The 54559-nt window shown below is 70.2% G+C and carries 45 protein-coding genes and 1 pseudogene (1 of these 46 cut by a window edge); 19 read left to right on the top strand and 27 right to left on the bottom strand.

All coding sequences use genetic code 11. The features are described 5' to 3' along the window. Nucleotides 1-147: 147 nt before the first annotated feature. Nucleotides 148-315: a DUF3117 domain-containing protein gene (locus tag ACFVT5_RS03555; protein WP_003966491.1), complete on the bottom strand. Its 168-nt coding sequence runs from the start codon at nucleotides 313-315 to the stop codon at nucleotides 148-150. A gap of 318 nt (nucleotides 316-633) precedes the next feature. On the opposite strand from ACFVT5_RS03555, the gene ACFVT5_RS03550 reads away from it, so the two are divergent. Then, the gene (locus ACFVT5_RS03550) at nucleotides 634-1437 is read left to right on the top strand and encodes an enoyl-CoA hydratase/isomerase family protein (RefSeq protein WP_389880919.1); all 804 of its coding nucleotides are present in this window, start codon (nucleotides 634-636) and stop codon (nucleotides 1435-1437) included. 616 nt (nucleotides 1438-2053) lie between these two features. On the opposite strand, the gene ACFVT5_RS03545 is transcribed toward ACFVT5_RS03550, so the two are convergent. Further along, nucleotides 2054-2653, bottom strand: a complete 600-nt coding sequence (locus ACFVT5_RS03545; RefSeq protein WP_389880917.1) for a DNA-3-methyladenine glycosylase I — start codon at nucleotides 2651-2653, stop codon at nucleotides 2054-2056. Further along, nucleotides 2650-3024 (bottom strand): DivIVA domain-containing protein, encoded by a 375-nt coding sequence (locus ACFVT5_RS03540; protein ID WP_389880916.1) that lies wholly within the window; start codon nucleotides 3022-3024, stop codon nucleotides 2650-2652. The genes ACFVT5_RS03545 and ACFVT5_RS03540 overlap by 4 nt, the downstream gene beginning before the upstream one ends. A 139-nt stretch (nucleotides 3025-3163) precedes the next feature. Here ACFVT5_RS03540 and folP point away from each other — a divergent pair, with 139 nt between their 5' ends. Further along, nucleotides 3164-4024, top strand: coding sequence for a dihydropteroate synthase (gene folP / locus ACFVT5_RS03535; protein ID WP_389880915.1), 861 nt, complete (start codon nucleotides 3164-3166; stop codon nucleotides 4022-4024). A gap of 60 nt (nucleotides 4025-4084) precedes the next feature. Here the strand turns inward: folP and ACFVT5_RS03530 are convergent, their stop codons facing one another. Then, nucleotides 4085-4834, bottom strand: coding sequence for a TIGR00730 family Rossman fold protein (locus tag ACFVT5_RS03530; protein ID WP_389880913.1), 750 nt, complete (start codon nucleotides 4832-4834; stop codon nucleotides 4085-4087). Nucleotides 4835-4977: 143 nt separating this feature from the next. Continuing rightward, nucleotides 4978-6057 carry a succinyl-diaminopimelate desuccinylase gene (gene dapE, locus ACFVT5_RS03525; RefSeq protein ID WP_389880912.1) on the bottom strand — a complete coding sequence of 360 codons (1080 nt, stop codon included), beginning with the start codon at nucleotides 6055-6057 and terminating at the stop codon, nucleotides 4978-4980. A gap of 60 nt (nucleotides 6058-6117) precedes the next feature. Here dapE and ACFVT5_RS03520 point away from each other — a divergent pair, with 60 nt between their 5' ends. Together ACFVT5_RS03520 and ACFVT5_RS03515 are read left to right on the top strand one after the other, a co-directional pair. Beyond that, nucleotides 6118-7065 carry a heavy metal transporter gene (locus ACFVT5_RS03520; RefSeq protein WP_389880911.1) on the top strand — a complete coding sequence of 316 codons (948 nt, stop codon included), beginning with the start codon at nucleotides 6118-6120 and terminating at the stop codon, nucleotides 7063-7065. A 333-nt stretch (nucleotides 7066-7398) separates the two neighbouring features. Beyond that, entirely contained in the window at nucleotides 7399-7803 is a 405-nt protein-coding gene (locus ACFVT5_RS03515) for an ATP-binding protein (protein WP_389880909.1), read from the top strand. A 162-nt stretch (nucleotides 7804-7965) separates the two neighbouring features. Here ACFVT5_RS03515 and ACFVT5_RS03510 read toward each other — a convergent pair whose 3' ends face one another. Together ACFVT5_RS03510 and fdxA are read right to left on the bottom strand one after the other, a co-directional pair. Beyond that, nucleotides 7966-9072 (bottom strand): bifunctional succinyldiaminopimelate transaminase/glutamate-prephenate aminotransferase, encoded by a 1107-nt coding sequence (locus ACFVT5_RS03510; RefSeq protein WP_389880906.1) that lies wholly within the window; start codon nucleotides 9070-9072, stop codon nucleotides 7966-7968. Between the two features lie 138 nt (nucleotides 9073-9210). Next, a complete protein-coding gene (gene fdxA, locus ACFVT5_RS03505; RefSeq protein ID WP_073784614.1) occupies nucleotides 9211-9531 on the bottom strand; it encodes a ferredoxin in 321 nt (106 codons plus the stop codon). A gap of 139 nt (nucleotides 9532-9670) precedes the next feature. Here fdxA and ACFVT5_RS03500 point away from each other — a divergent pair, with 139 nt between their 5' ends. Next, entirely contained in the window at nucleotides 9671-10681 is a 1011-nt protein-coding gene (locus ACFVT5_RS03500) for a GNAT family N-acetyltransferase (RefSeq protein ID WP_389880904.1), read from the top strand. A 52-nt stretch (nucleotides 10682-10733) separates the two neighbouring features. After that, a complete protein-coding gene (locus tag ACFVT5_RS03495; RefSeq protein WP_389880902.1) occupies nucleotides 10734-11543 on the top strand; it encodes a tetratricopeptide repeat protein in 810 nt (269 codons plus the stop codon). A 285-nt stretch (nucleotides 11544-11828) separates the two neighbouring features. Here the strand turns inward: ACFVT5_RS03495 and ACFVT5_RS03490 are convergent, their stop codons facing one another. From ACFVT5_RS03490 to ACFVT5_RS03475, 4 genes and pseudogenes are all read right to left on the bottom strand, one after another. Continuing rightward, entirely contained in the window at nucleotides 11829-13781 is a 1953-nt protein-coding gene (locus tag ACFVT5_RS03490; protein ID WP_389880900.1) for a hypothetical protein, read from the bottom strand. A 182-nt stretch (nucleotides 13782-13963) separates the two neighbouring features. Beyond that, a pseudogene (locus ACFVT5_RS03485) lies at nucleotides 13964-14350 on the bottom strand (DUF6113 family protein); the annotation flags it as partial. Nucleotides 14351-14553: 203 nt separating this feature from the next. Then, complete coding sequence (gene mshB, locus ACFVT5_RS03480; RefSeq protein ID WP_389880898.1) at nucleotides 14554-15471, bottom strand: N-acetyl-1-D-myo-inositol-2-amino-2-deoxy-alpha-D-glucopyranoside deacetylase; 918 nt, start codon at nucleotides 15469-15471, stop codon at nucleotides 14554-14556. A 44-nt stretch (nucleotides 15472-15515) separates the two neighbouring features. After that, a complete protein-coding gene (locus ACFVT5_RS03475) occupies nucleotides 15516-15710 on the bottom strand; it encodes a hypothetical protein (RefSeq protein ID WP_389880896.1) in 195 nt (64 codons plus the stop codon). Nucleotides 15711-15872: 162 nt separating this feature from the next. Here ACFVT5_RS03475 and ACFVT5_RS03470 point away from each other — a divergent pair, with 162 nt between their 5' ends. Further along, nucleotides 15873-18047 carry a prolyl oligopeptidase family serine peptidase gene (locus tag ACFVT5_RS03470; RefSeq protein ID WP_389880894.1) on the top strand — a complete coding sequence of 725 codons (2175 nt, stop codon included), beginning with the start codon at nucleotides 15873-15875 and terminating at the stop codon, nucleotides 18045-18047. Nucleotides 18048-18196: 149 nt separating this feature from the next. Here ACFVT5_RS03470 and ACFVT5_RS03465 read toward each other — a convergent pair whose 3' ends face one another. From ACFVT5_RS03465 to ACFVT5_RS03410, 12 genes are all read right to left on the bottom strand, one after another. Continuing rightward, entirely contained in the window at nucleotides 18197-19357 is a 1161-nt protein-coding gene (locus ACFVT5_RS03465) for an ABC transporter ATP-binding protein (protein WP_389880893.1), read from the bottom strand. Further along, entirely contained in the window at nucleotides 19350-20324 is a 975-nt protein-coding gene (locus ACFVT5_RS03460; RefSeq protein WP_389880891.1) for an ABC transporter ATP-binding protein, read from the bottom strand. The genes ACFVT5_RS03465 and ACFVT5_RS03460 overlap by 8 nt, the downstream gene beginning before the upstream one ends. Before the next feature lie 5 nt (nucleotides 20325-20329). Next, the gene (locus tag ACFVT5_RS03455) at nucleotides 20330-21307 is read right to left on the bottom strand and encodes an ABC transporter permease (RefSeq protein WP_389880889.1); all 978 of its coding nucleotides are present in this window, start codon (nucleotides 21305-21307) and stop codon (nucleotides 20330-20332) included. Further along, nucleotides 21300-22223, bottom strand: coding sequence for an ABC transporter permease (locus tag ACFVT5_RS03450; RefSeq protein ID WP_389880887.1), 924 nt, complete (start codon nucleotides 22221-22223; stop codon nucleotides 21300-21302). The genes ACFVT5_RS03455 and ACFVT5_RS03450 overlap by 8 nt, the downstream gene beginning before the upstream one ends. A 23-nt stretch (nucleotides 22224-22246) precedes the next feature. Beyond that, on the bottom strand, nucleotides 22247-23866 hold the full coding sequence (locus tag ACFVT5_RS03445; RefSeq protein ID WP_389880885.1) for an ABC transporter substrate-binding protein: 1620 nt from the start codon (nucleotides 23864-23866) through the stop codon (nucleotides 22247-22249). Between the two features lie 264 nt (nucleotides 23867-24130). Further along, nucleotides 24131-25279 carry an ABC transporter ATP-binding protein gene (locus tag ACFVT5_RS03440; protein ID WP_389880884.1) on the bottom strand — a complete coding sequence of 383 codons (1149 nt, stop codon included), beginning with the start codon at nucleotides 25277-25279 and terminating at the stop codon, nucleotides 24131-24133. Next, nucleotides 25272-26330 carry an ABC transporter ATP-binding protein gene (locus tag ACFVT5_RS03435; protein WP_389880882.1) on the bottom strand — a complete coding sequence of 353 codons (1059 nt, stop codon included), beginning with the start codon at nucleotides 26328-26330 and terminating at the stop codon, nucleotides 25272-25274. Before ACFVT5_RS03435 ends, ACFVT5_RS03440 begins: the two co-directional genes overlap by 8 nt. An 11-nt stretch (nucleotides 26331-26341) precedes the next feature. Next, complete coding sequence (locus ACFVT5_RS03430) at nucleotides 26342-27298, bottom strand: ABC transporter permease (RefSeq protein ID WP_389880880.1); 957 nt, start codon at nucleotides 27296-27298, stop codon at nucleotides 26342-26344. After that, a complete protein-coding gene (locus ACFVT5_RS03425; RefSeq protein WP_389880878.1) occupies nucleotides 27291-28223 on the bottom strand; it encodes an ABC transporter permease in 933 nt (310 codons plus the stop codon). The genes ACFVT5_RS03430 and ACFVT5_RS03425 overlap by 8 nt, the downstream gene beginning before the upstream one ends. Nucleotides 28224-28383: 160 nt before the next feature. After that, nucleotides 28384-30015: an ABC transporter substrate-binding protein gene (locus ACFVT5_RS03420; RefSeq protein ID WP_389880876.1), complete on the bottom strand. Its 1632-nt coding sequence runs from the start codon at nucleotides 30013-30015 to the stop codon at nucleotides 28384-28386. A 549-nt stretch (nucleotides 30016-30564) separates the two neighbouring features. Next, nucleotides 30565-32472 (bottom strand): translational GTPase TypA, encoded by a 1908-nt coding sequence (gene typA / locus ACFVT5_RS03415; protein ID WP_389880875.1) that lies wholly within the window; start codon nucleotides 32470-32472, stop codon nucleotides 30565-30567. A gap of 369 nt (nucleotides 32473-32841) precedes the next feature. Then, nucleotides 32842-35271 (bottom strand): ABC transporter family substrate-binding protein, encoded by a 2430-nt coding sequence (locus ACFVT5_RS03410; protein WP_389880874.1) that lies wholly within the window; start codon nucleotides 35269-35271, stop codon nucleotides 32842-32844. A gap of 1208 nt (nucleotides 35272-36479) precedes the next feature. On the opposite strand from ACFVT5_RS03410, the gene ACFVT5_RS03405 reads away from it, so the two are divergent. From ACFVT5_RS03405 to ACFVT5_RS03390, 4 genes are read left to right on the top strand one after another with little or no spacing between them, the layout of a single operon-like run. Beyond that, the gene (locus ACFVT5_RS03405; RefSeq protein ID WP_389880872.1) at nucleotides 36480-36770 is read left to right on the top strand and encodes a hypothetical protein; all 291 of its coding nucleotides are present in this window, start codon (nucleotides 36480-36482) and stop codon (nucleotides 36768-36770) included. A 25-nt stretch (nucleotides 36771-36795) separates the two neighbouring features. Then, nucleotides 36796-37617, top strand: coding sequence for a hypothetical protein (locus tag ACFVT5_RS03400; protein WP_389880871.1), 822 nt, complete (start codon nucleotides 36796-36798; stop codon nucleotides 37615-37617). After that, nucleotides 37617-39563, top strand: a complete 1947-nt coding sequence (locus ACFVT5_RS03395) for a fumarate reductase/succinate dehydrogenase flavoprotein subunit (RefSeq protein ID WP_389880869.1) — start codon at nucleotides 37617-37619, stop codon at nucleotides 39561-39563. The genes ACFVT5_RS03400 and ACFVT5_RS03395 overlap by 1 nt, the downstream gene beginning before the upstream one ends. Further along, nucleotides 39560-40375 (top strand): succinate dehydrogenase/fumarate reductase iron-sulfur subunit, encoded by an 816-nt coding sequence (locus ACFVT5_RS03390; RefSeq protein WP_389880867.1) that lies wholly within the window; start codon nucleotides 39560-39562, stop codon nucleotides 40373-40375. The genes ACFVT5_RS03395 and ACFVT5_RS03390 overlap by 4 nt, the downstream gene beginning before the upstream one ends. A gap of 3 nt (nucleotides 40376-40378) precedes the next feature. On the opposite strand, the gene ACFVT5_RS03385 is transcribed toward ACFVT5_RS03390, so the two are convergent. Further along, complete coding sequence (locus tag ACFVT5_RS03385) at nucleotides 40379-40714, bottom strand: hypothetical protein (RefSeq protein WP_389880865.1); 336 nt, start codon at nucleotides 40712-40714, stop codon at nucleotides 40379-40381. A gap of 221 nt (nucleotides 40715-40935) precedes the next feature. Here ACFVT5_RS03385 and ACFVT5_RS03380 point away from each other — a divergent pair, with 221 nt between their 5' ends. Next, on the top strand, nucleotides 40936-42060 hold the full coding sequence (locus ACFVT5_RS03380; RefSeq protein ID WP_389880863.1) for a LacI family DNA-binding transcriptional regulator: 1125 nt from the start codon (nucleotides 40936-40938) through the stop codon (nucleotides 42058-42060). Between the two features lie 31 nt (nucleotides 42061-42091). Here ACFVT5_RS03380 and ACFVT5_RS03375 read toward each other — a convergent pair whose 3' ends face one another. After that, the gene (locus ACFVT5_RS03375) at nucleotides 42092-43177 is read right to left on the bottom strand and encodes an acetylxylan esterase (RefSeq protein WP_389880861.1); all 1086 of its coding nucleotides are present in this window, start codon (nucleotides 43175-43177) and stop codon (nucleotides 42092-42094) included. A gap of 379 nt (nucleotides 43178-43556) precedes the next feature. Here ACFVT5_RS03375 and ACFVT5_RS03370 point away from each other — a divergent pair, with 379 nt between their 5' ends. The 5 genes from ACFVT5_RS03370 (at nucleotide 43557) to ACFVT5_RS03350 (ending at nucleotide 49725) form a co-directional block, all read left to right on the top strand. Further along, complete coding sequence (locus tag ACFVT5_RS03370; protein WP_389880859.1) at nucleotides 43557-44801, top strand: sugar ABC transporter substrate-binding protein; 1245 nt, start codon at nucleotides 43557-43559, stop codon at nucleotides 44799-44801. 5 nt (nucleotides 44802-44806) lie between these two features. After that, entirely contained in the window at nucleotides 44807-45817 is a 1011-nt protein-coding gene (locus tag ACFVT5_RS03365) for a carbohydrate ABC transporter permease (RefSeq protein ID WP_389880857.1), read from the top strand. Further along, nucleotides 45814-46713, top strand: coding sequence for a carbohydrate ABC transporter permease (locus ACFVT5_RS03360; RefSeq protein WP_389880856.1), 900 nt, complete (start codon nucleotides 45814-45816; stop codon nucleotides 46711-46713). Before ACFVT5_RS03365 ends, ACFVT5_RS03360 begins: the two co-directional genes overlap by 4 nt. Nucleotides 46714-46782: 69 nt before the next feature. Further along, nucleotides 46783-47982, top strand: coding sequence for a glycoside hydrolase family 1 protein (locus tag ACFVT5_RS03355; protein WP_389880854.1), 1200 nt, complete (start codon nucleotides 46783-46785; stop codon nucleotides 47980-47982). Nucleotides 47983-48288: 306 nt separating this feature from the next. Then, entirely contained in the window at nucleotides 48289-49725 is a 1437-nt protein-coding gene (locus ACFVT5_RS03350) for a glucoamylase family protein (protein WP_389881023.1), read from the top strand. 83 nt (nucleotides 49726-49808) lie between these two features. Here ACFVT5_RS03350 and ACFVT5_RS03345 read toward each other — a convergent pair whose 3' ends face one another. After that, nucleotides 49809-50822: a hypothetical protein gene (locus ACFVT5_RS03345; RefSeq protein WP_389881021.1), complete on the bottom strand. Its 1014-nt coding sequence runs from the start codon at nucleotides 50820-50822 to the stop codon at nucleotides 49809-49811. Nucleotides 50823-50998: 176 nt separating this feature from the next. Here ACFVT5_RS03345 and ACFVT5_RS03340 point away from each other — a divergent pair, with 176 nt between their 5' ends. Both ACFVT5_RS03340 and ACFVT5_RS03335 read left to right on the top strand, forming a co-directional pair. After that, the gene (locus ACFVT5_RS03340) at nucleotides 50999-53158 is read left to right on the top strand and encodes a TPM domain-containing protein (protein ID WP_389880851.1); all 2160 of its coding nucleotides are present in this window, start codon (nucleotides 50999-51001) and stop codon (nucleotides 53156-53158) included. Nucleotides 53159-53277: 119 nt separating this feature from the next. Next, entirely contained in the window at nucleotides 53278-53988 is a 711-nt protein-coding gene (locus ACFVT5_RS03335) for a PspA/IM30 family protein (protein ID WP_389880849.1), read from the top strand. A 118-nt stretch (nucleotides 53989-54106) separates the two neighbouring features. Here ACFVT5_RS03335 and ACFVT5_RS03330 read toward each other — a convergent pair whose 3' ends face one another. Then, nucleotides 54107-54559: the 3' end of a SpoIIE family protein phosphatase gene (locus tag ACFVT5_RS03330; protein WP_389880847.1), read on the bottom strand. Its footprint extends 2145 nt past the window's final position; 453 of the gene's 2598 nt are visible here — the last part of the coding sequence; its start codon lies off the right edge, out of view; it ends in the stop codon at nucleotides 54107-54109.

Genomic DNA, 54559 nt, shown 5'->3' with positions numbered 1-54559 from the left:
ACTTCATCGGCCCGTGAGCCTTACGGACCTTCCGGATCTCGAAGTCCATCGCATCCCCTGAGCTGGGGTGTTGCGACGACTACTAGAACCCAAGGTACGGTGCCGGGGCCTCCGGGTGTTACTGAGGGGTATTGTCGTGCTTCCGCGTCAGCCGACGACCTTCTTGAGGGCGTCGCCGAGGGCGTCGGCCTCGTCCGGGGTCAGCTCTACGACGAGCCGACCGCCGCCTTCGAGCGGAACCCGCATGACGATGCCCCGCCCCTCCTTGGTCACCTCGAGCGGGCCGTCACCCGTCCGCGGCTTCATGGCCGCCATGCTCGTTCCCCTTCCTGAAACCAGCTCACCTCAGCCGACAGCCCCGCCCTGTCGAGGGCACGCGTCCGGCATCGAACACATTGCTTCCCAGCCATTATCCCGCATCGCGGGACCCGATGACCAACATCAGTCGGCATCGCTTACGCAACGCGCTCCCGCAAAACCACCCAATTCGGCGATGTGGCTGCGATACTCCGCTCCCGTTTCAGGTTTCGGAGCCCGGAATTCTTTGATGCAGGTCACATGCACGGGCCCGGCGATCTCCGCCATGCTGGGCTCGGACGACGACCGAGACGCCCCTGCCGGAGAGGATTCCCCATGGCCGACACCGTGCTCCACGAAGTGAGCGACGGACTCGCGACGATCACGTTGAACCGCCCCGAGGCGATGAACGCGATGAACACCGAGGCCAAGGTCGCGCTGCGCGAGGCGGTGGAGGCGGCGGCGGCCGACGACGCGGTACGGGCCGTCCTGCTGACGGCCGCCGGGGACCGGGCCTTCTGTGTGGGGCAGGACCTCAAGGAGCATGTCGCGCTGCTGACGGCGGACCGGGAGTCGGGGACGTCGCACACGATGAGTACGGTGCGCGAGCACTACAACCCCGTGGTGCGGGCGCTCACGGGGATGGCCAAGCCGGTGGTGGCGGGGGTGAACGGGGTCGCCGCCGGTGCGGGGTTCGGTTTCGTCCTGGCCGCCGACTATCGCATCGTCGCGGACACGGCCTCCTTCAACACGTCGTTCGCCGGCGTCGCGCTCACCGCGGACTCCGGGATGTCATGGACGCTGCCGCGTCTGGTGGGGCCGGGGCGCGCCGCCGACCTGCTGCTCTTCCCTCGTGGCATCAAGGCGGCGGAGGCGTACGAGCTGGGGATCGCGAACCGGGTCGTGCCCGCCGTCGAACTCGCCGACGAGGCGCTGAAGGTGGCCCGCGCCTTGGCCTCCGGCCCGACCGTGGCGTACGCGGCGCTCAAGGAGTCCCTCGCCTACGGGCTGTCGCACTCGCTGGAGGAGACCTTGGAGAGGGAGGACGAACTCCAGACCCGCGCCGGCGCCTCGGAGGACCACAGGATCGCGGTGAACGCCTTCCTGGCCAAGGAGAAGCCGCAATACCGGGGCCGCTGACGCGGTGACCGGTTCCCCGACCCGGCTGTGCCGGTCGTCCCCCCGCCGGGGTCGGCTCGGCACCGCCGGTCACCATCGCCCTGGTACGCCACTGTCGCGGCGGAGACAAGATGGCGACGAGACCTGACGCGACGGAACAAGGGTGCCAGCGGAGAAAAGGTGTCGACCGGGACCCGGCGCGGCGGTCATCCGGCCACGGCAAACAAAGCACGCCAGGCAAGCCCCCGGCACAGCTCTGTCCGGCTGCCCCCGGTCGTCCCCCCGCCGCGGACAGCTCGGCACCGCCGGTCACCATCGCCCTGGTGCGCCGCCGTCGCGGCGGAGACAAGATGGCGGCGAGACCTGGCGCGGCGGTCATTCGACTGCGGCGGACAAGGGGCCGCCGGGCAAACCCCGGCACGGCCCTGCCCGGCCGCGCCGGGAGTGCCCCCCGCCGGGGACGGCTCAGCACCGCCGGTCAGCCTCGTCGTGGTGCGCCGCCGTCGCGGCGGAGAAATGGTGGCGGCGAGACTTGGCGCGGCAGTGAATGGGGGCCGACAGAGCCTGGCGCGCCGGAGACAAGGTGCGGCGGAACCCGTCGCGACGGAACAAGGGCGTCGGCGGAGTTGGGGGCGGGCTACATCCCCTGTGCCCTCTCCGAGCCTCTGGCCACGCAGTCCTTCAGGTGGTCGTTCACCAAGCCGCACGCCTGCATCAGGGCGTAGGCAGTCGTCGGGCCGATGAAGCGTAGGCCCTGTTTTTTGAGGGATTTCGACAGGGCCGTCGACTCGTCCGTCACCGCCGGGACGTCCGTGATCTTGCGGGGGGCCGGGCGGGCCGGGTCGGGGGCGTGGGACCAGATCAGGGTGTCCAGTTCGCCCTCGGGCCAGTCGGCCAGTACGCGCGCGTTGGCGAGAGTCGCCTCGATCTTGGCGCGGTTGCGGATGATGCCCGGGTCGGCGAGGAGCCGCTCGGCGTCGCGGTCCGTGAAGGCGGCCACCGACGCGATCTTGAAGTCGGCGAAGGCGGCGCGGAAGCCCTCGCGACGGCGCAGGATGGTGATCCAGGACAGGCCGGACTGGAATGCCTCCAGGCAGAGCCGCTCGTACAGCGCGTCGTCGCCGTGGACCGGGCGGCCCCACTCCTCGTCGTGGTACGCCACATAGTCGTCCGTGGACAGTCCCCAGGGGCAGCGCAGCTTGCCGTCGGGCCCGGCCACGACCCCGCCGGCGGTCACGGTCGGTCCTCGCGCGGCACGGCGTCCTCGACCGGGTGCTTCACCAGTCCGACGGTCCGACCCGCTTGCGCACGCGCGCCCGCCAGTGCCGATTCCAGTTCGCCGATACGGGCGTCCCGCTCGGACAGTTCGGCGCCGAGCCGCCCCAGCGCGTCATCGACCTCGGCCATGCGATAGCCGCGGACCGCGACGGGGAAGCGGAGCGCCTCGACATCGGCGCGGCCGACCGGGCGGTCCGGCGGCAGCGGGTCCGCGAACCGCTCGGGCGCGGCCTCGGGCAGGGCGCCGCTCTCGCCGCCGCCCACCACGGCGAGCGTCACCGCGGCGACCACCACGACGAGCGCGACCACCAGGAACAAGAACATGAACATCTCTGCGGTCCCCACGCTCGGCTGCCGGCCCCGGTTCGGCCGGCAGGAAAACTGTCAGGCTCCGATCGTGCCATGCGCCTCTGACAGTTAAGGTCGCAGGCGACCCATCGACGGGCCGGACACCGGAGGGACTCAGGGGATGCTCAGGCTGGGCAGGCGCGTGTTCGACGCGCACGAACCGGTGATCATGGCGATCGTGAACCGGACCCCGGACTCCTTCTACGACCAGGGGGCGACGTTCCGCGACGAGCCCGCCCTCGCGCGCGTGGAGCAGGCGGTGGCCGAGGGCGCGGCGATCATCGACATCGGCGGGGTGAAGGCGGGCCCCGGCGAGGAGGTCTCCGCCGAGGAGGAGGCCCGCCGCACGGTCGGTTTCGTGGCTCAGGTCCGCGCCCGGTTCCCCGAGGTGGTCATCAGCGTCGACACCTGGCGGCACGAGGTCGGCGAGGCCGTGTGCGAGGCGGGCGCCGACCTCCTGAACGACGCGTGGGGCGGCGTCGACCCGAAGCTCGCCGAGGTCGCCGCCCGGTACGGCGTGGGCCTGGTGTGCACCCACACGGGCGGCGCCCGGCCCCGTACGAGGCCGCACAGGGTCACGTACGAGGACGTGATGGCGGACATCCTCGGGGTGACCGTCGGGCTCGCCGAGCGGGCCGTGGAGCTGGGCGTACCGCGTGAGTCGGTGCTGATCGACCCGGGGCACGACTTCGGCAAGAACACCCGGCACAGCCTGGAGGCGACGCGCCGGCTCGGCGAGATGGTCGCGACGGGCTGGCCGGTGCTGGTGTCGCTGTCCAACAAGGACTTCGTCGGCGAGACCCTCGACCGGCCGGTCAAGGAGCGGGTCGTCGGGACGCTCGCCACGACGGCCGTGTCGGCGTGGCTGGGCGCGCAGGTCTACCGGGTCCACGAGGTGGCGGAGACCCGTCAGGTGCTGGACATGGTCGCCTCGATCGCGGGCCACCGGCCCCCGGCGGTCGCCCGTCGCGGTCTGGCGTGACCGCACATCGACGGGCGGGACCGACGGGCCCCGGCGTAACCGGCGTAACCGGCCGGGCGGTTACCGGCCGACTTCCTTGGTGACCAGTCGGACCGCCTCGTCCACGTCGTCCGTGACATGGAACAGCAGCAGGTCCTTCTCGGACGCCTTGCCCTGCGCCACGACGGTGCCACGCAGCCAGTCGACCAGGCCGCCCCAGTAGGTGGAGCCGAACAGGACGATCGGGAAACGGGTCACCTTGCGGGTCTGCACCAGCGTCAGCGCCTCGAACAGCTCGTCCAGCGTGCCCAGGCCGCCGGGCAGCACCACGAACCCCTGCGCGTACTTCACGAACATCGTCTTGCGGACGAAGAAGTAGCGGAAGTTCACACCGATGTCGACATGCTGGTTGAGCCCCTGCTCGAACGGCAGCTCGATGCCGAGCCCGACGGAGATGCCTTTGGCGTCGCGCGCGCCTTTGTTGGCGGCCTCCATCGCTCCCGGTCCGCCGCCCGTGATCACCGCGAATCCCGCGTCGACCAGCGCACTGCCGATGGCGACGCCGGCCTCGTACTCAGGGGTCCCCGCGCGTGTGCGGGCCGATCCGAAGACGCTGATGGCGCTGGGCAGTTCGGCGAGCGCGCCGAACCCTTCCACGAACTCCGACTGGATACGCATCACTCGCCAGGGATCGGTGTGCACCCACTCCGAGTCGCCCTCGGTGTCGAGCAGCCGCTGGTCGGTGGTGCCGGGCTGGATCTGATCGCGCCGCCGCAGCACCGGTCCGAGGTGCTGCTCCTCCGGTGGCCCCTGCGCTTCCGGACTGCCCATGAACGTCCCCTTCCGCTGACGGTCTTGCCACTTCAGCGTAGGTCTACGGGCGTGACGAACGCCGTAATTCGGGATGTCAGCAGCGGATTGCGGGGGTGTTCCGCACCCGACGGGGGTGTTCCGGGTGGGCCGGTGGGGGTGTTTCAGGAGGTCAGCCAGGCCCGCAGACGCTCCTCGCACGCCCAGATCTTGGCGGTCTCCACCCGCTCGTCGCGCTTGTGCGCCAGATGCGGATTGCCCGGCCCGTAGTTCACGGCGGGCACGCCGAGGGCGCTGAAACGGGACACGTCCGTCCAGCCGTACTTCGGTTGCGGGGTGCCGCCGACGGCCTTGATGAAGTCGACGGCGGCCGGGTGCGAGAGTCCGGGCATGGCCGCGCCGCTGTGGTCGTCCACGACGAACTCCTCGACACCGCAGTCCGCGAACACCTCGCGCACATGCGCGACGGCGTCGTCGGCGGTGCGGTCGGGCGCGTACCGGAAGTTGACCGTGACCGTGCACACGTCGGGGATGACGTTCCCGGCGACGCCACCCTCGACGCGGACCGCGTTGAGGCCCTCGCGGTACTCCAGGCCGTCGATCACCGGGTAGCGCGGCTCGTACGCGGCCAGGCGGGCGAGGATCGGCGCGGCGGCGTGGATGGCGTTGGAGCCCATCCACGCGCGCGCGGAGTGCGCCCGCTCGCCCTTGGTGCGCAGCAGGACCCGCAGGGTGCCCTGGCAGCCGCCCTCGACCTGCTGGTCGGAGGGTTCGAGGAGGACCGCGAAGTCGCCCCGGAGCCAGTCGGGGTGTGCCTCGGCGACATGCCCGAGGCCGTTGAGGTGGGCGGCGACCTCCTCGTTGTCGTAGAAGACGAAGGTCAGGTCGCGGTTCGGCTCCGGCACGCTCTGCGCGAGGCGCAGCTGCACGGCCACGCCCGACTTCATGTCGCAGGTGCCGCAGCCCCACAGGACGCCCTCCGCGTCCAGGCGCGAGGGCACGTTGTCGGCGATCGGCACGGTGTCGATGTGCCCGGCGAGGATCACCCGCTCGGCGCGGCCCAGATGCGTACGCGCGACGACGTTGTTGCCGTACCGGTCGACCGTGAGGTGGGGCAGCGTGCGCAGGGCGGTCTCGATCGCGTCGGCCAGCGGTGTCTCGGCGCCGCTCTCGGACGGGAAGTCGACGAGCTGCGCGGTGAGGAGTGCGGCGTCCTGCGTGAGGTCGAGGGGAGTGCGATCCATGCCGCCGACCCTAACCCTCGCCCGGCCGCGCTGTCGGTGGGCTCCAGTAGCGTGGGTCGCGTGCCTGAGCCACCCGCCCCCGCACGGCGCGGTCGCCTCCTCCGCATCGGGGTGGCCGGCGCGGTGCTGCTCGCGGTCGCGGGCTATCTGATCGCGCAGTACGCGACCGGGGGGCGCCCCGCGCCGCGCTGCGAGGTCGTCTCGGGCAAGGGTGACGGCGCGTCGTACCGCTTCACGACCGAGCAGGCCGCCAATGCCGCGACGATCGCCGTCGTGGGCACCGCGCGCGGGATGCCGGAGCGGGCGGTGACGATCGCGCTGGCGACCGCGCTCCAGGAGTCGGGGTTGCGCAATCTCGACCACGGCGACCGCGACTCGCTCGGCCTGTTCCAGCAGCGGCCCTCGCAGGGCTGGGGCACGGCCGAGGAGATCAAGGACCCGGCGCACGCGGCGGCCACCTTCTACCGGCATCTGGCCGAGGTTCCGGGCTATGCGCGGCTGCCGCTGACGGTCGCCGCGCAGCGCGTGCAACACAGCGCCTATCCGCAGGCGTACGCGCGGTACGAGCCCGACGCGACCCTGCTGTCCGCCACGCTGACCGGCCGCGCCCCGGCCACCCTCACCTGCGAGAACAGGCCGAGCGCGCGGGCGGGTTCACCCTCGGAGGTACGGGCCGCGCTGGTCCGGGACTTCGGGCGGGACGTCCTCCAGGAGATCGCGGCGACCTCCGGCAGGAACACGCCGGCCACGCCCTCGCCGACGGGTGGGAGCGGAGACACGGCGGCGCGGACCGTGACCGTGCCGGTGCCCGCGACCGCCGCATCGCCCGGGGAATCGGCCCGGCAGCGCGGCTGGGAGCTGGCGCAGTGGGCGGTCGCCAACTCCTCGGCGCTGCGCATCGAACGGGTGACGTACGCGGGCATGGAGTGGACGCCCGGCATGTCGCACACGGCGTGGCGGAAGACGTCCGGGGGCTCCGACGCCGTCCGTATCGTCACCGGGCAGTAGTTCGGCCCCTCACCCGTTCGGCGGAGTGCGGTCGGGTCGCGGCGGGGCGTTCTGGGCCCGTACGGCGGGCGTACGGCGGGGCGCGCGGATCCCTTGGCACCACAGGGCCGTAGGGATTCGGCAGGCATTACGTACGAGTGGTGTTTGCCCGTTTTTATCCGCAGCAGATTATGCGATGCATTACCAACTCTTTACGTTGGCCCACCGCAACCTTCGGCGGCTTCGAGCGGTAGTCAGGGCGTCCGAGGGCCGGGAACGATCAAGCCGGTGGGCCGAACAGCGGTCATCGGAACGGCCCGGACACCCCAGCGTCTCTTCCGTCTAAGGAGCATCATGTCCCTCCCCCTGACCCGTCGGATCGCCCGTGTCGCGCTGCTCGTCGCGGCGGGAGCGGCACCCGTGGTCGGTGCGGCCGGCTCCGCGAGCGCCGTTGATCTCCCCACCAGCGCACCCCTGGGCGGGGTCACCGCCCTCGACGGCGCCAATGTCGGCAGCACCGTCGACGGTGCGTCTCAGAATGTCACCAGGACTGCCGGGGACACCGGTGGCAAGACCGTGAAGAAGGCCGTTCCGGCGGCCGGTAAGACCGTGGGCAAGGGGGCGAAGACGGCTGCCCCTGCGGCTCAGAAGGCTGCCGGGGATGTTGGTGGGAGTGCCGGTGAGGTGATCGGTGGGGTGACCGGGGCTGCCGCCCCCGGCACCGGGCAGCTTCCGGTGAATGGGTTGCCGCTCGGCTGACGTTGCCGGTACCTGGGGGTCGGGGAGCTTGGCTCCCCGGCCCCCTTTTTCGGGGCACCGGTACTTGGGTTGTGCCCACCCGTTCCGCCGTGCGGAACGCCTGCCCACAACGGGGTGGGGGTGGGGGTCGCCGTGCGGGACGGCTGCCCGCAACTGGTCAGATCACGGTCGCAGGCGGTTTACCGCTGCTGCTACTCGTTCGTCTGTGGCTGTCAGTGCCACCCTTACGAAGCTGGCGCCCGCTCTTCCGTAGAAGTCGCCCGGGGCGACCAGGATGCCCAGGGTGGCGAGGTGGGCGACCGTGGTCCAGCAGGGTTCGTTTCGGGTGGCCCAGAGGTAGAGGCTGGCTTCGCTGTGTTCGATGCGGAAGCCGTGGTGTTCCAGGGCCGTGCGGAGGGCGGTGCGGCGGGCCGCGTACCGGGCGCGCTGCTCGTGTACGTGCTGCTCGTCGCCGAGCGCCGCGACCACGGCCGCCTGGGTGGGCGCCGACGTCATCATGCCGCCGTGCTTGCGGAGCTGGAGGAGCGGGCCGAGGACCGCCGCGTCGCCCGCCGCGAACGCGGCGCGGTAGCCCGCCAGATTCGACCGCTTCGACAGCGAGTGGACCGCGACGATTCCCTCGTACGAGCCGCCGCACACCTCCGGGTGGAGTACGGAGACCGGGTCGGCCTCCCAGCCCAGTTCGATGTAGCACTCGTCCGAGAAGACCAGGACGCCGTGCTCACGCGCCCACGCCACGATCCGCGTCAGCTCGTCCCGGGACAACACTCGTCCGGTCGGGTTCGACGGCGAGTTGAGCCACAGGAGCTTCAGGCCCGTGGGGTCCAGCTCCGTCGGGTCGTCGTACGCGACGGGCTCGGCGCGGGCGAGCCGGGCGCCCACCTCGTACGTCGGGTAGGCCAGGCGCGGGTAGGCGACCTTGTCGCCGGGGCCGAGGCCCAGCTGGGTCGGCAGCCAGGCCACCAGTTCCTTGGAGCCGACCACCGGAAGGACGTTGCGGTGGGTGAAGTCCCGTGCGCCGAGGCGCCGCTCGCACCAGCCGGTGATCGCGTCGCGCAGTTCCGGGGTCCCCCACACCGTGGGATAGCCCGGCGAGTCGGCCGCCGCCACCAGTGCCTTCTGGATCAGCTCGGGGACGGAGTCCACCGGGGTGCCGACGGACAGGTCGACGATGCCGTCGGGATGGGCCGCGGCCGTCGCCTTGTACGGCTCCAGCTTGTCCCAGGGGAAGGCGGGAAGACGGTCGACGGGTGCTTCGACTGCGGACACGGGACTCATCTCTCTCGTACGCGGACCTGTACGGACCGTATAGGGGCCACACGGTCCGTGCGGGCCAACGCCTGGGTCCCGTACGGCGGCTGGGCCGTACGGGACCGGGCGAAGCGGGGTGCGGGGGCGGGGCCGCTCTTACTGGTTCTGGGGCGGCAGCGCGGCGATGAAGGGGTGGTCGCGCTCGATCAGGCCGAGCTTGCTGGCGCCGCCGGGGGAGCCCAGCTCGTCGAAGTACTCGACGTTCGCCTTGTAGTAGTCCTTCCACTCCTCCGGGGTGTCGTCCTCGTAGAAGATCGCCTCGACCGGGCAGACCGGCTCACAGGCACCACAGTCGACGCATTCGTCCGGGTGGATGTACAAGGACCGGGAGCCCTCGTAGATGCAGTCGACCGGGCACTCCTCGATGCACGCCTTGTCCTTGACGTCGACACAAGGCTGCGCGATGACGTAGGTCACGCTGTCGTTCCTCCTCGATAGGGCGCCGGCGGGCCTCCACAGGCTCCGCCGCCTGGCGCGCGGGAGCGCGGCTCGTCGATGCCCGCACCTAGTATCTCCGTTCCTGGGCTTGAACCGAACAGGAGGGGTGGGCAGAGCTGTGGATTTCGCCGCGGGAGGCCGACTTGAGGTCCGGATCACCGCTGCTGACGTGGGCAAACGGGTGTCGGTACGCCGGGTGGTCCAGGAACCGGGAGATCCCCTGAAGTTCACCGACACGGTCGGGGTTCTCACATCCTGGGACAACGGTGTGCTGATGATCACCCGGCGTACCGGCGAGGCGGTGCGGATCGAGGAGTCCGCGCTCGTCGCGGGCAAGGTCGTACCGGCCGCTCCGGCGCGTCGCCGAGGGCCTTCGGCGTCGTACGAGGAGCTGGCGCGGGTCGCCGCGCGGGCCTGGCAGCCGGTGGAGAGCGAGCGGCTCGGCGACTGGGAGCTGCGGGCCGCGTCCGGCTTCACACGGCGCGCCAACTCGGTGCTGCCGCTGGGCGATCCGGGCCGCCCGCTGGACGCGGCTCTGACGGCGGTACGGGACTGGTACGGGCGCCGGGGGCTGCCCGCGTACGTCCAGACGGCTACCGGGGCCGAGGGGACGCAGGAGGCGCTCTGCGCGGAGCTGGCGGCGCGTGGCTGGACGCGGGAGGTGTCGGCCGAGCAGCGGGTCGCGTCGCTCGCGCCGGTGGCGGATCTCGACGCGGACGTGGACGGGGTACGGCTTTCGCGGTCGGTGGACGAGGCGTGGCTGCGCCGGTATCAGCGGTTCCAGGTGCCGGGGCCGCATGTCCTGAAGGTGCTCGGGGCCGGGCCCTCGGTCTGGTTCGCCTCGGTGCCGGGTGCGGCCGGGGGGCCGTGCGCGGCGATCGGGCGGTGTGTCGTGGACGGGCGGTGGGCCGGGTTCATGGCGGTGGAGGTGGACGAGACGGTTCGCCGACGCGGCCTGGCGACGAAGATCATGGTGGCCCTGGCACGGCGCGCGCTGGAGGAGGGGGCATCGGCTGCGTGGCTTCAGGTGGAGGCGCACAACGGTGGGGCGCTCGCCCTGTACGACGGGATGGGGTTTCAGTTGCATCACGCGTATCACCACTATCGGGAGCCGGGCGGGGCTGTGTGACCGTTGACCTTGAACGCACCCGGCACGTGGGTGCGCCCGCACAGGAGTGGACATGACGGAGTCCTTCGCCGAAGCCGCGCGCAGTGAGCGGCCCGATCTCGCGCTGCTCTGTCTGCTCATCGGGCGAGCAGCCGATTCCGGGCTGGACGACGACGGCATGGATCGGGCTCAGATCGAGTTGGACCGGTTGGCCGGGATGGTGCCGTTTCGGCCCGGGGGGCCGCGGGAATGGGCCGGCGCGCTCGCCGGGGTGCTCGGGGAGCGGCACGGATTCCATGGGACGCCCGGTGACTACCAGCGTCTGGAGTCGTCCCTGTTGCACGAGGTGCTGCGGCGTCGCAGGGGGCTGCCGATCCTGCTGTCCGTGGTCTGGATGGAGGTCGCGCGGCGGGCGGGCGCCCCGGTGTACGGGGTCGCGCTGCCGGGGCACTTCGTGGTCGGGTTCGGGCCGCCCGCCGACCAGGTGCTCGCCGATCCGTTCGACGGAGGACGGGTGCTGACCGGCCCTGACGCGGACCTGCTCGTCGCCGGAGCCACCGGCGCGCCGCTCGACCCGGCGATGCTGGTGCCCGCCGATCCGCTGGACATCGTGCTGCGGATCCTCAACAACATCCGTGCGTGGGCCGCCGCCCGGCCCGAGCGCTCCGACGTGTCGCTGTGGGCCGTGGAACTGTCGCTGCTCCTGCCGTCACATCCGGCGCGGCTGCGGTACGAGCGGGCACAGCTCCTCGTGCAGAGGGGCGCGTACCGGCTCGGTGCCGCCGAACTCGACGCGTACGCCAAGATCGTGGAGCCGGTGGACGGCGCGGCGGCGGAGCGCATCCGGGGCCAGGCGCGGGCGGCTCGCGCGCTGCTCAACTGAACCCTCTCGGGTCGGAGGCCCTTCTCGCGAGGGATGCGTACGGCCTCGGCACGGTTGCGGGCGGCCGGCTCGGCGTTGGTGGAGCCGTCGGCCGCCGCGACGGCGTGCGAGCCAGGTCGCGGTGACCGACGGTGTTCCGCCTACGCCAACGGGTCGCGGCGCCGCCGGGACGCGGTGGCGGGGTTCTCGCCGTCGCGTCCCGGAGAGGGGAACCGGGAGTTGCAGGGCCCCGGGTTGTCCCGGCGGTAGGTACCGGCCAGGGACAACCCCAGAACCGCCGGAGGCTTACGTCGGGTTCGTGTTGATCGTGCCGACGCGGTCCGCCGGGGTCTTGCCGCGGAGGACGTCCCGTAGGACGCCGATGACGTCTTCCGGGGTGACCGCGGTCTTCTGGCCGGTGGCGCGGGTGATCAGGATGCCGTCGAACGTGTTGCCGTACAGCTTCTTGAGTGCGGCCTTGTCGTACTTCTCGACCAGTTTGCCGTCGATCGCCTGGACGCTGAGGATCTGCGGCAGCGACTTCTCCGGGCCGAACTGGATCAAGGCGGCGCCCGCCTTGATGGTGACCAGGCCCGACATGGCCGGCTCCGCGAACTCCTTCATCACGCGGTCGACCTCGGCCTTGGAGACGGACGGCTCCTGGGTCGTGAGGGCGACCGGTACGGGCGTGCCGCCGCCGGTCTCGACCTGGGTGCGGTACGCCTCCTCGACGGCCTTGGACGACCCGTCGACGTCGACGCCCTTGCCGACCTTCCCGTACACCGCGACGGCCTTGCCCGGGACGAAGTCGATGGTGCCGTCGTTCGCCGAGCCGCTCGCCGAGCCGTTCACGGCCCGCGCGAGCTGCACCTTCAACTTCTCCACGTCGACCGGCATGACCGGCTCGACGACGCGTTTCTGACCGAACAGGGAGCCCACGACGGACACCGGGTTGTAGTCGCTGACGGCCGCCGCCTGGACGGTCGCGTCGGTGTCGAGGGTGAGCCCGGCCTGGTCGGGCCGCAGCGGCACGTTCTTGCCGTCCACGGCGAGCTGCATCGGCTTGGTGATCCGGTCGCCGAGGGCCGCGTCCAGCTTCTTGACGGCCTCGTCACGGGTGCCGCCGCCGATGTCGACGCCGAGCACCGTGGTGCCCTTGGGGACGTCGGAGTGGTTCAGCAACAGGCCCGCGCCGTAGACGAATCCGCCGATCACGAAGAGACCGACGACCAGCAGGACGAGCTTGCTGCGGCCCTTCTTCTTCGGGCGCGATGACCGGTTCGACGCGGGCGGCAGGTTCTGCTGGACCGGCTCCGGCAGCTTCGGCGGGGTGTGCGGCACCGGCCCGTCGGGGTGGGCGCCCGGCGCGAACGGCCCGTTCTGCGCGGGCGGCACCACGGGGATGCCGCTGGTGAGCGTGTGCCCCGACACATTGTCACCGGGACCGCCCGGCATCCCGGGACCGCCGCCGGGCGGTACGGGAGCCGGCTGCTGCGGAGTGAGGATCGCGGTGTCGTCGTTCATCCGCGGCGCGGTCAACGGGCCGTCCCCGCCGACCGGACCACCGGTGGGACCGTTCGGGCCACCGGGACCGGGACCCTGCCCGTGACCCTGAGGGCCGCCGTGGGGGCCGCCCTGGGGGCCGGGACCCGTGCTGTTCTGCGCGAAGTACGGGAGGTCGCCGCGATGGGGGTCACCGCCCAACGGATCAGCGCCCGTGCCCGGTGAACCTCCGCCCCCGGAAACGCCGTTGGCCGAAGGGGGCGTTCCCGCCCCCGCACCGGGCGCCGTACCGGCCCCCGAACCACCCTGCGGCGGACCCGACTTGCGCGGTGCGAACCAGTCGCTGGTCTTCTCACCGGCGGGCCCGGCGCCGTTTCCCGACGGGGGCGCGCCGGTGGGGGCCGGGCCGAGCGCCGCTCCCCCGCCGGTACCGGAACCGTTCGCGTCGCCCTGGCCCGCGCCGTTCCCGTCCCGTTCGTCACCGAGCGCGAACGCGTCGGCCTCGGACATCGGCGTACGCATCACTACGGGCGGAATCGGCCGCGATCCGGGGATGTTGATGCGGATGCGCGTGGTCAGGGTCGTCTCGGTCTTGCGCTCCTCCGACGGAGGTCCGGCGGCCGGCCGGCCCTCGTCCGCTCCATCAGGGGAAGCGGCGCCCTGCATGGGGGTGCCGTAGGGCGGCGTCCCCGACGGGTAAGCGGCTCCACCGCGCCCATGCGGCCCGGAGGACGAACTGTCAGTTTCACGACTCAAGGCAGGATCTCCCGGTTGGCTCCACCGCCCGTCTCGACCTCACTTCTGGGGGTCCCCCCTGCCGAAGGTGGGGGAGGCTCGGCGGCGCGCACCACCATACTGGCCACGGGCGGCCCGCAAACTGCGGTGGCGTGCGAAACCTGTGCGGGCTCAGGACCGACGTGATACGGCGAACTGGTACGTCACTTGCCAAGTCGGACAGGAACGCCGCCCGGTTGCGGTCGCCGACCGAGGGTGGCACACATCACAGCCACGGCCATCCCGCCGAGCAGGAAGAGATAGGAGCCCGCGCCGGCCGCGAACAGGAAGTCACCTTCCGGCCGGGTCGAGGTCAGCAGGACGACCATGACGAGCCATCCGGCGGCCGACGCGACGGCCCCCGCGCGCGACCCGGCCAGCGCCGATCCGCCGAGGAACAGCCCGGCGGAACCGGCGAGCGCGAGCAGCAACCCGCCCGGGAACCAGCCCCCTTGGACCAGGGCGCCCGCCATGCCTACGACCGCGCCGAGCACGAACAGGACCACGTACAGCAGGATCCGCCCCGGTCGGGGCCTCTGCGCGAGGGCGCTGCCGAGTGCCGGGGACGGAGGGGCGGGGGTGGAGCGGCGGCTGCCGTCGGTGCGGGTCGGGCCGCTGCCCGCCGGGCCGTCACTGGTCGGGCTCCGGCCCGCGGCGCCCTTGCCCTGGTGCCCCTTGCCCTTGGGGCCCTTGCCGGTCGGTCCGGTGCTCGTCGGGCCTTTGCCCGCGGGGCTCTTGCCGGTCGGACTGGTACTCATCGGGCCGTCGCCCCTTCCGTCGTCGCGGGGGACAGCCCCGCGAACAGGTCCCGCTCCGGGGCCGCGCCGCCGAGGGTGCCGCGCGCCAACTCGTAGTACTCGGCGGTGAACAGCGGCTGCGCGAGCCCGTTGGACAGCGCGAACCACGGTTCGGCGACCTCGATCTGGGTGGCGTGCGCGCGCATCGCCGCGGCCTTCGCCGTCAGATACGCGGTGCCGTCCACGGCGGTCGTGACCACCTCGTCCGACACCACTCCCGGTACGTCGTCCACGGCTGCGGCGGACGTGTACGGCAGGTCGGGCAGGGCGTCGCGCAGCCGGGCGAAGCCCGCTTCGGCGACGGAGCGCGGGAGCCGGTTCCAGTAGATCTTCGCGAGGGTGTGCGGGGCGCCCAGGTCGCGCCGGAAGGCCCCTTCGGCGGCGAGGTCGGCGGCGCGCATGGCGACACGGTGCGCCTGGATGTGGTCGGGGTGGCCGTACCCGCCGTTCGGATCGTAGGTGACGAGGACCTGGGGGCGGACCTCGCGGATCACCTCGACCAGGTGTCCGGCCGCCTCGTCGAGGTCGGCGGACCAGAAGGAGCCCGCGCGGTGGTTCTGCGGGAGACCCGTCATGCCGGAGTCGCGGTAGCGCCCGGGGCCGCCGAGGAAGCGGTGGTCGTGGACGCCGAGTTCCCTCATGGCGGCGGACAGCTCGCCGATACGGTGGGTGCCCAGGGTGTCGTCGCGGTCGGCGGTCAGGTGCGCCAGACCGGGCGGGATGACCTCACCCTCCTCACCGAGGGTGCAGGTGACCAGCGTGACCCGGGCACCCTCGGCCGCGTACCGGGCCATGGTGGCGCCGGTGGTGATCGACTCGTCGTCGGGGTGCGCGTGCACGAACAGCACGCGCCGACGTTCGGGGGCTTCCGTCATAGGCCCAGCCTACGATTCCGCGGCCCCCGCGTTCCCCGGACCCGCTAGAACTTGATGCCGCCGATCATCCCCGCCACATTCGTGGTGAGTTCGCTGATCGTCGGGGCGATGGAGGAACTCGCCAGATAGAAGCCGAGCAGCATGCAGACGATGGCGTGGGCGGCCTTCAGTCCGGACTTCTTGACCAGGATGAAGACGATGATCGCCAGCAGCACCACCGCCGAAATCGAGAGTGCCACGGCGGTTCACCTCCTAAAAGACCGGTCTCGGGACATGCTTAGGGCGCCAGCAGGTTCATACCCACCCAGCGCCACGGATCATAACTTTCCGTGCGTACGCATGGATCGCACAGGGTCGGCTCACCGGAGCACGAGGGGGCGCATGCGCCATAGGGTCGAGGGATGACAACAGAGCCCCTGTCGTTCCCGCGTCAGCACGCCCGCACCCAGCGCTTCAGTCTGGGTGCCCCCCGCGCGTTCACCGTCGCGCCCGACGGGAAGCGCGTCGTCTTCCTGCGGTCCCGCTCCGGCACCGATCGGGCGAGTCTGCTGTGGGTGGCTGATCCGGCGACGGGCGAGGAACGCGTCGCGGCGGATCCGCCGGCGCTTCTGAGGGGCGCGCCGGAGCGTCTGTCGGCGGCGGAGCGCGCGCGGCGCGAACGCAGCCGTGAGGGCGGCGCGGGCATCGTCGGCTACGCGACCGACACGGCCGTGGAGCTGGCGGCGTTCGCCCTGTCGGGGCGGCTGTTCGCGGCGGAGTTGCTGGACGGTACGGCCCGCGAACTGCCGATCCAGGGACCGGTGATCGACCCACGCCCTTCGCCCGACGGCCGGCACATCGCGTATGTGGCCGGCGGCGCCCTGCACGCCGTGGCCCTCGTCGGGGGCCAGGAGGGTCCTGACGGGGCCGGGGACGACCGGGCGCCGCGTGTCTGGGGTACTGGGACCACCCTCGCCGAGCCGGAGACGGAGACGGTCACCTACGGCCTGGCGGAGTTCATCGCGGCCGAGGAGATGCACCGGTACCGCGGCTTCTGGTGGTCCCCCGATTCGCGGCGGCTCCTGGTCGCCCGCGCGGACGACGCCAAGGTGCGCCGCTGGTGGATCGCGGACCCGGCGCACCCGGACCGTGAGCCGTCCCGGGTCGCGTACCCCTCGGCGGGCACGCCCAACGCGGAGGTGCGGCTCTTCGTGCTGGGGCTCGACGGCTCGCGCGTCGAGGTCGACTGGGACCGGAAGCGGTACCCGTATCTCGCGCGGGTGCACTGGTCGTCGGCCGGGGCGCCGCTGCTCCTGGTGCAGGCCAGGGACCAGCGCGGTCAGCTGCATCTCGCGGTCGATCCGGACGACGGTTCGACGCGGATGGTGCACGCCGACGACAGCGAGCAGTGGCTCGAACTGTTCACGGGTGTGCCGTGCTGGTCGCCGAGCGGGCGGTTGGTGCGGATCGCGGACGAGGGCGGCGCCCGGGTCCTCGCGGTGGGCGACCGGCCGCTGACGGGCCACCAGGTGCAGGTACGGGCGGTCCTGGACGTGTCCGACGACGATGTGCTGATCTCCGCGTCGGCGGGCGAGGGCGCGGGTGACCCGGAGACCGGCGAGGTGCATGTGTACCGGGTCAACGAGCTGGGCATGGAACGCCTCTCGCAGGAGCCCGGGGTGCACTCGGCGGTCCGCTCGGGCGGGGTGACCGTGCTGATGTCGTCGGTCCCCGGGGAGCCGGGCGCCCAGGTGCGGGTGCTGCGGGACGGGAAGCAGGTGGCCACAGTCGACTCCTGCGCGGAACGTCCCGGTTTCAGCCCGCGCGTGACGCTCACGGAGGGGGGCACGCGCCGGATCCCGTGCGCCGTCCTGCTCCCTTCCGCTTACGCCGAGGGCGACGGTCCGCTTCCGGTGCTGCTCGATCCGTACGGCGGTCCGCACGGTCAGCGGGTGGTGGCGGCGCACAACGCCCATCTCACCTCGCAGTGGTTCGCCGACCAGGGGTTCGCCGTGGTGGTCGCGGACGGACGGGGCACCCCGGGCCGGTCGCCCGCGTGGGAGAAGGCCGTACGACACGACTTCACGATCACGCTCGATGACCAGGTCGACGCGCTCCAGGATCTCGCCGGGCGCTTTCCGCTTGATCTGTCGCGGGTCGGGATCCGGGGCTGGTCGTACGGTGGCTATCTGGCGGCGCTGGCGGTGCTGCGGCGGCCCGATGTGTTCCACGCGGGTGTCGCGGGCGCACCGGTGACCGACTGGCGGCTCTACGACACGCACTACACGGAGCGCTACCTCGGGGATCCGGCGGCCACCGACGAGACGTACACGGCGAGTTCACTGGTGGACGACGACGGTCTGGTGGCGCCCGCCGAGCCGCACCGGCCGCTGATGATCGTGCACGGTCTCGCCGACGACAACGTGGTGGCCGCGCACACACTGCGCCTGTCCTCGGCGCTGCTCGCGGCGGGCCGCCCGCACGAGGTGCTGCCGCTGTCGGGCGTGACGCACATGACACCGCAGGAGCAGGTCGCGGAGAATCTGCTGCTGCTCCAGGTCGACTTCCTGAAGCGGTCGCTCGGCGCCGGCGCCTGAACGGGCGACCGGCCGGGGCGACATGGCGCGCCCCGGCCGGTCTACGGCACCCGCACGGCCGTACGCTGCACAGCCTGACGCGTCCGTATATCGGTACCGCGACAGCGGAGTTGCACAGGTGTTAACGGAATTTGTGTGCTTTTGAGCCGTTAGGTCGGTTCCGTCGGCGGCACGTCCGGCGACTCCCCCGGCACGTCAGGCGCCACCCCCGGCGACTCCCCCCGCTCCTCCGGCGGCACCACCCGCTTCTCCTCCGCGAAGTGGCACGCCGAGTCGTGCGCGGCCTCGCCCCCGGCGTAGCGGAACTCGGCGGGCACGGCGAGCAGCGGCACCTCCAGGGCGCACCGCTCCTGAGCCTTCCAGCAGCGGGTACGGAACCGGCAGCCCGAGGGCGGATGCGCCGGTGACGGCACATCACCGCTGAGGATGATCCGGTCACGGTGTTCCCGGGCGTCCGGATCCGGCACGGGCACCGCGGAGAGCAGCGCCTGGGTGTAGGGGTGCGTCGGGTGGTCGTAGATCTGCGTGTCCGTACCGATCTCGACGATCCGGCCGAGATACATCACGCCGACCCGGTCGGAGATGTGCCGGACGATCGACAGGTCGTGCGCGATGAACACGTACGACAGGTCGAACTCGTTCTGGAGCTGTTCGAGCAGATTGATGACCTGGGCCTGGACCGACACGTCGAGCGCGGAGACCGGTTCGTCGGCGACGATGATCTCGGGGCGCAGCGCGAGGCCGCGGGCGATGCCGATGCGCTGGCGCTGACCGCCGGAGAACTGGTGCGGATACCGGTTGATGTACTCGGGGTTGAGCCCGACCACGTCGAGCAGCTCCCGCACCCTGCGCCGCCGGTCCCCCTTGGGCGCGACCTCGGGATGGATCTCGTACGGCTCCCCGATGATGTCGCCGACGGTCATCCGCGGGTTGAGCGAGGTGTACGGGTCCTGGAACACCATCTGGATGTTGCGGCGCACCGCCCGCAGCGCGCGCCCGGAGAGTTTCGCGATGTCCTCGCCCTTGTAGCGGATCTCGCCCGCCGTCGGCTGTTCGAGGTGGACGAGCATCTTCGCGACCGTCGACTTGCCGCAGCCGGATTCGCCGACGATGCCGAGGGTCTCGCCCTGGCGCAGGTCGAAGTCGACGCCGTCGACGGCCTTGACCGCGCCGATCTGCTTCTTGAAGACGATGCCCTGGGTCAGCGGGTAGTGCTTGACCAGGCCCCGCACTTCGAGGATCGGCTCCCCCGGGGCGACGGGTGGCGGGTCCGCGAGGCCCGCCGGTTCCTCCGTGGCCGGCTCAGCCATCGAGGGTCTCCTTCCAGAAGTGGCAGGCGCTGCGGCGCTCGGCGGAGACCCGTGCGAGGGGCGGCACATCGGTGCGGCACACGTCCCGCGCCATCGGGCAGCGCGGGTTGAAGGCGCAGCCGGGCGGGATGCGCGTCAGATTGGGCGGCAGGCCCTTGATCGCGTACAGGTCCTGGCCCTTCTGGTCCAGGCGCGGGATCGATGCGAGGAGGCCCTTGGTGTACGGGTGCGCGGGGGCCTTGTAGAGGTCGTGGACGGGCGCCGTCTCGACAATGCGGCCCGCATACATCACGGCGATCCTGTCGGCGACGTCGGCGACCACACCGAGGTCGTGCGTGATCAGGATCAGGCCCATGTCGTACTCGCGCTGCAACTCCGCGAGGAGGTCCATGACCTGGGCCTGGACGGTCACATCGAGGGCTGTGGTGGGCTCGTCGGCGATGATCAGGTCCGGCTCCAGGGCCAGCGCCATGGCGATCATGATGCGCTGGCGCATACCGCCCGAGAACTGGTGCGGGTACTGCCCCACGCGTTCCTTGGCGGCGGGGATACGGACCCGGTCCATCAGCTCGACGGCCTTGGCCCTGGCGTCCTTGCGGGACATGCCTCGGTGCACGGTGAACATCTCGCCGAGCTGGGCGCCGACGCTGAGTACCGGGTTCAGGGACGACAGCGCGTCCTGGAAGATCATCGCCATGCCGGCGCCGCGTACCTTGCGCCGCCGGTCCTCCTTGAGCGTGAGGAGGTCCTCGCCCTGGAAGAGGATCTCGCCGCCGGTGATCCGGCCGGGCGGCATGTCGAGGATGCCCATGATCGCCTGCGCGGTCACGGACTTGCCGGAGCCGGACTCGCCGAGCACGGCGAGGGTCCGGCCCGCATCGACGCCGAGGTCGACACCGTTGACGGCCTTGGCGACACCGTCCCGTGTACGGAACTCCACGTGCAGGTCGCGTACGTCGAGCAGCATGCCGCTCACCTCAGCTTCGGGTCGAGGGCGTCGCGCACCGCGTCGCCGAGCATGATGAACGCGAGCACGGTGATCGCCAGCGCCCCGGCCGGCCAGAGCAGCATGTGCGGGGCGTTGCGGATGTACTGGGACGCGGTGGAGATGTCGATGCCCCACGAGACGGTGGGCGGCTTCAGCCCTACGCCGAGGTAGGAGAGCGTGGCCTCCAGGGAGATGAAGGTACCGAGGGCGATGGTCGCGACGACGATGACCGGGGCGACGGCATTGGGCGTGATGTGCCGCAGCAGCATCCGCGAGTTGGACGCGCCGAGCGCCCGCGCGGCCTGGACGTAGTCGTTCTGCCGGGCGGTGATGACCGAGCCCCGGGCGATCCGGGAGAGCTGGGGCCAGCCGAGGAGCACCATGAAGCCGATGACGGGCCAGATGGTGTTGCTGGTGACCACGGAGAGCAGCACCAGACCGCCGAGTACGACGGGGATGGCGAAGAACATGTCGGTGATCCGGGACAGGATCGCGTCCCACACGCCCCCGAAGAACCCGGCGAGCCCGCCGAGTACGGAGCCGAGGATCGCGACGCCGAGGGTGGCGCAGACGCCGACGGAGACGGAGGTCCGGGCGCCGTAGACGGTCCGCGTGTAGACGTCGCAGCCCTGGCCGTCGAAGCCGAAGGGGTGGCCGGGCTGGGAGCCTTCCTGGGACTTGGCGAGGTTGCAGTCGAGGGGGTTCTGCGTGGCGATGGCCCCGGGCCACAGCGAGATGAACACCAGGAAGAGGATGACGAGCGCGGAGAGGATGAAGACCGGGTTGCGGCGCAGGTCGTGCCAGGCGTCGGACCAGAGGCTACGAGGTTTGGCGGACGGGCCTGTGCCCTCGGGGCCGCCGGGTGTCTTCTCCAGCGTGGTGCCCTCGGAGGTGGCGAGGTCCATCGCCCCGCCCGCGCCGGTCGAGGCGATGGCGCCGCCGTCGGGCTGCTGCTCAGGCATAGCGGATCCTCGGGTCGAGTACGGCGTACAGGAGGTCGACGAGCAGGTTGGCCACCAGGAACACCAGGACGAGGACCGTCACGAAGCCGACGACGGTCTGGGTGTTCTGGCGGAGGATGCCCTGGTAGAGCTGGTAGCCGACGCCGTGGATGTTGAAGATGCGCTCGGTGACGATCGCGCCGCCCATCAGCGCGCCGATGTCGGTGCCGATGAAGGTGACCACCGGGATCAGCGAGTTGCGCAGCAGATGCCGGGTGATGACCCGGCGCCGGGGCAGGCCCTTGGCGATGGCGGTACGGACGTAGTCGGCGCGGCGGTTCTCCGCGATGGACGTCCGGGTGAGCCGGGTGACATAGGCGAGGGAGACCGAGGCGAGGACGAGACCCGGCACGATCAGTTCGTCGAAGGGTGCCTGTGGGGACACGGACGGGCGGATGACGCCCCATTCGACGCCGAGCAGCAGTTGCAGCAGCAGACCGGTGACGAAGGTGGGCACCGAGATCACGACGAGCGTGAGGACGAGGACCGAGGTGTCGACGGGACGGCCGCGGCGCAGCCCTGTGAGGACGCCCAGGGTGATGCCGATGACGATCTCGAAGAGGATCGCGACAATGGTGAGGCGGATGGTCACGGGAAACGAGGTCGCCATCAGCTCGGTGACGGGCTGTCCGTTGAAGGCGGTGCCGAAGTCGCCGGTGAACACATGGCCCATATAGGTCAGGTATTGCTGCCACACGGGTTTGTCGAGGCCGAACTCCTTCTTGAGCTGCGCTTCCGTCGCGGGATCGCAGGCCCGTTGGCCGCACAGCCCGGCGATGGGGTCTCCCATCACGTTCACCATGAGGAAGATCAGCAGGGTCGCTCCGATGAACACCGGGATCATCTGGAGCAGACGCCGGATCACATACCGTCCCAAGGGGACCTCCGTGAGTGAGCGGGTCAGCCGACCTTGATCTCGTTGTAGACGGGCACGCTGAACGGGTTCAGCGCGACATTCGAGATCCGTGCCGAGTAACCGGCGCTGCCGTTCTGGTACCAGAGCGGGATGGCCGCCATGTTGTCCCTGACGACGCCCTCGGCCTGCTGGAACAGGCTCACGGCCTTGGCCTGGTCGGTCTCCGCGTTGGCCTGGTTGACCAGCTTGTCGAAGTCCGGGTTGGACCACTTGCCGTCATTGGACGAGGCGTTGGTGAAGTACAGCGGCTGGAGGAAGTTCTGGATCAGCGGATAGTCCATCTGCCAGCCGGCCCGGAAGGGTCCCGACATCTTGGACTGAGTGATCTGGCTACGGAAGTCGGCGAAGGTGCCGATCGGGTTGCCGACGCACGCCTTGTCGTTGCCGAGGGCGTTGTTGATGGAGTTGCAGACGGCGTCCACCCACTCCTTGTGCGACCCGGTGTCCGCGTTGTACGAGATCTTGACCTGGCCGCCGGGCAGACCGCCGCCCTCCTGGACGAGCTTCTTCGCCTGGCCGGGGTTGTAGGTGCAGGAGTCCCCGCACAACCCTTCCTTGAAGCCGCCGTCCGCGCCGAGGACGGGTGAGGTCCAGTCGGTGGCGGGGGTGCGGGTCTTGTGGAAGATCATGTCGGTGATCTGTTGGCGGTTGATCGCCATGGACAGCCCCTGGCGGACCTTGAACGTGTTCGGGCCGTTCCATGCCTTGTCGTAGTAGGGGAAGGCGAGGGTCTGGATGATGCCGGCGGGGGTGTTGATGTACCGGTCGCCGAGGTCGGCCTTGACGTTCTTGAGCTGGGACGCGGGCACGTCGTCCACCAGGTCGAGGTTGCCGGCCATCAGATCGGTGTAGGCGGTGTTGTTGTCGGTGTAGACCTTGAGGTCGATCCCGTCGTTGTGCGCCGTGTCGGGACCCGGATAGCCGTCCCACTTCCGCAGCGACATCTGCGAGCCCCTGACGTACGAGCTGATCGTGTACGGGCCGTTGCCGATGGGCTTCTGGAGCCAGGCGGAGTGGTTGTCGAAGAACGCCTTGGGCAGCGGTGCGAAGGCCGCGTAGCCGAGCGTGTCGGGGAACGACGAGAACTTCTGGTTGAGCCTGACGGTGAACGACTTGTCGTTGACGACCTTCAGCCCGGAGAGTGTGTCCGCCGACTGGCCGCCCGAGTCCGGGTGAACCTTGTCGTAGCCGTCGATGTACCCGAAGAAGTACGCGTTCTTCTGGTTGTTCTTCAGACTGGCGCCGTAGTTCCAGGCGTCCACGAAGGAGTGCGCGGTGACCGGCTCACCGTTGCTGAACGTCCAGCCGTCCTTGAGGGTGATGGTGAAGTTCTGCGAGTCCGAGGTGTCGATCTTGTCGGCCACCATGTCCTCGGCCTTGGCGGTCTTGGAGTTGTAGCGCTTCAGACCGCGGAAGACCATGTCGAGGACCTTGCCGCCCTGCACCTCGTTGGTGTTGGCGGGCTCCAGCGGGTTCTGTGGGTCACCCCAGGAGGAACTGGCGACTCCGGAGACGCTGCCGCCGCTTCCCCCGCCACACGCCGTCGCCGCGAGGGCGACGGCCGCCGCACATGCGGCCCGTCCGGCGCGCGTGACTCCCCGCATGCGGTGCCTCCTCGGATGCCTCTGTCGCCGTGCCCTGTGATGCATAGGCCCAAATATCGCCCTATCACTCACCTTGCGCATATTTACTCCGGCCGAGTGGGTGGGACACGCCGACACCTGACGACACCGCCACGAGCACCGGCAAACCCCCGGCACTCCCCGGACACACGAACGGGGACACGAACGGGGGCATACGAAAGGGGCGCCCGGAACCACATGGGTTCCAGGCGCCCCCAATCCGTCGCGCGGAAAGGCCGGCTCGGGTCAGACCGCGTGCACGACGTCCTTCTCCTCGGCGAAGTGGCACGCGGACTCGTGGGCCGCCTCCGCGTCGGTGCCCTTGAAACGCTCGGGGATCGCCAGCAGCGGCACTTCCTGCGAGCAGCGGTCCTGCACCTTCCAGCAGCGGGTACGGAACCGGCAGCCGGACGGCGGATTCGCCGGTGACGGCACATCACCGGTGAGGATGATCCGGTCACGGTGTTCCCGGGCCTCCGGGTCAGGGACCGGGACGGCCGAGAGCAGTGCCTGGGTGTACGGGTGCGTCGGGTGGTCGTAGATCTGCGTGTCCGTACCGATCTCGGCCATCCGGCCCAGGTACATCACACCGACCCGGTCGGAGATGTGCCGGACGATCGACAGGTCGTGCGCGATGAAGATGTAGGACAGGTTGAACTCGTCCTGGAGCTTCTCCATCAGGTTGATGACCTGCGCCTGGACGGACACGTCCAGGGCCGACACCGGCTCGTCGCAGATGATGACCTCCGGGTTGAGCGCGAGGCCGCGGGCGATGCCGATGCGCTGGCGCTGACCGCCGGAGAACTGGTGCGGGTACCGGTTGATGTACTCGGGGTTGAGCCCGACCACGTCGAGGAGGTCCTGCACCTTGCGGCGCCGGTCACCCTTCGGGGCCACCTCGGGGTGGATGTCGAAGGGCTCCCCGATGATGTCGCCGACCGTCATCCGCGGGTTCAGCGAGGTGTACGGGTCCTGGAACACCATCTGGATGTTGCGGCGCACGGCCTTCAGGGCGCGGCCCGACAGGCGGGTGATGTCCTGGCCCTTGTAGAAGATCTGGCCTGAGGTGGCCCGCTCCAGGTTCATCACGAGCTTGGCCACGGTGGACTTGCCGCAGCCGGACTCGCCGACGATGCCCAGGGTCTCGCCCTGGTACAGGTCGAAGTCGACGCCGTCGACGGCCTTGACCGCGCCGACCTGCTTCTTGAAGAGGATGCCCTGGGTCAGCGGGAAGTGCTTGACCAGACCACGGACCTGGAGGATCGGCTCACCGCGCCCGACCGGGGCCTCGACGGCCGCGACCGCTTCCGCCTCGGTCGCCGCGTCCACGGTCTCCACCTCGGAGACGTTCGGCATGGCGTCCTGCGGCTCCTCGTTCTTGCTGCCCTCAGCCATGGATCGTCTCCTTCCAGAAATGGCAGGCGGAGCCGCGACCGGGCAGTTCGCCACCGTCCCGCTCCGTCACCGGGTGCAGTACGGGGATCTCCGTACGGCAGATGTCCTGCGCCTTGTCACAGCGCGGGTTGAACGCGCAGCCGGTCGGCACCCGCAGCAGGTTGGGCGGCAGACCCTTGATCGCGTACAGCTCCTGGCCCTTCTGGTCCAGGCGCGGGATCGAGTCGAGCAGACCACGGGTGTACGGGTGCGCGGGCCGCTTGTACAGCTCGTGCACCGGTGCGGTCTCGACGATCCGGCCCGCGTACATCACGGCGATCTTGTCGGCGACGTCGGCGACCACACCGAGGTCGTGCGTGATCAGGATCAGGCCCATGTTGTACTCGCGCTGCAACTCCGCGAGCAGGTCCATGACCTGGGCCTGGACGGTCACGTCGAGGGCCGTGGTGGGCTCGTCGGCGATGATCAGGTCCGGCTCCAGGGCCAGCGCCATGGCGATCATGATGCGCTGGCGCATACCGCCCGAGAACTGATGGGGGTAGTCGCTGACCCGGGCCGCGGCGGCGGGGATGTTGACCCGGTCCATCAGCTCGATGGCCTTGGCCTTGGCATCCTTCTTCGACATGCCCTGGTGGACCCGGAACATCTCGCCGAGCTGGTAGCCGACGGTCAGCACCGGATTCAGCGAGGACAGCGCGTCCTGGAAGATCATGGCGATCTTCCGGCCACGGATCTTGCGCCGCTCCTCGCCGGACATGGTGAGCATGTCCCGGCCCTGGAAGAGGATCTCGCCCTGCGGGATCCGCCCCGGCGGCATGTCGAGGATGCCCATGATCGCCTGCGCGGTCACGGACTTGCCGGAGCCGGACTCGCCGAGCACGGCGAGCGTCTCCCCGGCGCTGACGTTGTAGTTGACACCGTTGACGGCCTTGACGACACCGTCGCGGGTGTGGAACTCGACGTGCAGGTCGCGCACGTCGAGCAGCGGGCCCCCGTGGTCACCGCTGTCGCGGGGAACGGGCACTGGTGCGGATTTCTCGATGGTGGTCACGTACGCCTCCCTCAGCGCAGCTTCGGGTCGAGGGCGTTGCGGACGGCCTCACCGAGCATGATGAACGACAGCACCGTGATGCTGAGCATGATCGACGGGAACAGCAGGATGTGCTGGGCCACGCGGATCTGGTTCGAGCCGCCCGAGATGTCGACGCCCCACGAGACCGCCGGCTCGGAGAGACCGAGACCCAGGTAGGACAGGGTCGCCTCGGCGGAGATGTAGCCGCCGAGCGCGATCGTGGCGACGACGATCACCGGGGCGAGCGCGTTGGGCAGGATGTGCCGGAACAGGATGCGCGAGGTGCTGGCGCCGAGCGCCTGCGCCGCGTGCACGTAGTCCGCCTGCTTGATGGTGATCACGGCGCCTCGCATGACGCGCGCGATCTGGGTCCAGCCGAGGAAGGCCAGGGCCAGGACGACCACCCACACCTTGCGCTCGGCGAAGGAGTTCATGACGACCATCGAACCGAGCAGGAAGGGGATACCGAAGAAGACATCGATGACCCGCGAGAGCAGCGAGTCGACGAGTCCGCCGAAGTATCCGGCGATCATGCCGACGAGCCCGCCGAGGAAGGTCACCAGGGCCGTCACGCCGATACCGACGATGATCGACGCACGGGCGCCGTAGATCACGCGGGAGTAGACACTGCGGCCCTGGACGTCGTAGCCGAGCCACTCGGGTGAGAAGAAGTGCGAGAGTTCCGGCTTGCCCAGGTAGTGCTTCGACAGGTCGCCGACCGTCGGGTCCGCGCTGGTGAACAGGCCCGGGAAGGCGCTGATGACCAGCAGCACCAGGATGAGGATCGCCGAGATGACGAACAGCGGGCGGCGCCGCAGGTCTACCCAGGCGTCCCCCCAGAGGCTGCGGGTCTTGTCCTTGCCGACCGGGAACTGCTCCGCCGGTTCGGCGGTGGGTGCCACGTCCTGCACGGAGGCTTCGGCGGCGGTCTTGGTCAGATCAGGCATAGCGAATCCTCGGGTCCAGGACCGCGTAAAGCAGGTCGACGAGCAGGCTGGCCGCGAGATAGATCAGCACCAGGATGGTGACCAGGCCGACGATCGTGGTGCCTTCGCGGCGCTGGATCGACTCGAAGATCGTGCCGCCGACACCCTTGATGTTGAACAGGCCCTCGGTGACGACGGCGCCGCCCATGAGCGCGCCGAGGTCGGTACCGAGGTAGGTGACCACGGGGATCAGCGAGTTGCGCATCAGGTGGACGCCGATGACGCGGCGGCGCGGCAGGCCCTTGGCGGTGGCCGTGCGGATGTAGTCGGACCGCAGGTTCTCGGCGACCGACGAACGGGTCAGTCTCGCCACATACGCGAGCGACAGACCGGCCAGCACGATCGCCGGCATCAACAACTCCCCATAGTTCATGGAGTCGTTGACGTTCGGAGACAGCCAGCCGAGCTGGAAGGCGAAGACCGTCTTGAAGATGAAGCCGAGGACGAACACCGGCACCGAGATCATCAGCAGGGTGAAGATCAGGACCAAGGTGTCCGCGAGCTTGCCGGCCTTCATACCGGCGAGGATGCCGAGGCCCAGACCGAGCACGATCTCGATGGTGAAGGCGAGCGCCGTCAGCCGCAGCGTCACGGGGAACGCCTCACCGAGGATGTCCGTGACGGGCCTGCCACTGGCGATCTGCGTGCCGAAGTCAAGGTGAAGGACCATGTCCTTCATGTAGTTGACGTACTGCACCAGGATCGGCTTGTCGAGCCCGTACTCATGTCTCAGCGCGGCGACCGCCTGGGGGCTGCCGCCCTTGTCGCCGAACAGGCCCGCCACGGGGTCACCGGGCAGGGCGTAGACCATGAGGAAAATCAGCAGCGTTGTCCCGATGAAAACCGGGATCATCTGGAGCAGTCGTCGTGCGACGTAGCGCCCCATCATGCCTCCATGTCATTCACAGCGACAGCCGACAGGGCCCCTTCCGCGCGCACCCGCGTGTGGTGCGTGCGGAAAGGGCCCCCCGGCCGCGACCGCCCGGCCGACGGGACCGGCGAGCGAGCCGGTCCCATCGGCGTGACGTGCTGTCCTTTGTCTGCGGTTACTTCTTGACCTGGATGTTGGTCAGGATCGGGTCACCACTCTGGTCGTAGTCGACGCTGCTGACCTTCTCCGAGTAGCCCGCGTTGACCTTGTAGTACCAGAGCGGGATGCTCGGCATGTAGTTCGGCAGTTCCTTCTCGATCGCCTGGTACAGCTTCTCCGACTCCTCCAGCGTGGGCGCCGAGTCGGCGGCCTTGATGTCGGCGTCGATCTTCTTGTTCGAGAAGCCGCTCTGGTTGCCGTCGGACTTCGTCCCGAAGAGGTCGCGGATGAAGTTGGCGTTCATCGGGAAGTCGAGCACCCAGCCACTGCGGTAGAAGGACTTGACCTCCTTCGCCTGGCGCGCGTTGAGGTCGGCCTGGAAGTCAGCCTTCGAGGCGCCGACACAGGCGACACCGGTGGCCTGGGTGATGGAGCCGCAGACGGCCTCCACCCACTCCTTGTGACCGCCGTCCGCGTTGAACTGGATCGAGATCTTGTTGCCCGGGACGCCGCCACCCTCCTTGATGAGGGCCTTGGCCGCCGCCGGGTCGTACTTCACGGCGTCGCCCGCGGCGTCCGGCTGGTAGCCGAGCACACCCTGGGCGACCCAGCCGGTGGCCGGCTCACGGGTGCCCTGGAGGACGGTCTTCGTGATGGTGTCACGGTCGATCGCCATGGACAGACCCTTGATGACCTTGGGGTCGATGTCCTTGAACTGCTTGCCGTAGAACGCCGGGGCCATCGACTGGATCGCGGAGTACGGCTTGTCGACCGCGCGGTCACCGAGGTCCTGCTGGTAGACCGGCAGGTCCTTCGGGGCGATCTGACGCAGGACGTCGACGTTGCCGGACTTCAGGTCCTCGTACGCCGTCTCCAGGTTGGTGTAGTTCTTGAAGAGAACGCCACCGTTCTTGGCCTTGTTCGGACCCTTGTAGTCGTCGTTGCGGGCGACCTCGATCAGCTTCTTGTGCTGCCAGCTGACGAACTTGTACGGGCCGTTGCCGACCGGCTTCTGTCCGGCGGCGGCCGGGTCCTTGTAGAAGGACTCGGGCAGCGGCGAGAAGACCTGGTAACCCAGCTTGTACACGTAGTACGGGATCGGGGTCGACAGCTCGATCGTGAAGGTGGTGTCGTCCACGACCTTCAGACCCGACATGGTCTCGGACTTCGGGTCGCCCTTCGCGGGAGCGACGTCCTCGTAGCCCTTGATGTCGGAGAACCAGAAGCTGTTGGTCTGCTTGTTCTTGACGTTGGCGTCCCAGTTCCACGCCTTGACGTAGGACTCGGCGGTGACCGGGGTGCCGTCGTGGAACTTCCAGCCCGACTTCAGCTTGACCGTGTAGGTCTTGTTGTCCTTGGTGTCCACCGACTCGGCGTTCACCATGGTGATGTTGCCCTTGGTGTCATAGCCGACGAGCTGCGAGAACAGCGAGTCGATGACAATGCTGCCGTTGGACTCCATGGTGTTGGCCGGCTGCAGCGGGTTCTGCGGCTCGCCCACCTCAACGGAGAACTTGCCGTTCGCGTTGACGGCACCCTTATCGGCACCCTTGTCCTTGTTCCCGCTGTCACTGCCGCCACAGGCGGTAGCACCCAGCGCCACAACCGCGGCTATGGCGACCCACTTGGCGCTCTTGGCACCGCGCATGGGTTCCTCCTCATGAGTCCACTTGTTCACTACAAGAGAGGGCACATGTCGTCATTCCGCCACCCCTGACGGTAATGATCGAGTGCCCCAGTGTGCTCGTGAGTCGGCGCTCCCCACAGCGCGTGACCCATTGACCCGAGCCTTTCCGGCTCAACTATTAGCCATGGGGTACGGCCCGACCACACCCTTTTGGTCTCGGTTCGATCACACCTGACGCGTACTTCTTCCAAAATCCGGACAAACCGATCCGAGATAGATGGCCGCGAAACGGACGTGTTACATATCTATCGGTCAGCTGCGTCCGCATTCCGGACGACTGTGCGAAGAAAACCTGTTGCAGATTCGGGCGCTTGGTGAGATACCCGTCACTTGCCCCGGGTTCATCGACCACCGGGGCGCGCGCCGACCGCCGCACGGCAGAGTAGTACTCAATCCCCGCGCGTAGAACGCCATCCGGGAAGGTGCCCGGAAAGTTCTGTTTTACAGAGGTCCGCCCGGATCGTCCCCGAAGGTACGACCCGGGCGTGGTTGACGGACCGTCAGTCTCCGTCAGCCGTGCTTCGCGCGCGACGCCGCACGGGCACGCTCACGGCCGTCCAGGTTCACCTTGCGGATCCGGACGGACTCCGGGGTCACCTCGACGCACTCGTCGTCGCGGCAGAACTCCAGGGACTGCTCCAGGGAGAGCTTGCGCGGCGGCACGATCGCCTCGAACGAGTCGGCGGCGGCCGACCGCATGTTGGTGAGCTTCTTCTCCTTGGTGATGTTCACGTCCATGTCGTCGGCGCGCGAGTTCTCGCCGACGATCATGCCCTCGTACACCTCGGTGCCGGGGTCGGTGAACAGCACACCGCGCTCCTGGAGGTTCGTCATCGCGAACGCGGTGACGGCACCGGCGCGGTCGGCGACCAGCGAGCCGTTGTTACGGGTCGTCAGCACACCGAACCACGGCTCGTGGCCCTCGTGGATGGAGTGGGCGATGCCCGTGCCGCGTGTACCGGTCAGGAACTCCGTACGGAAGCCGATGAGGCCGCGGGAGGGGACGACGAACTCCAGGCGGACCCAGCCCGAGCCGTGGTTGGACATGTTGTCCATCCGGCCCTTGCGGACGCCCATGAGCTGCGTGACCGCGCCCATGTGCTCCTCGGGCACGTCGATCGTCATGCGCTCGACCGGCTCGTGCACCTTGCCGTCGATGACCTGGGTGACGACCTGCGGCTTGCCGATGGTCAGCTCGAAGCCCTCACGGCGCATCTGCTCGACCAGGATGGCCAGCGCCAGCTCACCGCGGCCCTGCACCTCCCAGGCGTCGGGGCGCTCGGTGTCGAGCACGCGCAGCGAGACGTTACCGACCAGTTCGCGGTCCAGGCGGTCCTTGACCTGGCGGGCGGTGACCTTGCGGTCCTTGACCGCGGCCTTCGCGCTGGCGCCCTTGCCGGTGCCGCCGCGGCCGACCAGCGGCGAGGTGTTCGTACCGATCGTCATGGAGATCGCGGGCTCGTCGACCGTGATCAGCGGCAGCGCGATCGGGTTCTCCGGGTCGGCGAGGGTCTCGCCGATCATGATGTCCGGGATGCCCGCGACCGCGCAGATGTCACCGGGGCCCGCGGACTCGGCCGGCTTGCGGGTGAGCGCCTCGGTCATCATCAGCTCGCTGATCCGGACGTTCGCCATGGTGCCGTCGCGCTTGATCCAGGTGACGGTCTGGCCCTTCTTCAGCTCACCCTGCTCGACCCGGAGCAGCGCGATACGGCCGAGGAAGTTGTCGGCGTCGAGGTTGGTGACATGCGCCTGGAGGGGCGCCGTCTCCTCGTACGACGGGGCCGGGATGGTGTCCAGGATGGTGGAGAAGAACGGCTGGAGGCTGGTGCTGTCCGGCGGGACCGTGCCGTTCTCCGGCTTGGTCAGCGAGGCGACACCGTCGCGCGCGCACGCGTAGACGATCGGGAACTCGATCTGGTCCTCGTCGGCGTCCAGGTCCAGGAAGAGGTCGTACGTCTCGTTGACGACCTCGTCGATACGGGAGTCCGGGCGGTCCGTCTTGTTGATGCACAGGACCACGGGGAGCCGGGCGTTGAGCGCCTTGCGCAGCACGAAACGGGTCTGCGGCAGGGGGCCCTCGGAAGCGTCCACGAGCAGCACGACACCGTCGACCATGGACAGACCGCGCTCGACCTCACCACCGAAGTCGGCGTGCCCGGGGGTGTCGATGATGTTGATCGTGACGACATCACCGCCGTCCTTCGGGTGGTACTTCACCGCCGTGTTCTTGGCGAGGATCGTGATGCCCTTCTCACGCTCCAGGTCGTTCGAGTCCATGACCCGGTCGTCGACCGACTCCAGCTGGTGGGCGGCGAACGCACCGGCCTGCTTGAGCATGGCGTCGACGAGGGTGGTCTTGCCGTGGTCGACGTGGGCGACGATGGCGACGTTACGGATGTCGTGGCGCGTGGCCATATTGCGGCGCTTCTCCCGGGATGAGTGGACGGCTGCGCGTACGACTGTCATACACGCGCCCTGCCGGGCTGGACACGCCACGGCCTCACCCCATCGTACGGGGCCCGGGTGACCACGGCCTCCGCGGGCGGGTGGGCCTGCCCGGTCCGACGGCGTGAGCGTCGCCGCCGGACCGGGCACACCCTGTGGGGGTGGGGGCGGGATCTGGGGGGAATCCGCAGGTCAAAGGACATCAATGACCTTGCCCGCGGGGTGGACCCGCGGGCAAGGGATTTGAGCGACTTCTGAGCTACGGGTCACATGGGCACCGCGACCGCGGGCTCCTCCTGGGGACTGCTTACGGGACTGCTCACGGGTCGGCTTACGGGACTACTTCTTCTTGTCGGACTTGGCGCCCGGACGCCCCGCCTTCAGGAAGCCGATGTTCTCGTAGTGCGGGGTCTCGAAGCCGTAGGCGCCGGCGTTCGCGAGATTCGTCTTGGCGGCCACGAGCTGCGGGCGCTGATAGAGAGGAATCGATCCTGCGGCGGCCCAGATCCGGGAGTCCGCCTTACGGACCAGCTCCCGTGCCTTGTCCTCGTCCAGCTCGCCCATCGCCTGGCTGAAGAGCTGATCGATGTGGTCGGTGCCGACGCGCGTGTAGTTCTGCTCGACGTTGAGCGAGCCGTCGGCGGCGGGTACCGGCTTGGCGTAGATGGGGCGGGCGTCGGTCGCCGGGTAGGCGCTCGCGGGCCACGAGTACAGCGCCATGTCGTACTGGCCGGACGCGACGTGGTCCTTGAAGTAGCTCTCGTCGGCGACCTTCGAGACCTCGGTACGGATGCCGATACGTTCCAGCATCCGCGAGATACGGTCACCGACCGCCCGCAGCGACTCGGAGCCGGGGCCCGACGGCAGGACGAAGCGGAGCATCAGCGGCTTGCCGTCCTTGGCGAGGGGACCCGCCGGGGCGCCCGCGCCCTTCGGGCCCGGGGAGCCGCTCTGCGGCGCGGCGGTGCCCTTCGGGGCGTACGCGCCCTGGGCCCCGCCCTGCTGCTTGGCGCGGGCCTCCTTCTTGCCGGTGTCGGAGTCGTCGAGGGTCGCCACGGTGATCGCCTGGCGCAGCAGGGCGATCTGCTGGCGGGCGGCGTGCGGGGCGGGGGCCGGGGCGAGGACGGAGGTGCCGTTGTCGAGGGCCTTGCCGTCGTCGCCTTGCCAGACGTCGGGGGCCTTCGGTGCGGCGGGGGTCTTCGGTGCGTCGGCGGCTTTCGACGCGGCTTTCGATGCGGCTTTCGATGCGGCGCGGTGGCGCTCGGTGCGGCTCGCGGGCTTCGGGTCGCTCTGGCCGACGATGTACGTACCGTCGTCCGACCCGCTCCCCGACCCGCTCCCCTTCTCGTCGCTGGTGTCGCCCTCCTCGTCCGACTCGCTGCCGGCCGTCTTGGCCTTCTTCTCCTCCTTGATGGGTCCGCCCTGGACCCATCCCGCGTCGGAGAGGAGTGCCTGTGCCTCCGCGGTGTCCTGGCTGCCGAGCGCGCCGCTGTTGTCCTCGTACGCGGCCTGGCCCGAGAGCGCGAGATGGCTGCCGACCGGCTTCACCGGCAGCCCGAGCGGCTTGAGGACGACCCGGGCGAGTTCCTGCCTGTCGATGGCGCGGGCCACGGCGCGGCGGACCCGCTCATCGGCGAGCGGGCCCTCGGAACCGTTGAGGGCGAGCTGGGTGTACGCGGGTTCGAGGGACTTGCGGATCACGTACTGGCGCAGGCCCGCCTGCTCGTCGGCGTACCGCGCGATGGCCTTACGGGTCTTGCGGCGGGCGGTCACCTCCTCGTCCGCGGCCTCCTCGTCGGAGCCGTGCGCGAGGGCCCAGGAGCGCAGGGCCCGTGCCGGGGTCATCTCGGTGCCGGGGCCGTGCGTCAGGGGGCCATGACTGCCCTTGTCCCGGTCGGCGAGCGCGACGCGCTGGGCCTCCGACGGGTCGACGTCGGCGAGGTCGACCTTGCCGTCGGCGAGGGCGCCGGCCCGCTTGTTACGGGCCACCTCGCGCAGCACGATCTTGTTGAGCTTGGCGGGGGCACCCCACCAGCGGGGGTTGCGCTGAAGCGTTACTTCATTGGCCTTCTTGTCGATCTCCTGGATCGCGAAGGGGCCCGCGGACACCTTCAGCTTGCTCCGGGCGCCGTCGTTGAAGGAGTCCGGGGTGCCCATGACGTCCTTCGGGTACAGCGGCGAGAAGAGGGAGCGCCAGTCCGCGTACGGCTTGGCGAAGGTGACGCGGACCTCCAGGTTGTTCGCGCCGCGCTCGATCTTCTCGATCCGGTCGTACCCGGCGTTACGGGCCGTCCAGTACGCGTTGTCCTTGCCGGACAGGGCGCGCCACTGGGCGGTGAAGTCGTCGGCGCCGATCTCGCGGCCGTCGCTCCACACGGCCTGCTGGTGAAGCTTGTAGAGGACTACCTGCCGGGGTTCGCGCGTGACGACCTTGGCGGACTCCAGGTAGTCGGCGTTGCGCTGGGGGCGGCCCTGGGTGTCGAGGCGGAACATCGACGGCAGGACGGCGCTCGCGATACGGGACGTCGTGCTGTCGGCGTCGGCCTGGAACGTGTTGAGGGTCTCGGGCACCGAGTCGACGGCCCAATTGAGCGTGCCGCCGTCCGCGATCAGGTCGCGCGCCGACGGCGCGATGTCCTGGCCTGCGTTCGGGGTCCCGGACTTGTCGCCGGAGCTGCACGCCGCGAGCGTCGTGACCGCGAGCACGCCCGTGGTGAGGAAGGCGACGGAGCGCATCACCGAGCGCAGTCTGAGGCCGTCGTGGGACATCGCTGCTACCTCCGGGTGGGCCTTGGCCGGATTGATCACGTATGGCGGTATATGGAGCTGATCACATCTATGGCCATGGGGCAGGGTCGACGGGGGCCGACACGCGCCGTCTGAGCAGAACCCCACCCATGCGGCCCAGCCGCACGAGTCCCACCCGCTCCGCGGCCGGGGGTGCTCCCACCCGCACCACCCGTGCGGATTCGCGGCCAGGTGCGGGTGGCCCCCGCCGGGGTGACCGGCCATCGGCGCCTGCGGCTCGCCGGGGGTGACCCCACCCGCACCACCCGTGCAGATTCGTTGCCAGGTGCGGGTGGCCCCAGCCGGGGTGACCCACCGCCGGCGCCCGCGGCTCGTCGGGGGGCCGACCCCGACCCGACCTACGTGTGCAGGGCCCACACCGTCGGCGCCTGCGGCTCTGCGGCGGGGGTGATCCCACCCGCACCACCCGTGCAGGTCTCGTCGCCGGGTGCGGGTGGCCCCTCACCGGGTGGCACGCCGTTGGCGGCTGCGGGTCCGCCGGGGCCCGCCCCAGCCCCGGCCTGCGGCCGGATCACGCCCCCACCAGCGGCGCCTGCGGCTCCGCGGACCGGGGGATCCCACCCGCACCACCCGTGCGGATTCGCGGTCGGGTGCGGGTGACCCCCGCCGGCGTGACCCACCATCGGCGGCTGCGGGCCCGCGGACGGGTGACGATCCCCCCGCACCACCCGTGGAGGTTTCGTCGCCGGGCGCGGGTGGCTCCTTACGGGGTGGCACGCGTCGGCGGATGCGGGCCCATAGAGGGACGGCGATCCCGCCCGCTCCACCCCCGTGCGGGTAGCCGCTCCCGGGGTGCCGACCCCCGCCCCGGGGAGTGTCGTGCGCCCAGCAAGGAGACCTCGTCCCGGGAGTGCCCTGCCGCAATAAGGGCGGGTGGGCGGGAAAAAGGGTTCGCCCGGGAGTGCCCCCGCTGAAGGACGACGGGGCGGCAAGGAGACGCTGGGCCGGGAGTTCCCTGAGCCGATACGGGCGGGTGGGCGGGAAAGAGGCTCCGCCTCGGAGTGCCCCCGCTGAAGGGAGAACCCTCGGTCGGGAGTGCCCCGCGGGTAGGGGCCGGTCAGCCTTACGGCCAGTAATCCGTGCGGGTGTCTTCCCAAGCCCCGATGTGACGCGCAACACTCGCAGGCGCATGAACGTTGCCGCCGCAACCGCGGAAGTGAGGGCAAGTCATGGCCGTTCACGATGACCTGACGGCAGTCCAACGCTGCCTCGACGACCTGACCCGATCCGTGGGCCGACTGGAACAGCAGGTGGGCACGGGCCTGGACATCAGAAGGGTCCGTACCGCCGCCGACCACCTGCGGGACAGCGTCGCCCTGCTCAGCGAGAGCACGGCGGCGGAACAACCGGCCCCACCCCGCCCCGACCTGGTACGCATCCCCGACGCCCCGTACGACAGCTCCCTGTGGACGGACTCCGACGACGAGGGACTCGGCGTCCGGGACCGGCACGCCCCCTGACCCCCGACCCGAGCGGAGTCATTCGTTGGCCACCGGCACGGAACCCCATCCGAACCGCGGCGGCGTGCGATCGGGCACGCGCGCCGCCATCGACGCACCGCATCTGCGGACCGACCGCTGGTGGCTGGCGCCCGCCGCGACCGCGGCCGGACTGCTGGCCTTCATCGTCTACTCGACGTGGCGGGCCTTCGCGAACACGGACTACTACGCCGCCCCCTATGTGTCGCCCTTCTACTCGCCCTGCCTCGCGGAGAACTGCGAGCCGATGCGCTCGGGGCCCAACTGGGAGATATTCGGCGGCTGGTGGGGCCTCTCCCCCGCCCTGCTCATCCTGATTTTCCCGCTCGGCTTCCGGCTGACCTGCTACTACTACCGCAAGGCGTACTACCGCGGCTTCTGGGCGTCGCCGCCCGCCTGCGCGGTGGCCGAGCCGCACAAGAAGTACTCCGGTGAGACCCGTTTCCCGCTGATCCTGCAGAACATCCACCGGTACTTCTTCTACGCGGCCCTGCTGGTCGCCGGCATCCTCACGTACGACACCGTGCTCTCCTTCCGTGACGAGCACTACGCGTGGGGACACATGGGCGTAGGCACCCTGATCTTCCTCGCCAACATCACGCTGATCTGGGCGTACACCCTGTCCTGCCACTCCTGCCGGCACATCGTCGGCGGACGGCTCAAGCACTTCTCGAAGCATCCCGTGCGGTATCGGCTGTGGGGCTGGGTCGGGAAGCTGAACGCCCGTCATATGCAGCTCGCCTGGGCCTCGTTGGTCAGTGTGGCGGTCGCCGACTTCTATGTGTTCCTGCTCGCCAGCGGTGCCTTCGACGATCCGAGGTTGTTCTGATGTCTCAGGTGGAACGACAGCAGTGGGACGTCGTCGTGGTCGGGGCCGGCGGCGCCGGGCTGCGGGCCGCGATCGAGGCACGCGCGCAGGGACTGCGGACGGCCGTGATCTGCAAGTCGCTGTTCGGCAAGGCGCACACGGTGATGGCCGAGGGCGGCATCGCGGCGGCGATGGGCAATGTGAACTCGCGCGACGACTGGCAGGTCCACTTCCGCGACACCATGCGCGGCGGCAAGTTCCTCAACCAGTGGCGGATGGCCGAGCTGCACGCGCGTGAGGCGCCCGACCGGGTCTGGGAACTGGAGACCTGGGGCGCCCTCTTCGACCGTACGAAGGACGGTCGGATCTCGCAGCGCAACTTCGGCGGCCACGAGTACCCCCGGCTCGCCCACGTCGGTGACCGCACGGGCCTGGAACTGATCCGCACGCTCCAGCAGAAGATCGTCTCGCTCCAGCAGGAGGACGAGAAGGAGACCGGGGAGTTCGAGGGACGGCTGAAGGTCTTTCAGGAGTGCACCGTCACACGGGTGTTGAAGGACGCCGACGGGCGGGTCGCCGGGGTTTTCTGTTACGAGCGGGAGACCGGGCGGTTCTTCGTGATCGAGGCTCCCGCCGTGGTCGTCGCGACCGGCGGGATCGGCAAGTCCTTCAAGGTGACGTCCAACTCGTGGGAGTACACGGGCGACGGGCACGCGCTGGCGCTGCTCGCCGGTGCGCCGCTGCTCAACATGGAGTTCGTGCAGTTCCATCCGACCGGCATGGTCTGGCCGCCCTCGGTGAAGGGCATCCTGGTCACCGAGTCGGTGCGCGGCGACGGCGGAGTGCTCAGGAACTCCGAGGGCAAGCGGTTCATGTTCGACTACATCCCCGATGTCTTCAAGGAGAAGTACGCCGAGTCGGAGGACGAGGGCGACCGCTGGTACGAGGATCCGGACCACAACCGCCGCCCCCCTGAGCTGCTGCCGCGTGACGAGGTCGCGCGCGCCATCAACTCCGAGGTGAAGGCGGGCCGCGGCTCCCCGCACGGCGGGGTGTTCCTGGATGTGTCGACGCGGATGACCCCCGAGGTGATCAGGCGCCGACTGCCGTCCATGTACCACCAGTTCAAGGAGCTGGCGGACGTCGACATCACCGCCGAGCCGATGGAGGTCGGCCCGACCTGTCACTACGTGATGGGTGGGATCGCCGTCGAGTCGGACACGGCCGCCGCTCATGGCGTACCGGGACTGTTCGCGGCCGGTGAGGTCGCGGGCGGTATGCACGGCTCCAACCGGCTCGGCGGCAACTCGCTCTCCGACCTGCTGGTCTTCGGCCGCCGCGCGGGCCTGCACGCCGCCCGGTACGCGGCCGAACTCACCGGTGACCGGCCGGTGGTGGACGACGCCCAGGTCGACGCCGCCGCCGCGGAGGCCCTGCGCCCGTTCTCCGCCGAGGCTCCCGAGGCCGGTCAGGACGACGGACGCCCTGCGGAGAACCCGTACACCCTGCACCAGGAACTCCAGCAGACGATGAACGACCTGGTCGGGATCATCCGCCGCGAGGGCGAGATGGAAGAGGCCCTGGACAGACTCGCCGATCTGCGGGTACGGGCCCGGCGCGCCGGTGTCGAGGGGCACCGGCAGTTCAACCCCGGCTGGCATCTCGCCCTGGACCTGCGGAACATGCTCCTGGTGAGCGAGTGTGTGGCGCGGGCCGCGCTGGAACGCACCGAGAGCCGTGGCGGACACACCCGTGAGGACCGTCCGGGGATGGACCGCGCCTGGCGCCGGGTGAATCTGCTGTGCAAGCTCACCGACCCGACGGGCGGCCTCGCGGCCACCGACCCGGCACGCGGCCAGATCGACCTGGTCCGGGTCGAGACCGAACCCGTCCGGCCCGATCTGCTGGCCCTCTTCGACAAGGAGGAGCTGGTCAAGTACCTCGCCGAAGAGGAGCTGTTCGAGTGACGACCTCCGCATCCACCCCCGCTTCCACCCCCGCGTCCACCAGCTATGAGGCGCACTTCCGGGTCTGGCGCGGCGATGTCGGCGGCGGCGGTCTGAAGGACTTCCGCGTCGAGGTGAACGAGGGCGAGGTCGTCCTCGACATCATCCACCGCCTCCAGGCGACGCAGGCCCCGGATCTCGCCGTGCGCTGGAACTGCAAGGCCGGCAAGTGCGGTTCGTGCAGCGCCGAGATCAACGGCCGCCCCCGGCTGCTGTGCATGACCCGGATGTCCGTGTTCTCGCACGAAGAGACCATCACGGTGACTCCGCTGCGGGCCTTCCCGGTGGTACGGGACCTGGTCACCGATGTCGGCTTCAACTACACGAAGGCGCGCGAGGTGCCCGCCTTCGTACCGCCGCCCGAGCTGGCGCCCGGTAAGTACCGGATGCAGCAGGAGGACGTCGACCGGTCGCAGGAGTTCCGTAAGTGCATCGAGTGCTTCCTGTGCCAGGACACGTGCCATGTGGTGCGTGACCACGAGGAGAACAAAACCGCCTTCGCGGGGCCTCGGTTCCTGATGCGGGTCGCGGAACTCGACATGCATCCGCTGGACGCGGCGGCGGAGTCCGGCCTCGACCGCAAGGCGACGGCCCAGGAGGAGCACGGCCTGGGCTACTGCAACATCACCAAGTGCTGTACGGAGGTCTGCCCCGAGGGCATCAAGATCACGGACAATGCCCTGATCCCCCTGAAGGAACGGGCCGTGGACCGCAAGTACGACCCGCTGGTCTGGCTCGGCAACAAGATTCTGCGCCGGCCTTCGTCGTCCTGACGGTCAGAGTCCGCCGCCGTGCTCCGGGACCCCTGGTTCCGGGGCGCGGTCGGCGGGGGCCAGCCGCTGCCCGAATGCCTGGACGACGCATCCGCCGATGATCAGGACATAGCCGACGAAGACGACAGGATCGCGCAGCGCGTCGGATCGCCCCAGGAACACCGGGGCCGTCAGGGCCGGCGGGACCCCGATGCTCGTGATCAGCATCCCGTAGCCCCACAGCCGGGGCCGCAGCACTCTGCGCCGTATCCAGGGCAGCACCCAGCCGGTCCGGATCGCCGCGACGCCCTCCGCCGCTGCGAGCACCGCGATCACCGCCATCGCCCATGCGAAAGCCACCAGCACGTTTCCCCACCCCTTGTTTCCCGTGCCCCGCCCTGGCGCAAGAGCCCCATCTTGCTCCCCGCACGCCGACAAGCCTAGGGTGAATGCGCTTTCAAGAGCACTTGTACAGGGCAACGGTCTCGGGCCCTCGGCCCCGGACGTCCCGGGTCCCGGGGCCCGCGGCCACGGGCGCCGATACGGCGCAATCGGTACGGACAGGGCAGGCGGTCGGTCGGGTGAGCACAGCCCCCACGGTGTACGACGTCGCCGAGCGATCGGGCGTCTCCATCGCCACGGTGTCGCGGGTCTACCGCACACCGGAATCGGTACGGCAGCAGACCCGGGACCGGGTACTCGCCGCCGCGCGGGAACTCGGCTATGTGCCGAGCGGGAACGCGCGCGGCCTGGCCAGTCGTTCCACGGGGGTGCTCGGGCTGTGTTTCCCGGACTACTCGGATCCGGACGCCGAGACCGAGGCCGGTGACTCCGACGACGACGATGCCGCGATGCTCTACTCCGACCAGATCATCCGCGGCATGGAGCGCGCCGCGCGCCGCCATGGGTACGCGCTGCTGATCGCCGCCTCGCTCAAGGGCGGCCCCGAGAGTCAGGTCGCCAAGGTCGCGGGCCGGGTCGACGGCTTCGCGGTCCTGGCGCGGACCGTGCCCACCGAGGATCTGGAGGTCATCTCGCGGCGGCTGCCGGTGGTGATGCTCGCAGGTCCGCGCGAACCGCAGAAGCTCGACCACCTGGACCATATCGAGGTCGCGAACGAGGACGGCCAGCGCGAGCTGACCCGCCACCTCGTCGAGGACCACGGGCTGCGGCGGCTCGTGTTCGTGGGCAGCGCCGAGGACTCGCCCGACGTGGCGGCGCGGTTCCGGGGCTTTCGCGCCGCGTGCCGGGCGGCCGGACTTCCCGTACCGGACGCGCCCGATGTGCGGGCGCCGATGATGACGCAGGCGGAGGGGGCACTCGCCACGGACGCCTTGCTGGACCGGGCGGCCGGGCGGGGCGAACCGCCGCCGCAGGGGATGCTCTTCGCCAACGACCAGATGGCCGTGGGCGCGCTGCACGCCCTGGAGCGGCGCGGGGTACGGGTGCCGGGGGACGTCGCGGTGACCGGTTTCGACGGCATTCCGCTGAGCCGGCTGGTCCGTCCGGCGCTCACCACCGTGCGCCAGCCGATGCGCCGTATGGGCGAGGAGGCGGTGGACCTGCTGGTACGACGCCTCGGCGGCGGCTCGAACGGTGCGTCCGGCGGCACGGGGGACGCCCATGACGACGTACGGCCCGGTGAGCCGGTGTCGTGGATGCTGCCGGTGTCGGTGGCACGCCGGGCGAGCTGCGGCTGCGGCTGACCTTCCGGTGGCTGGGTCGGCTCGGGCGCGGTCAGCCGAGGTCGGGGCGGCTGAGGTCGGGGCGGCTGAGGTCGGGGCGGCCGAGCTGGCGGGCGAAGAACTCCCGCCGGGCGGCGACCAGTTGGCGGTACTCGTCCTCCGTACCGTCGTGCTCGAAGTGCCCGGCCGTCTGCACGCGGAGTTCCCGGGGCCCGGCGAGGGCGTTGTACACCGCGAACTGACCGGGCGGCGGCACGGCAGGGTCGAACAGCGCGGGCGCGACCAGTGTCGGGGTCCGGAGCCGGGTGGCGGCGGTGGCGGCGTCGAAGTACCGCAGGACGTCCATGACCTCGGGGTGTGTGCGGTGACGGCGGCGCACGGACTCACCGCTGCCGACGCAGGGGAGCGTCAGCCGGAGCGGATGGTTACCGAAGGTGGGCACGGTCAGTTGCGCCGCGGCGAACCGGTCGTCCCACGGCAGCGCGAGTGCCCCGAGGCCGCCGCCGAAACTTTCGCCGAGGTAGCCGAGCCGGGGTCCGCCTGGCCAGTCCAGTGCCGGGACGAGGTCCAGGAGCGCGGACGCGGCGCACCAGAGGTCGGCCACACAGCCGCCGATCACGTACCGCTCGCGTGCGCCGATGCCGTGCAGGACATGTCCGTCGGCGTCCCCGGGGATCGTGGGCCGGGCGCTGCGGGTGCCGAGTCCGCGGACGCAGGGCAACAGCGCGGCGGCCCCCGGCAGCGGAAGCGGCAGGTCCCGGCCGGGCTCGTCACGCCCGCCGTAGCCGTGCCCGACGACGAATCCGTACGCGACGGGCACCCCCTCGGCCGGCAGCACGAGCCACCCGCCGATCCGCTCCCCGCCGACCGACCCGTACGCGACCGCGAACACCCGGGATCCGTCCCGGCCGCCTTCCTCGTCGCCCACGACCGGCGAGGTGTCGACCGCCCGCGCCTCCCGGTACCGCCCCTCCCAGAACCCGTCGAAGTCCCGGGGCGCGACCGGAGCGGCCACCTGGAGCAGATCCGCGAGGGAGTACCCGTACCCGGGATCGAAGGGGTACGGATGGAGGAACTTGGGGGCGGCGCGAGGGGGCGGGGGTGACGACTGCGGTACGGGATCGGGCAGCGGCGACATGGGCCGGACCCTAGCCCGGCACCCGCCCTCCACGCCCGCCCGTACCTGGTTCCGGCCACCCTCGGCCGCCTTGGGCCCTGGTGCGGAATCAGACACATTCACTTTCCGTCCGCACATATCCCGCCTAGCGTGCACAACGGCCTCACCTGCACCGAGAGGGGATATTCCGGGGCGTCGGGGAGCTGACCTCCGTTGATTTCCGGTCACGCTCCGCGCGGCGCGGCACGTTACCGGAGTGTGACATGAACCCCCCTTGCGGTGGTCGAACGGGCTGCCGCAGAGTGATGTATGCGCTTACAGACAGCGCATACATCAGGAGCGCCAAGGGATGGTTCAGGAATCCCCCGGGCCTCCGGTGACGCTCAAGGAGGAGCCGTCCATGCATCGTGCCGCCAGAACCGCCACGGCCGCCCTCGCACTCGCGACGGCTTTCGGAGTCACGGCATGCGGAAGCTCGGCGGGTGAGGGAGTCTCCGCCGACAAGAAGCAGACCCTCACCGTCTGGGCCATGGGCGCCGAGGGCGAGAAGCTCGTCGACGTCGCCAAGGCGTACGAGAAGGCGAACTCGAACATCACGGTCAAGGTCACCCCGGTCGGCTGGGACGTCGCCCACCAGAAGCTGGTGTCGGCCGCCGCCGCGGGCACCCTGCCGGACATCGCGCAGATGGGCAGCACCTACCTGGGTGAGTTCGCGGACCTGGGCGTCCTGGAACCGGTCGACACCAAGACCTTCGCCGAGAAGGACTTCTTCCCGGCGGGCTGGCAGGGCGGCGTGGTCGACGGCCAGGCGTACGGCGTCCCGTGGTACGTCGACACCCGCGTCCTCTACTACCGCACCGACCTCGCCAAGAAGGCCGGCATCGACAAGCCCCCGGCCACCTGGGCCGAGTTGCAGCAGGCGGCGACCGCCTACCAGGACAAGGCCGGCACCAAGTGGGGCCTGAGCATCCAGCCGCGCGGCCTGGACACGGTGCAGAACTTCTACCCCTTCCTGTTCTCGGCGGGCGGCGACATCGTCGACAAGGACGGCAAGGCGGTCATCGACAGCCCGGCCGCGGTGCGGGCGTTCAAGGAGTACGGCACCTACTTCGACAAGGGCCTCGCCAAGAAGAGCGTCCAGCCCGGTTACGACGTGACCAAGGACTTCAACTCCGGTGACGTGCCGATGTTCTTCTCCGGCCCGTGGATCATGACGCTCCTCAAGGACAGCTACCCCGACCTCGAAGGCAAGTGGGCCGTCGCGAAGATCCCCGCCGACCAGGCGTCGGTGTCCTGGGCGGGCGGCTCCAGCCTGGTGATCTCCAAGGACAGTGAACGCAAGGCCGCCGCCAAGGAGTTCATCAAGTACCTCACCGACACCAAGGGCCAGTCGGACTGGTTCGAGCGGACCGCCGATCTGCCCGCCAACACCTCCGCGTGGGATTCCGGCACGCTTGCCGACAGCCCGAACCTCCAGGTCTTCCGTGAGCAGATGGAGACCTCCAGGACCACGCCCACGCTTCCCAAGTGGACCGAGATCACCTCCAAGGTCGACTCCGCCATCGAGTCGGTGACACAGGGCAAGTCATCCGCCGAGGACGCCGCCAAGAAGGCGCAGTCCGAGATCGAAAGCCTCGTGAAGTAGGCGCCATGGGCACCACGACCGGATCGGCCGCACCCGACGCGGCCGGCGCGCGCTCCGGGCCGGGACATCCCGGCCCGGCGGGCGCCCCGCCCGCAGGCAAGGGCGCGGGGCCCGGTGGCCGGGGCGGCAGGCCGCGGATGGGTGTGCAGAACCTGGCCGGCTGGCTGTTCTCGACCCCCTTCCTCGTGCTGTTCGCGGTCTTCATGGCCTTCCCGATCGCCGCGACGCTCCTGATGAGCTTCACCGACTTCGGGCTGCGCAACGTCACCAACCCGCTCGACGCCAACTTCATCGGCTTCGACAACTACACCCAGCTGTTCGGTGACGAGAAGTTCCTCAAGTCCCTCTTCAACACGGCCTACTTCGTGGTCGTCGGGGTTCCCCTCACGATCGTGCTCGGACTCGTCGTCGCCGTCCTGCTCAACAACGGCATCGACCGCGCCCGCACCTTCTTCCGGGTCGGCTTCTACGCACCGGTCGTCACCAGCATCGTCGCGGTCGCCGTCGTCTGGCGCTTCGTCCTCGACCCGTCCGACGGGCTGATCGCCGGACTCGCCTCCGAGGTGGGACTCACCTCGCCGGACTTCCTCGGCTCCGAGAAGCTGGCGATGCCCTCCCTGATCGTGATGGCCGTCTGGCGCAACCTCGGCACCGTCATGGTCCTGTTCATCGCCGGGCTCCAGGCCATCCCCACCGAGGTACGGGAGGCGGCGCGCCTGGACGGGGCCGGGCTGTGGGGCGAGTTCCGCCGGATCACCGTGCCGCTGCTGCGGCCCACCCTGCTGTACGCCACCGTCATCACCACGATCGGCTACCTCAACGTCTTCGAGGAACCCTTCGTGATGACCCAGGGCGGCCCGTCGGACAGCACGCTGACCGTCTCGCTGAACATGTACCGCGAGGGCTTCAACTTCTTCCACATGGGCTACGCGAGCGCGATGGCGTACGTCCTCTTCGTGGTGATCATGGGCGTCACGGTGCTCCAGCTCCGACTGCTGAAGGACAACACCTCATGAGCGCCGCACCCCGCCTGGACGCGGCACGGCCTCCCGCCGCCGCTCCCCCGCCCGCCACGGCCACGGCTGCGCGGCGGGGCCCGCGCAGGCTGCTCACCTATGTCCTGCTCTCCGTGGGCCTGCTGGTCATGGCGGCGCCCTTCCTGTGGATGGCGCTCTCGGCCTTCAAGACGACGAAGGAGCTGGCGGCCAGCCCGCCGGTGTGGCTGCCCACCGAGTGGACCCTGGCGCACTTCTCCGAGCTGCTCGACCGCCTCGACCTGCCGCGCTACTTCCTCAACTCGCTGATCGTCGCGACCTTCGTCACCGTCTCCAATCTGGTCTTCTGCTCGATGCTCGGCTACGCCCTGGCCAAGCTGCGGTTCGCCGGCAAGAACAAGATCTTCGGGCTGGTGCTCGGCGCGCTGATGGTGCCCGGGAACCTGATGCTGCTCCCGCTGTTCGTGCTGATGAGCCGGCTGCGCCTGATCGACTCCTACGCCGGTCTGGTCCTGCCCTTCGCGGCCGGGGCCCTCGGCGTGTTCCTGATGCGGCAGTTCATGCAGTCGATCCCGGACGAGCTGCTCGAAGCGGCCCGGATGGACGGCGCCAGTGAGTGGTACATCTTCTGGCGCATCGTGATGCCGCTGGTCAAGCCCGCCCTCGCGACGCTCACGATCATCACCTTCCTCGCCTCCTGGAACAACTTCGTCTGGCCGCTGATCGCGACCAACGACCCGGACAAATACACCCTCCCGGTGGCCCTCGCCACCTTCGCCACCGACCCCGTCCGGTCGGCGGGCTCCAACGGCATGCTGATGGCCGGGTCCTTCCTGATCGTCCTGCCGGTCCTGTTCGTCTTCGCCGTCCTGCAACGGCACTTCACCCAGGGCATCGCCACCGCCGGCATGAAATAGCCCCCCGCATCCGGGACCGCACGCGCCCGCCGGACCGGCGCGGCCCGCTTCCACCAGAAAGACAGGACGATGACGCACGCCCCGACACGGTTCCCCGACGGATTTCTGTGGGGTGCCGCCACCGCTGCCCATCAGATCGAGGGCAACAACACCAACAGCGACTGGTGGCAGAAGGAACACAGCGGTACCTCGCACGTCCAGGAGCCCAGCCTCGACGCCTGTGACAGCTACCACCGGTGGCCCGAGGACATGGACCTGCTCGCGGAACTCGGCTTCACGGACTACCGCTTCAGCATCGAGTGGGCCCGCATCGAACCGGCGCCCGGTCACTTCTCGCGCGCCGAACTCGCCCACTACCGGCGCATGGTCGACGGCGCCATCGAGCGCGGGCTGCGCCCCATGGTGACGCTGCACCACTTCACCGTCCCCCGCTGGTTCGAGGAGCGGGGCGGCTGGACCGCCGAGGGTGCCGTCGACCTCTTCACCCGGTACGTCGAGGCCACCGCGCCGGTCATCGCGGACGGTGTGCCCTATGTGTGCACCATCAACGAGCCGAACATGATCGCCGTGATGGCCGGGGCCGCGAAGGCGGGCGACATCGGCTTCCCGCCCGCCGGGCTGCCGACGCCCGACGAGGAGACCACGCGCGTCATCATCGACGCGCACCACGCGGCCGTGAAGGCCGTGAAGGGCATCAACTCCGCGATCAACGTGGGCTGGACGGTCGCCAACCAGGTCTACCAGGCGCTGCCCGGCGCCGAAGAGGTCACCGCGGCCTACCGGCACCCGCGCGAGGACGTCTTCATCGAGGCCGCGCGCGGCGACGACTGGATCGGCGTCCAGTCCTACACCCGCACCCGGATCGGCGCGGACGGGCCGATCCCGGCGCCCGAGGACGCCGAGCGCACCCTGACCGCCTGGGAGTACTACCCGGCGGCCGTCGGGCACGCGCTGCGGCACACCGCGGAGGTCGTCGGTGACGTACCGCTCGTCGTCACCGAGAACGGCATCGCGACCGACGACGACAGCCGCCGGGTCGCCTACCTGACCGGGGCGCTGCGCGAGGTCGCATCCGCCCTGGAGGACGGCATCGACATCCGCGGCTACCTGACCTGGAGCGCGCTCGACAACTACGAGTGGGGCTCCTTCCGACCGACCTTCGGCCTGATCGCCGTCGACCCGGTGACCTTCGCGCGGACCGCCAAGCCCTCGGCCGTCTGGCTCGGCGCGATGGGCCGCACCCAGGAGCTGCCCGGCGCCGGTTCCTGACCGACCCGCAGCTCCACCACCGATCCCCGGGGGCCGGCCGATCCTGACGACGGCCGACCCCCGGACTCTCACCCGGATCCACCCCAGGACCTGTCCCCGGACCGGTCCCCGGATCCACCCCCCGACGCACCATCCGGCGCACCCCCCACGGACGCACCGCCACCCGCGCACCACTCCACACCGCGACCTCTCTCCAGGAGTTGGAACCGTATGGATCGCACCCGCACGGACCGCATCCGCACAGCCGATACCGGCACCGGCGCCCGCGCCGAAGGTACGGACCCCACCGGCTCGGGCCGCCTCGGCCTGGACCGCCGGTCGTTCCTCACCGCCGCCGGTGCCGGGGCCGCCGCCCTGACCCTGGCCTCGGGCCCCGCCTCGGCCGCCACCGCCGCCGGGGCCGCCACCGCTCGTTCCTCGTTGTCCGCTCATACCTCTGATACACCGCTGCTGCGGAAGTGGTTCCGCGACACGTTTCGCTCGATCGAGGCATTGACAACCGACTTCGGGCTCACCGCCGACAAGGCCGACATCAGCCGTCCCGGCACGCCGGTGCCCTCGCGGCAGACCTCGCCGACCAACATCGGCTGCGGCCTGTGGTCGACGGTCGCCGCCGCCGGACTCGGCGTGATCGGCCGCGCCGACATGCGCCGCCGGCTGGCCCGTACGGTCGCCGCCGTCGAGAAGCTGGAGCGGCACCACGGCTTCTGGCTCAACTGGTACGACGCGTACGACGGTTCGACGCTGACCCGGTGGCCGGACAGCGGTGACCCGGTGCGGCCGTTCCTGTCGTCCGTCGACAACGCCTGGCTGGTCACGGGGCTGCGGATCGCCGCCGACGCCGACCCCTCGCTGCGGCCCCGGGTCGCCCGGCTGCTGGCCACCGCCGACTGGTCGTACTACTACACGCCCTACGACCCGGCGGACACGGCCCGCCACCCCGGGCAGCTGCGCGGCGGTTTCTGGACCGACAACGGCGAGCCCACCGGGCACCACTACGGCGCGCTCAACACAGAGCCCCGGATGGCGAGTTATCTCGGCATCGCGGACGGCAGCCTGCCCGAGGAGCACTACTGGTGCATGTACCGCACCATGCTGCCGGAGTGGGAGCAGGAGCAGGCGCCCGGCGGCGCGTACACGCAGGTCGGGCGGGTTCGGGTGTGGAACGGGCACTACAGCCACCGGGGCCACGACCTGGTGCCCACCTGGGGCGGCTCCATGTTCGAGGCGCTGATGGTGCCCTTGTTCGTGCCGGAACCGGAGTGGTCCCCGCGCGCGTGGGGCACGACGCACGACCGCTATGTGCGCAGCCAGATCGAGCACGGGCTGATCGAGGAGAAGTACGGGTACTGGGGTTTCTCGCCCGCCAGCATCCCCGAGGGGGGATACCGCGAGTACGGCGTCGACGCGATCGGCATGCAGGTCGACGGGTACAACTCGCTCGGCGTCGTCACCCCGCACGCGTCGTTCCTGGCGCTGCCCCACGCGCGCGGGGAGGCCATCGCCAACCTCAAGGCGCTGGACCGGGACTTCGGCGCGTACCACGACGGATACGGCTTCCGTGACTCGGTGAACGTCCGCACGGGCCGCGTCAGCGACTTCGTGCTCGCGCTCGACCAGGGCATGATCGCCGCCGCGCTCGCCCAGCAGCTCAGCCCGGGACTGCTGCAACGCCCCTTCCGTACGGGCGGGTTCGCGTCCCGGGTACGGCCGATGCTCGCGAAGGAGCGTTTCAGCATCTGATCCACCGGTACAGGCACGCGCGCGTACCGGGTCGTAAGGTCACCCGGGTCACCGAGTCGCCGAAAGGCCACCCGGTGTCCGGGTCACTTCGACCAGTCGGCCCGGTACGCCGCCCAGTCCCGTTCGCGGGCCGCGAAGTCCACGTACAGGGCGACGCCGAACCGCTCGCGGTCGCGGTCGGTGCGGGACAGGCCGAGGCGGACGCCCCGTACGGCGGCGGCGACCGTCTCGGCGGAGCCGCGGTGGCCGAAGGTGTCGTCGTAGTAGAACGGCAGGCCCATCAGGAGGTCCGTCGACGCCGGCGTGACCTCCAGGCCGAGCGCCGTCTGCTGGGCGACATAGCCGCCGTACAGGCTCTCCAGGGGCATCGCCGTGTCGTACGACATGACGGCGATCTGGTCGACGCGTCGGGCGACCTCGGCGAAGAAGGACTGGGACCACCACTTGGGGTGGTTGGCGAGGGCGCCCCCGACGGAGTGCAGGGACGGCAGCGGGTCGATCTGGTGGGCGGCGACGGACAGCGGCACATCGCGGTCACGGGTGACCTCGCGCAGGTCGTCGAGGAGCCCCAGGTAGTCGCGGTCGCCGGAGTGCAGCGGCTCCAGGTCGAAGTGGGCGCCGTCGAATCCGACGTCGAGGATCTGCCGGGCGGAGCGCACGACGGCCGCCCGTGTGTCCGGCCGCTCCAGACGCATGCCGTCCGGGGTCTCGGTGGCGAGTTTGTCGCCGAGCCATGCCTGGACCCGGACGCCGGGCAGCGCGCGGTGGACCGCCTTGACGAACCAGTCGGCCCGTGGGTACAGCGTGGCGTCGAGCGTCCCGTCGTGCTCCAGGGGACCCGTGTGGACGTACAGGTCCCGGATTCCGGTGTCGCGTACGCGCGCGGTGAGTGCGGTCACGTCGGCGTCGCCCTTGCGGCCGTCCACCCAGGCGTGCCCGAGCCAGAAGGCGTCACGGCCCCGCGTCTGGGTGCCGGGCGCGGGATCGCCCGCGTAATGGACGCGCAGCGCGATACCGGCGGCGAGCACGGGCGCGACCAGTAGCAGGACCACCCCGAGTGCCACCCACCGGGGCCACCGCCGCTCGCGCCAGACCATCGCCCAGCAGCGCCGCAGCCCCCGGACCACGCTCCGCGCCCACCCCGACACCATCAGCCACCCACCCCCGTGCGGACCCCACCTGCGTTCCGTGCAGGGTAGACGCACCAAGCGCCCCACCCACCCCACCCGCCGTCGGGTCGCGAGCGACTGTAACGGGCCATACCCTCCGAAATGTGACGCCCTCCACGAGTCGAGCCCCGTCGCACATAGCCGGACTGGTGGCCACGCTGGCCACCCTGCTCTGGCTCCTGATCCCGTCCGCCACCGCCCACGCCGACCAGCCGATACCGCTGTCCCGTACCGGTCAGATCACCGACACGGTGGGCGCGCTCGGCGACCGCGAGGGTGCCGTCTCGTCCGCTCTGGCCGGCCTCGACCGCGACCACGGCGAGCAGCTCTTCGTCGCCTACGTCCGCGACTTCTCCGGCCAGTCCGCGCAGACCTGGGCCGACACCACCGCGAACCGCAACGGCCTCGGGCTGAACGACGTCCTGCTGGCCGTCGGCACGCACGCGCGGCAGTACGCGTACTCGGTCGACCAGAACTCCCGGCTCACCGACGCCCAGCTCCGTACGGTCGCGACGACCGCGATCGAACCCGCGCTCCGGCAGAACGACTGGGCGGGAGCGGCGATCGGCGCCGCCAACGGCATGAACGCGACCCTCGCGGGGCGCCCGGTCCCCACACCGACGATCACCCCGGGCGCCGCCGACCCGAACGGCCTCGGTGTCGGCAGCGGCGACCAGACGGGCACCGGCGACCTGATCCTGCCGATCGTGGCGGTCGGCGGCGCCGCGGCCCTGGCGGCGTTCGCGTTCACACGGCGGGGGCGGCAGGGCGGCGGCGGGACGCGTCCAGGCGGGGCCCACGGCGGCGGGTGGGGCTCCGGCGGCGGGCAGCCCGCGCCGACTCCGCTGCCGGCGCTCGACAAGGAGGCAAGACAGCGGCTCGTGGAGACCGACGACGCCGTCCGGACGAGTACCGAGGAAGTCGGCTTCGCCGCCGCTCAGTTCGGCGACGACGCGGTACGGCCGTTCCAGGAGGCCCTGGCCTACGCGCAGTCCGAGCTGACGGCCGCCTTCCGGTTACGCCAGCAGCTCGACGACGCCTACCCCGAGGACGACCCGACGAAGCGGCGGATGCTGGACGAGATCATCGCCCGCTGTGCCGACGCCAACAGCCGGCTCGACGCCGAGACCGCGGACTTCGACCGGCTGCGCGCCCTGGAGAGGACGGCACCGCAGGCCCTGGAGCGCGCACGGGACGCGTACGGCCGCGTCGACGGCCGTACGGGCGCGGCGCAGGAGACGCTCGCCCACTTGGGCCGGACATACGCGCCCACCGCGCTGCTGCCCGTCGCGGGCCATGCGCAGCAGGCGCGGGACCGGCTGGTGTTCGCGTCGGCAGGGCTCGACCAGGCACGGGACGCGATCGCGGCGGGCGACAACGGCAGGGCCGCGGTGTTCCTGCGGGCCGCCGAGGGCGCCGTCGACCAGGCGGGCACCTTCCTGGACGCCGTCGAGCGGCTGGCCGGCGAACTCGCCGCCGCCGCGAGGAAACTGCCCGGCGCGCTCACCGAGACGGAGACCGATCTCGCGGATGCCCGGGGCATGCTCGACGGCACCGCGCCGGGCGTGTCCACGGCGGATCTGCGGGGCCGTATCGCCCGCGCCGACTCGGTCCTGGCCGAGGTGCACCGGGAGATGGCGGCGGGCCCCTACGACCCCATCGACGCGCTGCGCCGCCTGGAGGCCGCCGACGCGGCACTCGACGAGTCCCTCGCGGGTGCGCGCGCCCGCGAGGTCGCCGACAGCCGCGCCCGCTCGCTCCTGGGACAGGCCCTGCTCACGGCCCGCAGCGGGGTCGCCGCCGCCACGGACTTCGTCACGACGCACCGGGGCGCCGTGGGCAGCGAGGCCCGGACCCGGCTGACCGAGGCGCAGCGGCACCTCGACCGCGCGGAACACCTCGCGGCAGCCGATCCGGCTTCCGGAGGCGATTCGTCCGCCGCGCTCGCCGAGGCCCAGCAGGCCGACGCGATGGCCCGGCAGGCACGGCAGTTCGCGGAGCGGGACGTGCGGTCGTACGGGAATCCGTACGGCGGTTTCCCGGGCGGGCCCGGCGGGCGGGCCGGTGGCGGGATGGGGGGTGCCGTGCTCGGCGGGATCATCCTCGGCGGGGTCCTCGGCGGGATGGGTGGCCGGGGTGGGGGCCGGAGCGGGGGCCGGGGCGGCTTCGGCGGCGGCTTCGGAGGCGGTGGATTCGGCGGTGGGCCCGGCAGCTTCGGCGGGGGCGGGACCCGAGGCCGCAGGGGCGGGGGTGGCCGGTTCTGAGATCAGGTCTTCAGCAGAACTCGGGTCTTCAGCAGAATTCAGCCCTTATGCGGAATTTATCGCAGGTGTACGGAACTCCCCGCACCTGTCCGGCCGTTCACCATCCAAGGAGCCCGATCATGACCAGCAAGCAGACCATCCTCGGCCGTGTCGCCCAGCTCGCGAAGGCCAATATCAACGCCCTCATCGACCAGGCCGAGGATCCGCAGAAGATGCTCGACCAACTCATCCGCGACTACACGAACAACATCAGGGAGGCAGAGGAGGCGGTGTCGACGACCATCGGCAATCTTCGGATGCTGGAGCAGGACCACCGCGAGGACGTGGGCGCGGCGGCCGAGTGGGGTACGAAGGCGCTGGCCGCGAGCAAGAAGGGGGACGAGCTGCGGCGGTCGGGCGACGGCGCCGAGGCGGACACCTTCGACAACCTCGCGAAGGTCGCGCTGCAACGGCAGTTGGAGTCGGAGCGTGAGGCCAAGGAGGCGGAGCCGACGATCGCCACGCAGACGGAGGTGGTCGACAAGCTCAAGTCGGGGCTGGCCCAGATGAAGCAGAAGCTGACCCAACTCCAGTCGAGGCGGGACCAGTTGGTGGCCCGCGCCAAGACGGCGCAGGCGCAGAACCAGATGATGGACGCCGCCAAGAACATCAACGTCCTTGATCCGACGAGTGAGTTGAGCCGGTTCGAGGAGAAGGTACGCCGGGAGGAGGCGAAGGCCGTGGGCAAGCAGGAACTCGCCGCGTCGTCGCTGGACGCGCAGTTCGAGAAGCTGGACAGTCTGGGGGACGCGGCGGAGATAGAGGCGCGCCTCGCGGCGCTGAAGTCATGAGCTGAAGCCATAAGCGGAAGCCATGAACTGAAGTCATGAGCTGACGGCGGGTCCGGCACCCACCGCCACTGTCCCGCGAGGTCTTCGGCGAGGTCTCCCGTGAAAGCTCACGTGCGGGTCAGAACATGCTCAACAGCGCCTCCGTCGCGTCCACCCCCGCGCTGTCCCCGTTCGGCAGCGGCAGTTCGAACCAGACCGTCTTGCCGCGCGGTGTACGGCGCGAGCCCCACGCGGCACTGAGCAGTCCGACGAGCTGGAGTCCCCGGCCGCCCTCGTCGGTGACGCGGGCGCGGCGGCGGCGCGGCTGGACGAGCCCGGAGTCCCAGACCTCGCACACCAGGGTCCGATCGAGCAGCAGCCGCAGCCGGATCTCGCCCTCGCCGTAGCGGAGCGCGTTGGTGACGAGTTCGCTGACGAGCAACTCGGTGGTGTCGGCGAGGGGTTCGAGGTCCCAGCCGAGGAGCTTGGCGCGGGCGAACTCGCGGGCGTGGCCGACGCCGCGCGGCTCGCGGGGCAGGGTCCAGTCGCCGACGGACGTGGCGGGCAGGCCCTGGACGCGGGCCAGGAGGAG

The organism is Streptomyces sp. NPDC058001, assembly GCF_042886315.1.
Lineage (GTDB): Bacteria > Actinomycetota > Actinomycetes > Streptomycetales > Streptomycetaceae > Streptomyces.
This window is presented reverse-complemented; position numbering and strand designations above follow the sequence as displayed.

Excerpts from the sequence above, each read along its gene's own strand:
- ACFVT5_RS03375 (WP_389880861.1), bottom strand. The coding sequence starts at position 43,177 with ATGTCGCCGCTGCCCGATCCCGTACCGCAGTCGTCACCCCCGCCCCCT.
- ACFVT5_RS03365 (WP_389880857.1), top strand. The coding sequence starts at position 44,807 with ATGGGCACCACGACCGGATCGGCCGCACCCGACGCGGCCGGCGCGCGC.
- folP (WP_389880915.1), top strand. The coding sequence starts at position 3,164 with ATGCTCAGGCTGGGCAGGCGCGTGTTCGACGCGCACGAACCGGTGATC.
- ACFVT5_RS03455 (WP_389880889.1), bottom strand. The coding sequence starts at position 21,307 with ATGCCTGAGCAGCAGCCCGACGGCGGCGCCATCGCCTCGACCGGCGCG.
- ACFVT5_RS03430 (WP_389880880.1), bottom strand. The coding sequence starts at position 27,298 with ATGCCTGATCTGACCAAGACCGCCGCCGAAGCCTCCGTGCAGGACGTG.
- ACFVT5_RS03335 (WP_389880849.1), top strand. The coding sequence starts at position 53,278 with ATGACCAGCAAGCAGACCATCCTCGGCCGTGTCGCCCAGCTCGCGAAG.
- ACFVT5_RS03355 (WP_389880854.1), top strand. The coding sequence starts at position 46,783 with ATGACGCACGCCCCGACACGGTTCCCCGACGGATTTCTGTGGGGTGCC.
- ACFVT5_RS03445 (WP_389880885.1), bottom strand. The coding sequence starts at position 23,866 with ATGCGGGGAGTCACGCGCGCCGGACGGGCCGCATGTGCGGCGGCCGTC.
- ACFVT5_RS03460 (WP_389880891.1), bottom strand. The coding sequence starts at position 20,324 with ATGCTGCTCGACGTACGCGACCTGCACGTGGAGTTCCGTACACGGGAC.
- ACFVT5_RS03555 (WP_003966491.1), bottom strand. The coding sequence starts at position 315 with ATGGCGGCCATGAAGCCGCGGACGGGTGACGGCCCGCTCGAGGTGACC.
- ACFVT5_RS03550 (WP_389880919.1), top strand. The coding sequence starts at position 634 with ATGGCCGACACCGTGCTCCACGAAGTGAGCGACGGACTCGCGACGATC.
- ACFVT5_RS03370 (WP_389880859.1), top strand. The coding sequence starts at position 43,557 with ATGCATCGTGCCGCCAGAACCGCCACGGCCGCCCTCGCACTCGCGACG.
- ACFVT5_RS03420 (WP_389880876.1), bottom strand. The coding sequence starts at position 30,015 with ATGCGCGGTGCCAAGAGCGCCAAGTGGGTCGCCATAGCCGCGGTTGTG.
- ACFVT5_RS03395 (WP_389880869.1), top strand. The coding sequence starts at position 37,617 with ATGTCTCAGGTGGAACGACAGCAGTGGGACGTCGTCGTGGTCGGGGCC.
- ACFVT5_RS03425 (WP_389880878.1), bottom strand. The coding sequence starts at position 28,223 with ATGGGGCGCTACGTCGCACGACGACTGCTCCAGATGATCCCGGTTTTC.
- ACFVT5_RS03440 (WP_389880884.1), bottom strand. The coding sequence starts at position 25,279 with ATGGCTGAGGGCAGCAAGAACGAGGAGCCGCAGGACGCCATGCCGAAC.
- ACFVT5_RS03515 (WP_389880909.1), top strand. The coding sequence starts at position 7,399 with ATGTCCCTCCCCCTGACCCGTCGGATCGCCCGTGTCGCGCTGCTCGTC.
- ACFVT5_RS03410 (WP_389880874.1), bottom strand. The coding sequence starts at position 35,271 with ATGTCCCACGACGGCCTCAGACTGCGCTCGGTGATGCGCTCCGTCGCC.
- ACFVT5_RS03530 (WP_389880913.1), bottom strand. The coding sequence starts at position 4,834 with ATGGGCAGTCCGGAAGCGCAGGGGCCACCGGAGGAGCAGCACCTCGGA.
- dapE (WP_389880912.1), bottom strand. The coding sequence starts at position 6,057 with ATGGATCGCACTCCCCTCGACCTCACGCAGGACGCCGCACTCCTCACC.
- ACFVT5_RS03405 (WP_389880872.1), top strand. The coding sequence starts at position 36,480 with ATGGCCGTTCACGATGACCTGACGGCAGTCCAACGCTGCCTCGACGAC.
- ACFVT5_RS03465 (WP_389880893.1), bottom strand. The coding sequence starts at position 19,357 with ATGGCTGAGCCGGCCACGGAGGAACCGGCGGGCCTCGCGGACCCGCCA.
- ACFVT5_RS03540 (WP_389880916.1), bottom strand. The coding sequence starts at position 3,024 with ATGTTCATGTTCTTGTTCCTGGTGGTCGCGCTCGTCGTGGTGGTCGCC.
- ACFVT5_RS03345 (WP_389881021.1), bottom strand. The coding sequence starts at position 50,822 with ATGGTCTGGCGCGAGCGGCGGTGGCCCCGGTGGGTGGCACTCGGGGTG.
- ACFVT5_RS03470 (WP_389880894.1), top strand. The coding sequence starts at position 15,873 with ATGACAACAGAGCCCCTGTCGTTCCCGCGTCAGCACGCCCGCACCCAG.
- ACFVT5_RS03495 (WP_389880902.1), top strand. The coding sequence starts at position 10,734 with ATGACGGAGTCCTTCGCCGAAGCCGCGCGCAGTGAGCGGCCCGATCTC.
- ACFVT5_RS03360 (WP_389880856.1), top strand. The coding sequence starts at position 45,814 with ATGAGCGCCGCACCCCGCCTGGACGCGGCACGGCCTCCCGCCGCCGCT.
- typA (WP_389880875.1), bottom strand. The coding sequence starts at position 32,472 with ATGGCCACGCGCCACGACATCCGTAACGTCGCCATCGTCGCCCACGTC.
- mshB (WP_389880898.1), bottom strand. The coding sequence starts at position 15,471 with ATGACGGAAGCCCCCGAACGTCGGCGCGTGCTGTTCGTGCACGCGCAC.